Origin of the sequence: Veillonella parvula (assembly GCF_048309325.1) — a bacterium.
In the GTDB taxonomy this organism is placed as follows: Bacteria; Bacillota; Negativicutes; order Veillonellales; family Veillonellaceae; genus Veillonella; species Veillonella parvula_T.
Window position 1 is genome coordinate 463,872 of the sequence record NZ_DBFBTX010000005.1, and the last position, 57,671, is coordinate 521,542.

Below are 57,671 nucleotides of genomic sequence, written 5' to 3' on the forward strand. Positions count from 1 at the left end.
ACAGGATCTATTTTTGCAGGTATTTGCCGTAAACATGATGATCAAGATAAATTAGAAAATGCTTAATATTAATTGATTTGATGTAATGACATTATTATTACTTGTGTACTATAAAAGCTATTGTTATGAATGATAATAGTAATTTAATATTCTGATTATATATCCTCATCTTTCTAATTAAGCTATTTAAAATACCTATTATGATATGTGAATAGCTGCCTATGAAAGATGGGGATCTTTCTTGTAAATATTGACATTCTATAGCTTTATTGGTAAAATATTTTTATATATGAATATAGATTATTTTAATAGCTGAGACTGAAAGAAGTACTCTACAACTAACTTTTTAGCGAGAACCGATGGTGGGAGGGTTCATGGATAGGTAGATGAAATGCATTCACGAGCTGACACTCCGATTATAGGTAGGTTTGTCCGGCGACGCACCGTTATGCGATGAGTGGGTATCGCTATTGGTACCTAACAGAGTGGAACCGCGGACCATCGTCTCTGTATGAGATGAGAGGTCTTTTTTATTTTACAAAATTGGAGGCATCGGTAACGATGAGAGAAATTACTGTTTATAATACTATGACGCGCCAAAAAGAGGTTTTTAATCCTGTAACACCAGGTGAGGCAAAAATGTACGTATGTGGTGTCACACCATACAATCATCCTCATATTGGCAATGCTCGTCCTTTCGTGACTTGGGACGTAATTCGTCGCTATATGAAACATGTAGGCTATAAAGTAACATATGTACAAAACTTTACTGATGTGGATGATAAAATCATCAACACTTCTAATGGTGAAGGTGTCTCTTGGGATACCATTGCAAACCGCTATATCGATAGTTATTTTGAAGTAATGGATGCGTTAGGTGTACAACGTGCAGACATTTATCCACGTGTATCTACACATATTGATGATATCATTGCTATGATTCAAACATTGATTGACAAGGGCTACGCCTATGAACTCGATGGCGATGTATATTATAGTGTGGAGAAATTTGAACATTACGGTGAGTTATCTGGTCGTACATTAGACGATATGGAAGCAGGCGCACGTATTGAAGTAGATGGTCGTAAGAAGAATCCTATGGACTTTGCTTTGTGGAAAGCAGCAAAACCTGGTGAACCTTATTGGGAAAGCCCATGGGGGAATGGTCGTCCAGGGTGGCACATTGAATGTTCTGCTATGAGCCAAAAATATTTAGGCACAGAATTTGACTTCCACGGTGGTGGTAGCGATTTGATTTTCCCTCATCATGAAAATGAAATTGCTCAATCAGAAGGTTGCTCTGGTCAACATCCAGCAGTGCGCTACTGGTTGCACAATGGTTTTATCACTATTAATTCTGAAAAAATGTCTAAGTCCTTGAATAATTTCTTCTTGGTAAAAGATATTTTAGAACAATATAGTCCTGATGCATTGCGTTACTTCTTATTGAGCACGCATTACCGTAGCCCATTAGATTTCTCTGATGAGCGTCTAGAAGAAGCTAATAAATCTTTGGAACGGTTAAGCACAGCTATTGAAAACCTTCTTTACCTTGAAAAATGTGAGCCAGGCTCATGTGATGAAGCTCAACGCTTATTAGAAAAAGCGAAAGCATACGAAGAAGAATTTGAGGATGCTATGAGTGATGATTTCAACACTGCTTTAGCAACTTCTAGTATGTTCGGTCTTGCAAAAGAAATTAATATCTACTATCAAGCTGTAACAAGTAGAGAAGGCGTTGTTTGCCAAGAGGCAATTGCTGAAGTGAAACGAATCTTCAAATTTATGACAGATGTTATTGGTGTTCTTGAAAAAGCTTGGGAAGGCAATACGGGTGCTAATGCTGCTGAATATGAAGAATTAATGCAAGTTATTCTTTCTGTACGTCAAGCTTGTCGCGAGCAAAAACAATGGGCATTAGCTGATTGTATCCGCGATCGATTAGCTGAGATTGGTATTACCATTGAGGACTCTCCTCAAGGTGCACGGTGGAAAAAACGTGAAGTTTAAACAATTTCAATTCTTAAAGAATGAAGCGATAAAGAAACTAACGGCTCTTGAAGAAGAGCCGCTTCGTTTGCGCAAACGAACAATAGAGGAGTGCCTAAGTGCCGATGCAGTTATGCTAGCTTATATCGGTGATGCAGTATACTCCATGTATGTGCGCGAACGCGTAGTACAAATGAATATTACAAAAGTACAGATCTTACATACTATCGTTACTGAATTTATTTGTGCTAAATCACAGGCAAAAGTATTGCTAGAAATAGAAAATACTTTCACAGAAGATGAACAAGCTATTGCACGCCGTGCTAGAAATAGTAATGTAAACGTGCCTAAAAGTAGTACTGTTCAAGAATATCGCAGTAGTACGGCCTTTGAAGCAGTACTAGGATTTCTTTATGAAACGCGCCAAGATGAGCGCTTACAGCATATCTTGGGGCAAGCCTTTTCTATAACTCTACGAGGTATGTAGTATGGATAATTATATTGTAGGTCGCAATGCGGTTAAAGAAGCCCTTAAAAGTGGCCGTTCTATTCAACGTATTCTGGTCAGTGAAGATAAGGTAAAAACAGGGTTAGCTGATATTGTAAATCTTGCTAAATCTCAAGGTATTGAAGTTAGACCAACACCAGTTAAACAGATGAATAAGTACGATTTAGAGGTACCACATCAAGGGGTTATAGCTCTTGTATCGGCCGTTCAATTTAAAGAATTGGGCGAGGTATTACAAGAAACGACACATGAGGTTCCTTTACTCATCTTAACGGATGGGGTTGAAGACCCACATAATATGGGAGCTATCATTCGTACTGCTGAATGTGCGGGAGCTACGGCTGTACTCATTCCTAAACGACATAATGCGCCTATTAATGCTACTGTTGCAAAGACATCTGCTGGAGCTATTGAACAAATTCCACTTGTACAAATTGGCAATGTAGTGCAAACCATTAAACAACTTCAAAAACAAGGATTTTGGGTAATGGGGGCTCATATGGAAGGTGATCGTACCTTGTATGAAGCAGATATGACAATTCCTACGGTTATAGTCATTGGTAATGAAGGTAAGGGGATTAGTCGCGTTGTAAAAGAAGCTTGTGATTTCCTTGTAACAATTCCTATGTATGGAAATTTGAATTCTTTGAATGCATCTGTTGCAGCTGCAGTTCTTATGTATGAGGCGGTACGTCAACGCCAGGCGAAATAATCATGCTAAAAGATATTTTAATTGTAGACGGCTATAATGTTATTTTTGCTTGGACTCATTTGAAAAAATTGGCTCATGAGTCTTTAGAACATGCGAGAATGGAGCTTCGAGATAGATTGTTGAACTATGGTAAATTTAAGGGTTACGAAGTAATCCTTGTATTTGATGGTAAGTATACAAAATCTGGAGGTTCCATTGAATCTATTACAAGTGGATTTATCGAAGTGTATACTGAGGATGGAGAAACGGCGGATTCCTTTATTGAACGAGAGGTATTTTTACGTAAAGGCAAATATACTAATGTATATGTTGTAACCTCCGATGGGGCAGAACAGAATCAAATTCTAGGCTCTGGCGGGTTGCGCATTCCTGCTCGTGAGTTGCAAAATATGATTCGTATAGCTAAGGAAGAAGAACGACTTCAATATGCTCATGAACATAGACGTGATCAATTTTCAGTGCGTCGTAATGAAGTGGGAGGTTTATTATCTCCTGAAGTTGCTGAAAAGCTTGAGAAATTGCGTCGAGGTCATTGATAGTTGAAAATCATATACCGTTCCAGTATAATAAATATATTGGTTTTTCTCGCTCAATTGTAAGGAGGAGCTTATGAAAATGATTCATACACGCAAGTCCGATTACAATTTCAAGGAAATGACCGATGAGCAAGTTGTGGTCATAGCTCAGGAAGAGCAAAATGAGTTTGCAATCGATTATATTGTTAATAAATATAAGAACTTTGTAAGAGCTAAGGCTCGCTCCTATTTTTTGGTAGGTGCCGACCGAGAGGATATCATCCAAGAAGGGATGATTGGACTCTATAAGGCGACGCGAGATTTTAAACATGATAAATTAGCGTCTTTTAGAGCTTTTGCAGAACTTTGTATAACTAGACAAATTATTACAGCTATTAAATCGGCTACAAGACAAAAACATGCGCCTTTGAACTCCTATATATCCTTAAATAAACCGGTGTATACAGAGGACTCTGAGCGTACATTGATTGAAATGCTATCTTCAACAAAGATTACAAATCCTGAAGACCTCATTATCAGTCAAGAGGAACTAGATGATATTGAGCACAATATTGGTCATATTTTAAGTGATCTCGAATGGGAAGTCTTGGAAGGATACCTTGATGGACGTTCCTATCAAGAAATGGCTGAGGTCACAGATCGTAGTGTTAAATCTATTGATAATGCGCTACAAAGGGTAAAACGTAAATTAGAGAAGTATTTAGAACATCGTGTATTGGGCTCGCATCGAGCATCACAGGAAGGATGACAGTCGTGACAAATTTCTTAATGATTGTAGAAGTAATCGTATCTATTTTATTAATTGTAGTAGTTGTTGCACAAAATAGCAAAAATGCAGGCATGGGCGGTGCTGTTTCTGGTGCGGCAGACTCTTCTTTTGGTGGTAAGCAACGCGGTTTAGATGCTTTCTTATCTAAATGTACGATTATATTGGGGATTATCTTTGCTGTGTTGAGCTTAGTGTTAGGGGCAATGATTAATCAATTCTAATGATGAAAGCCTGCTTTGCAGGCTTTTTCTTTTTTCATCCTAATAAGGGGGTGCAGACTTGAAGAAGAAGGTATTGGACTTTTATAAATCTATACAACCACATGCATACCATATTGAGGATGCAGCAATGGATAATCGTATTCGAGGTGGCAAAGATCTTGAAATGTTTATTCGATCTGCGAAAATGCTCGCCCGTGAAGGCGTATTAACTTCATCTCGACCAGATGTATACCGATATGAAGATCAACAGCATGAAGAATATGAAGGTATCTACAAAGGATATCGTAAATCTTATGGATTTGTTATTATGCTGGATGATGAAGATATTTATGTAGCAGAACAAAATAAAGGAACTGCTATGCATAATGATAAGGTACGTGTTCGTATTGTACCATCAGATTATACAAAACATAAACGTGAAGGCATCATCGTTGATGTTATTGAGCGTGCTAATGAAACCATAGTTGGTACTTACGACAGACAACAACACTTCGGCTTTGTTGTACCAGATGATGAACGTATTGGAACAGATATTTTTGTAGATTTAAAAGATACTTTAGATGCTCGGAGTGGAGCTAAGGTACTAGTAAAAATTACAAAATGGCCTGAAGGCAATAAAAAACCTGAAGGAATTATAACAGAAATTTTAGGTTATAAGGGGGATGTAGGCCTAGACATCAACTGTATTATGGCTAATCATAAGATTCCTTTTGCATTCCCTAAAGAGGTAATTGAGGCAAGTGAGAAGATAGATACTATTGTTCATGAAGATCCGAAGCGGTGGGATCTTAGAGCCTTACAAATGGTAACTATCGATGGAGAAGATGCAAAAGATCTTGACGATGCTGTAAGTGGTCGTAAATTACCAAATGGTAATTATGAGCTAGGCGTACACATTGCGGATGTTAGTCATTATGTTACTTCAGGCCAGCCTATTGACAATGAAGCATACAAGCGGGGGACTTCAGTTTACTTAGTGGACCGCGTAGTACCAATGTTACCAGAGGTATTATCGAATGGTATTTGTAGTTTAAATGCCCACGAAGATCGCTATGCTATGACGTGTATGATGGAAATTGATGATTCAGGTACAGTTGTTAATTATCGTATTCGTCCGTCTATTATCCATGTAGGACGTCGTTGCAGCTATAAAGAAGTTTATAAAGCGTTAGAGGAAAACATTGTTCCTGACGATTTAGTAGATTTTATTCCTATGCTTCGTGACTTAGCAGAAATTTCTAAGATTTTAAATCGTATGCGTCGTCGTAGAGGGGCATTAGACTTTGATTTTCCGGAATATAAGGTATTACTTGATCTCGATGGTACACCGTTGCGTATCGTAAAACGCGATCGAACTATGGCAGAGCGGCTTATCGAAGAATGTATGCTCATTGCTAATGAGACGGTAGCTACGCATTTAAAGGATACTCAACGTACATCGGTATATCGTATTCATGAACATCCTAGTGAAGAAAAATTGGATTTATTCCAAAAGGTATTACATTATTTAGGTCAAACTCTTGTCCTTAGTGCTGATGGTGTAACACCACGAGATTTCCAAAAAATCCTTGATGTAGTGAAGGGACAAGATATTGAGCAAGTGGCTCAAATTATGACCTTACGTTCTATGCAGCAAGCGAAATATAGCATTGAAAACGTCGGCCATTTTGGGTTAGCATCCACTTGCTATACGCATTTTACATCTCCCATTAGACGTTATCCGGATTTGATGGTACATCGACTTTTAAAAGCGGATATGCACTGGAAGGGTGGATACTCTAAACGAGATGTAGATGAAGCTTTCTTAGCTGGTGCTGTGGAACATTCTTCCATACAAGAACAAGTGGCAACCGAGGCAGAACGAGAAACTACTGATCTAAAGAAGACTCAATACATGGTTCCATTTGTAGGCGAAGTTTTTGAAGGCACTATTGCGAGCATAACCTCCTTTGGCATGTTCGTAGAGTTAGAGAATGGTATCGACGGTCTCGTGCATATTAGCATGATGAACGACGATTATTATTTCTTTGACGAAGAACATTTTGTTCTTGTTGGTAAGCGGACAGGTAAAACCTATCACTTAGGTGAAAAGGTTACTGTTACACTTGTAAAAGCCGATGTAGAAAAGAAACAAATCGATTTTGTTCTTGGTGAAGTAGATAATCTGATGGCTATCCAAGAACAATTGAGTAGTGGCTCTGACTATGCTACTAGTCGTGATGGTTTTGGAAATCTAAAGGGGCGAAAGTCATCCCGAAAAAACGGTAGAAAAACTTCTAAACGAGATGATTCAAAAGCTGGGCGTTCTAGATATGATGCTTTCAGTAAAAAATCTAAAAAAGGTAAATCGAGTCGCAAGAAGTCAAATAAAGCTACAAAACGTAGTCAATCTAAAAAATCTAAAAGTAAACGTAAACGATAGAGGAGAATATGGCAAAGAAATCTAGCCCATCGCTTATTGCTGACAATCGTAAGGCGCGTCATGATTTTCATATTCATGAAACCTATGAAGCTGGTATTGCTTTAACAGGAACTGAAATAAAGTCTATTCGTCAAGGTAAGCTTAATCTTAAGGACAGCTTTTGTCGTATAGATAAAGGGGAAATTTTATTGTATGGTGTACATATCAGTCCGTATGAACAAGGTAATCGTTTTAACCATGAACCGGAGCGGACACGCAAGTTATTGATGCATAAATCTGAAATCAATAAGTTACATGCTCAAGTTAAGGAAAAAGGATTTTCTTTAGTGCCGCTAAACTTTCATTTTAGTCACGGTTATGTAAAGGTTACTGTGGGTCTAGTAACTGGTAAGAAACTTTATGACAAGCGTCAAGATATGGCGGAACGTGATGCCAAGCGCGATATTGCTAAGCGAATTAAAGAGCAACAAAAATATTAAGAATTATAAGGAATCAAGTCGATATGGCTTGGTTCTTTTTGTATATTTGTTAACTATGTTATTTTTAGTGGTTGATAAAAATACAGTGAGAATTTATAATGTAAACAATAAGAGATGTTTGTAGTTGACATTTTCTAAGTAGAGGAGATACATTATGAATCAGAACATTCGGTACATTACAGAGGTTGCTATTTTAACTGCCATGATTACTGTATTAGGGGCTATTAAAATACCTAATGTCATTCCAGGTATAGAGTTTCAATTATCAGCCCCGTTGGCGGTAGCGATATGTGCCGTATTCGGATTTAAAAAGTATATTATAAGTGGTTGTTTATCTAGTCTAATAGGCTTAGCATTAGGTACTCAAACCATTTTAAATGTTATGATTGCTATGCAATTCCGGCTCATTGTGGGACTAATCCTTTGGATCTGCCATAATCACATGATAGGTATTATGGTTTCTGGTCCAATTGCATCTGCTTTAGCGCGATTATCTTTGTCTTTATACGTTGGTAAGGCTGCATTACCGATGATAGCTCTCGCAGTTCCAGGTATGATCTTTACAGTAATTATGGCACCAGTATTTGTGAAAGTATTCTATAAAATTCACAACCAAGTACCTCAAAGTAATGTAGTTAAAGGTAAGGTATCATAATGGACGAATTATATAGTGTGCGTATGCGCGCGGCTCAAGGTGGTCCCCATGAAAACGGGGGCCACCATATTTCTGGCGCAGAACGCATTGTGACCTTAAATCAAGTTGGATCTATTGCCCAGTCTTTAGCCGAACGAGCGCTGCATCATAGTAAGGGGACAGCTGATTTTATTAATATTACAGTGGACTTAATTCCTGCAGAAACAATTACATATATAGAATGTTTAAAGGTAAATGAACATTTGGCGAATACTGTTGCCGAGGCACATCAATTAGCTGTTGAACTTTTACAGGGCGCTGATATTAGTGAAACTGCTGTTAAACATGCTATTTTTCTATTAGAAGGTTTAGATTCATCTATGCGAGGTGCTATGTTGGTTGATGCAATTTCTGGTGAGCGCATAGATTCTGGTAACCGTGGTGTTCGCGTGAGTCATATGGACTCCTTTGACTCTGAAAAACTAGGGGAAAATGAACATATGAGAGAGGCCTTAGTATTGGCTTCTAAAGTGCAATCTGCAGAGGGGATTGTAGGTGAATTATGTTGGTCTGATGATCCTGATTACACAGTAGGCTACGTCGCTTGTGAAGGTGTTTACCATCGCATCCCTAATATGAAGGAAATGGGCTCTAATTTAGGGGGACGTGTATTCTTTGTTAAGCCGAATGTTGATTTGGAGGGTGTAATTGAGTACTTGGAAAAAGCACCAGTACTTGTTAAGTGGTGATCGTATGTATAAATTCTTCCAAGAACAATTAGATAGTAAAATAAATAACCATAATTTGCGTACTCTAATGGAATACTGCCCTATAGATGCAGTACGAGTTAAAAAAGATGATAAAGAATATTTGATGATGGCGTCAAATAATTATTTAGGTCTTACCTTTGATCAACGTGTAATAAATGAAGCCGTTAAATGGGCTCAACAATATGGTACTGGTTCAGGCGGTTCCCGTCTTGTATCTGGTACATTTCCCTTGTTTACAAAACTTGAAAAGGAACTAGCAAAATTTAAGAATACAGAAAAGGCTCTCGTGTTTAATACTGGATACATGGCAAATGTAGGTACTATTTCTGCTATAGCAGATAAAAATACGATTATCTTTAGCGATGAATTAAATCATGCTAGTATTATTGATGGCTGTAGATTGAGTAAGGCTACTATAAAAGCCTACAGTCACTGTGATGTAGAGGAATTAAAGTTTTTATTTAAACAAGTAGATCGTAATGCACGTAAGCTCATTGTCACAGACGGCGTTTTTAGCATGGACGGTGACATAGCCCCATTAGATAGGCTCTACGAGCTCAGCCGTGAGTATCATGCTTTACTTATGGTAGACGATGCTCATGCGACGGGAACTATTGGCAACGGACATGGCACGGCTGCTTATTATGGTCTTGAAAAAGACGTGGATATTCAGCTAGGCACATTGAGCAAATCTCTAGGAGCTGTTGGCGGCTATGTGGCTGCTAATAGTACTATCATCGATTATCTAGTGAATATGAGTCGCAGTTTTATATTCTCTACGGCATTGTCTCCTGCCGATATAGGTGCCGCTTTGGCCGCATTACAAATCATAGAGTCTGATTCATCCGTATTAAGGCGACTACAAGACAATGTGAACTATATGACAGATTGCTTAAATTCTATGGGAATATATGCCACGAATGAAACTCCAATTTTTCCAATACTTATCGGTAGCAATGAGGATACTCTAGCAGTATCAAATCATTTATACAACGCTGGAATTATAGGTACAGCGATACGTCCACCTACAGTTCCTGTTGGTGAAAGTCGAATTCGTCTAACCGTTACAGCTGCACATAATAGAGAACAAATTGATTATGTGTGCCAGACATTAAGTAAAGCTATCAAAGAATTGAATTGTGAAGGTTCTATATAATTGACAGCAGTATTAAATGGGCTTATAATTATTAAACCGACGCACGGGGATGTAAAGGTTTCGACAGGGGTGCGTGTGGTATAGATAGCGAGTCGGCGTTCCATGAGGCCGTTAAACGGTGGGAAAACATTTAAACGCAGAAGAAAATTTTGCATTAGCTGCATAAGCTACGTCCCTCATACTTGTGCCTACCAAGTGTGAATGGACGTCAAACAGTAGGCTGGTCTAATTTAGTTGTTCATATGAATTAGGCGAGACAATATGAACTGGGGTTGTGTAGCTTGTCTGTGAGCGATAGCAACCCGAGATTTCAATCATAGACTGTGCTCGGAGAAGTCTATATGGCAACACTCTTGGACAGGGGTTCGACTCCCCTCATCTCCACCAAATAGAAAAGTACATTTTTGTTAGAAATAATTCTGTGCTTACAAATAAATTTATGATTATTCGGCTATAGTAGATATAGAATAGCCGATTAAGTGGTTTTTAAAACCGTCTAGGTAGATTCTTAGGCGGTTTTTCTATATTAAATTAATCTTGTCATTAATAAACAGTTATAAATTTGTGAGAGGTGATAGTTCATGGAAATGTTACTTATGTCATATTTAGCGGGAACAGAAAGTATAACAAAAAATTATCTTTCGAAAATGGTTTCGAATAAAATAGTTTTTATTCCTACTGCTGGAAATGTTGAACCATATACTGGATATATTGATGAAGGTGTTGAGATGTTAAAGTCTTTAGGATATGAATTGGAAATTATTGATATTTCTAAATATGATGAAGATTATTTAAAGAATAAACTTTCAAAGACTGAATGTATCTGTATATCTGGTGGTAACACATTTTATCTATTACAAGAGCTGAAAAAGAAAAATCTTATAGGCCTACTTTATGAAAGAATCAAAGAAGGCTTATTATATATTGGTGAATCTGCTGGCGCAATTATTATGTCTGAAAATATTGAATATAATCAGATAATGGATGATAAAAGTATAGCATCTGAATTAGATGATTATATGGGTGTAAATGTATTTAATCATTATGTTGTGCCTCATTTAGGAGAGTATCCATTTGAAGAGACTGCTCAGAAAACATTAGATACTTATCAAAATAAGATACCATTAGTGCCGATAAACAATAATGAAGTAATCTTAGTTGAGGATCATGGTTATACGGTATTAACTGAAAAAAAGTAAACTAGTAATATATAGTTTTATAATTCTAAAACTATTTAAGTTCATATTGAATATAAAATGTCAATAGTTTTTAACATTTTTGTTGCATACAATATATGTGGGTTTAATCAGATTTTATCTATGTTCTACAAAAGTAGAGGGGTATCGGAAAAATTGACTTTATCTATAGAATCCTGTAAAATATATAAAGAAATTTATGTAATTATGACACATAGATGATTAGTTTCGTGTAAAGGAGTACAGATAATGAAGTTCCGTTATTCCCGTATGTTAGCGGCTCTCGTTGTATCCGCTGTAATGGTTGCTGGTTGTGGCAGTAATCAACAGCAAGCAGGTGACGTGAGTGTCAATGCATACAAAATTACTGCAAGTGATGCACAGGTAAACCAAACCTATGCTGGTACGGTAGTTGCAGAAAACTCTGTAGCTGTACATGCTCGTGTAACTGGTTACGTAGTTGAAAAATTTGTTAAAGGCGGGGAGCAAGTTGTAGCTGGCCAGCCATTATATCGTATCGATTCTCGTCAATACGAAGCTACTCTTGCTAATGCAGAAGCACAAGCAGCTCAAGCTAATGCAAACTATAAAAATGCTGAAGTAGACCTTAATCGTTATGAAACATTAGCTCAACAAGATGCTATTGCGCAACAACGTGTAGATACACAACGCAGTACTGTAGAACAAGCTAAGGCAGCTTATGAAGCATACCAAGCATCCGTAAAAATTGCTCAAGATAACTATGGCGATACAATCGTATATGCACCATATTCTGGTACATTACGTATGGATGATATCGATATGGGGACATTTGTACAAGCAGGTTCTACAACATTAGTAACTATTGATTCTATCGATCCTATCTTTGTTGAATTTAGTATGACAGAGCAAGAATATCTTGACTTCATGAAAAATCCAACTGGCGATGATTCCAATGGTCCAAATATTCAATTAAAACTTGCTGATGGCGAAACGTATAATCAACCGGGTTCTATTGTTCAAGCCGCAAAAAGTCTTGATCAATCAACAGGTAAGCTTGTGTTGAAAGCATCTTTCCCAAATCCTGATCATTTGTTGTTGCCAAATATGTTTGCTACAGTGATTTCTCCTGGTCAAAAACTTAAAGATGCTATTCTTGTTCCTAGTCGTGCCATTCTTCAAATCATGGATAAAAACTTTATCTATGTTGTAAATGCTGATGGTGTAGTAGAACAAAAAAGTGTTGAAGTTGGCGGTACAAGTGGTAGCGATACAATTATTAAAGCCGGTTTAGCACCTGGAGACACAATCATCGTTGATGGCTTAACTAAGGTTAAAAACGGTGTGAAGGTTAATGCTAAATTGCTTTCAAAAGAACAATTAAAAACTACAAAATAGAAGGGGGCTAGATCGTGTCGAAATTCTTTATTAATCGACCTATCTTTGCCATTGTAATAGCCATTGTTATTACCTTGGTAGGTCTCATTTCTATGATGAACCTTCCGATAGCTCGATATCCACAAATTTCTCCACCTACAGTTCGTGTAAACACTGCCTATACAGGTGCAACGGCTCAAGTTGTTAATGATACGGTAGCCAGTGTTATTGAAACACAAATCGTAGGCGTACAAGATATGGACTATATGACATCTAGTAGCTCTAGTAATGGTAGTTACTCTTTGACTGTTCAGTTCAATCAAGGCACAGATGCCGATATGGATACGGTTAATACACAAAACCGTGTACAAGCAGCACTTGCTCAATTACCTGCAGAGGTACAAGCAGTTGGTGTTACAACTACTAAATCTTCTGGTGATATGGCTATGGTATTTTCCTTGAACTCACCTGATGGTACTTATGATTCTACATTCTTAAAGAACTATAGTACCAACTATATGATGGATGCTATTAAAGCCATTAAGGGTGTCGGTTCTGTACAAGAGTTCGGTTCTGATTATGCTATGCGCATTTGGTTAGATCCAGCGAAGATGCAAAATCTTGGTGTTACCATTTCTGAAGTAACAGCAGCTATTAAGGGACAAAACTTACAGGCTGCTGCAGGTACAGTTGGTCAAAATCCTACTAATGGGGAACAAGCATTTCAATACCCTATCAAAATTGAAGGTCGTCTTGTAACACCTGAACAATTTGGTAATATTGCTATTAAAAGCTCTAATGGTAAGGTATTGCATCTAAAAGATGTTGCTCGCATTCAAATTGGTGCTAAAGGATATGACTTTATTGCTAAGTCCGCACATAAAGAGGTAGCAGGTTTTGCTATTTCCTTACAAAATGATGCCAATGCATTAGAAACTATTGCGAATGTTAAGAAGGTACTAGATGAACAATCTAAATCCTTCCCACCAGATATGCAATATAACGTAGTTGTAGATAATACTAAATTCGTAAGTGCCTCTATTAATGAGGTAGAGCATACCTTTGTAGAAGCATTACTACTCGTTCTTTTTGTAGTATATGTATTCTTACAATCCTGGCGATCTACAATTATTCCTATGATTGCTGTGCCAGTATCTTTGCTTGGTACATTTGGGGCATTCGTATTATTAGATTTCTCCATCAATACATTAACTCTATTTGCCATGGTATTGGCTATCGGCCTCGTAGTTGACGATGCTATCGTAGTAGTAGAAGCGGTAGAGTACGAATTACAATATAATGGTTTGTCTCCTAAAGAGGCGGCTATTAAAGCGATGGAAAATGTACAAGGCCCTGTAATTGGTATCGCCTTTGTATTGGTAGCGGTATTCGTACCGGTTGCCTTCATGGGTGGTATGACAGGTATCCTTTACAAACAGTTTGCTTTAACAATCGCTGTATCTGTTGTTATTTCTGCGATTGTCGCTCTTGTTTTGACACCAGCCCTATGTGCTACGATGTTAAAACCTCACACACCTAAAGAGCGTGAAGACTGGGTACATCGTCAGTTAAACAAATTTAATGCAGCTTTAGAGCGTTTTAGCAATTGGTATGGTATCCAATTGGCTCGTTTAAGCCATCGTTTGAGCTTAACTGTTATTGCATTATTAATCTTTGCTGGTGGTACAGGTTTAGTATTCCACTTCTTACCAACATCCTTTGTACCTGCAGAGGATAGTGGTTACTACATGATTGCTGTTAATGAGCCACCTGGTGCTACATCAGAACGTACTATGGCTACACTTGAAAAAATCGCATCTTTCTTGGAAGGTAAAAATGATCCTGAAAAGCCTAAGGATGAACAATTATTCCAAGAAGTATTTACTGTAGCAGGCTTTGACCTTTTAGGTGGCGGTCAAAAATCTAGTGCTGGTGTAATTTTTGCAACCATGTCTGACTGGAAGTATCGTACAACACAAGCTACATCCATTAATGCTATGATTGGTCAAACATTTGGCTTTGCTGCACAAGGTGTTCCTGAAGCTACAGTTATTGCATTGAATCCACCATCTATTCCTGGTCTTGGTACTACTGGTGGTTTTAGCATGTACATCATCAACAAAGCTGGTGATAGCCCACAAGTTATGGCGGAACGTGCTAATGAATTCTTAGCAGAAGCTCGTAAGAGCCCTGCCATTCAATCTGTTTACACTACCTTCGATACATCTACACCATCCTTACAATTTGATGTAAACCGCGAAAAAGCGGCCCAAGATGGTGTGGCATTAGCAGATATTTTTACTACATTACAAGGTTTCTATGGTAGTATTCAAGTCAATGACTTTACTACATATGGTAAAAACTACAAAGTAGTAGTTCAAGCTGAAGACGCTTATCGTCAAAATGCAGATCAGCTTAATATGTTAGCTGTTCGTAATAGTAAGGGCCTTATGGTTCCAGTTTCTAACTATATTACGAAGGAACAAACTGGTATGCCATCTAGTATTACACGTTTTGATAATGCTATGGCTGTACAAATCGGCGGTTCTCAAGCACGTGGTTACTCCTCTGGTGATGCTATTAATGCATTGAAAGAGGCGGCAGCTAAAACGTTACCAGCTGGTTATACATATGACTGGGCAGGTCAATCTCGTGAAGAATTGAAAGCTGGTTCTCAAACCATCATGATTCTTGGTTTAGGTCTAGTATTTGTATTCTTAATCTTGGCTGCTTTGTATGAATCTTGGAAGGTTCCATTTGCCGTATTGTTCTCTGTACCATCTGGTATGATTGGAGCTTCTTTAGTTCCATTCTTGTTGAATTTTACAGGTAGATATTCCTTAGCTAACGATATTTATATGCAAATCGGTCTTTTGACCCTTGTTGGTTTGGCCGCAAAAAATGCGATCTTAATCATCGAGTACGCTAAGATTCGTGTAGACGAACGTGGTATGAACGTTGTTGATGCCGCTATCGAAGCTGCAAAAATTCGTTTACGTCCAATCTTGATGACATCCTTTGCGTTTATCCTTGGTGTATTGCCATTGGCATTGTCTTCTGGTGCTGGTTCTGGTGCTAGAACAACTATGGGTATTACAGTAGTAGCAGGGATGACAACAGCAACATTGTTTGGTATCTTTATCATTCCAATGTTGTTTATCATCATTGAAACACTTGGGCCTGGTTTATTGACAAACCGCAAAAAAAAGCACGACTAATCATCTACATTAGATAATTTTGTAGAATGATAAAAACACGCCACTACTTAGTAGTGGCGTGTTTTTTTATATAATTTATGATATAATAATAGAGTTAAAAATCGGATTGACGTAAGTCGATATTAAGTGTGAAATTAATATAAAAGAGGTATATTATGAGTGAAGTAAAAACATATGTAGCAGGTCATAAAAGCCCTGATACAGATTCCATTTGTTCTGCTATTTCTTTTGCTAATTTGTTAACTCAAATGGGTACACCAGCAACTCCAGTATGTGCAGGTGAAGCGAACAAAGAAACAACATACATTTTGAACCATTTTGGTTTTGAACATCCACAAATCGTTAAGAACTGGGAAGAATTTGCTCCAGAAGGTGGCAACTTATACCTAACAGACCACAATGAATCTAAACAAATCATTGACGGTTACAAGTCTATGAATATGTGCGGTGTTGTGGATCATCACCGCATTGGTGATTTCGAAACTGATGGTCCTGTATTCATGCGTTTAGAACCAGTAGGTTGCTCTAATACAATCATTACTAAATTATACATAGAAAACAATCAAGAAATTCCTAAAGGTATTGCTGGTTTGATGTTATCTGCTATCATTTCTGATACTGTATTATTCCGTTCTCCAACATGCACAGAAACAGATAAAGAAATGGCTCATAAATTAGCTGAAATCGCTGGTGTTGACATCGAATCTTATGGCCTTGATATGTTAAAAGCTGGTGCAGACATTTCTGATTTGACTAATGATGATATTGTTCGTACTGATATGAAAGAATTTTCTGAAGCAGGTAAAACAATTTCTATCGGCCAAATTTCTGTTATGGATACAACAGATGTATTGGCTAAACAAGGGGAACTTGTAGCGGCTTTAGAAGCTCTTCGCAGTGCTAACAACTACGATGCATCTTACATTATGGTTACAAATATTCTTGATGAAAGCACTACATTGCTATTCAGTGGTGATGTTGAGGCTGTAGTAACAAAAGCATTCGAAAAAGAAGTTAAAGACAATGGTGTATTCTTGCCAAATACTATGTCTCGTAAAAAACAAATCGTACCACCAATTCTTGGTGCTATGAAATAGTATAGTAGTATACAAAGATAAAGAACGTTGCTTGCAACGTTCTTCTTCTCTATTTATATGATTATCAAACTATAGTATTTGTAAGGGCGATAGGGGTGTTCCGATGAATTCATTACTAACAGGTTTAAATAAAGAGCAGCAACAAGCCGTTCAACATACGGAAGGCCCTTTATTGATTTTAGCTGGTGCTGGATCTGGTAAAACAAAGGTGTTAACCGTTCGCATTGCACATTTATTAGCTCAAGGTGTTAATCCATATGAAATCTTGGCGATTACATTTACCAACAAAGCGGCTAAGGAGATGAAAAGCCGTGTAGAAGGTCTTGTTGGTGATGTAGCCAATCGCATTTGGCTCAGCACATTTCATAGCTTCTGTGCGAAATTCTTGCGTTTTGAATTAGATAACTTCTTAGGTTATAACAGTAACTTTACAATCTACGATACATCTGACTCTCAAGCTGTTATTAAGGCTGCTTTAAAAGCATTAAACCTCGACGATAAATACTATCCTGTAGGTGCTATGATTGGTGCCATATCTGATGCAAAAAATAAATTGTTATTTGCCTCAGATTTTAGAAAGCAAGCAAGAGACTTTTACCAAGAAAAGGTTGCTGATGTATATGAGTATTATGAACGGGAATTGCGTAAGAATAATGCTCTAGATTTTGATGATCTTTTATTGGTAGCTGTTAAATTATTACAGTCCAATGAGGCTGTGTTAGATAAATATAGCAAACGTTTTCGTTATGTTATGATCGACGAATATCAAGATACGAACCATGCTCAATATTTATTGGCTAAATTATTAGCCTCTCATTGGAAAAATATTGCCGTTGTAGGTGATGCTGATCAAAGTATTTACGCATGGCGTGGCGCAGATATTCAAAATATCTTGGACTTTGAAAAGGATTATCCGAACTGTACATCCATCAAGTTGGAACAAAACTATCGTTCTACAAAGATTATTCTTGATGCAGCCAATGCGGTAATTGAAAATAATGAAGGCCGTCCTAAGAAAAATTTATGGACAGATAAGACAGAAGGGGCTAAAATTCAGCATTTTACGGCTCAGTCTGAACATGAAGAAGCTGCTTTCATCGGCGATACTATCGCTAAAAAGCACGATATTCATGGTGTGCCTTATGGTGATATGGCTATTTTGTACCGTACAAATGCTCAATCTCGTGTACTTGAAGAAGCGCTGATTAAACGGGCTCTGCCATATACGATGGTAGGGGGCACGAAGTTCTATGATCGTAAAGAAATTAAGGACGTTTTAGCTTACTTACGCGTGTTATATAATCCATTCGATGATTTGAGTTTATTGCGCATCATCAATGTACCTAAGCGTAGTATTGGTGCTACTACAGTGGCAAAACTACAAGATTATGCTCGCGCAAATGGCACGTCCTTGTTTATGACATTAACACAGTTGCATCTAGTAGATACGATTAAAGGTAAGACAAAGGAAAAGTTAGAGGAATTTGGTATCCTTATCTTTACTCTCGTAGCTGAAATGGAAGATAAAACGGTACTTGATATCTTAGAATCTATTCTCGATAGAACCGGTTACTTGGCACAATTAGAAGAGAGTACAGATCCACAAGATCAGGCTCGCGCTGAGAATATCGGTGAACTTTTATCTGTAGCTAAAGACTTCCAAGATACAAATCCAACTGGTACAGTGGAAGACTTCTTGGAACAAGTAGCACTTGTAAATGATGTTGATTCTTTCGAGCAAGAAGAGTCTAAAGTTACATTGATGACATTACATGCTGCGAAAGGTTTGGAATTCCCTATTGTATTCTTAGGTGGCTTGGAGGAAGGTTTATTCCCTCATAGTCGCACCTTGATGAACCCTGAGGAAATTGAAGAGGAACGCCGCCTTGCTTATGTAGGTATTACTCGTGCTGAAAAGGAATTATATATTTCTAATGCCACTACGCGTACCGTATTTGGACGCACTAGCAGCTATTTACCATCTCGTTTTATCGATGAAATTCCAGAAGAGTTAGTAGATGGCTTACGTGCTAAGCGTAAAGTGCCTGATGATATTAAACGTCATGTACCTCAACATATGAGTGTTACTAGCCGCCCCGTGACGAAGCCAATCGTACGCAATGAAGTAATTGCTGACTGGAAGGTGGGCGATACGGCGATTCATAGTAAATGGGGGAATGGCAAAGTAATCAACGTAACTGGTGAAGGTGCTGGTATGAAATTGACCATTGAGTTTCCTACACAAGGTGTGCGCGTTGTAATGGCAAAATTTGCACCAGTTAAAAAGGGATGATTATCCTAATTATGTATATGGTTAAATGGGGAACATATACAATTATTTAAATAACTATATTTCTGTAAAAAAGGATATAAAATGGATCCGAAAGATAGAATTAAAGAGTTGCAACAGGAACTCACTCATGCGCAGTACTTATACTACGTAAAGGATGCTCCTACTATGAGCGACTTTGAATATGATAAAAAATATCGTGAGCTTGTGGAGTTAGAAACAGCTCATCCTGAATATATTGTGCCATCTTCTCCAACACAACGGGTTGGTATGAAGGTGGAAGGCTCCTTTGAAAAGGTCGTTCATGGACGTCCTATGTTAAGCCTTAGTAATGTATTTAATGCTGATGAAGTACGAGCATTTGGAAATCGTGTAGAAAAGGAACTTGGCCATAAGCCTTCTGCGTATGTGGTAGAACTTAAAATCGATGGCTTAGCGGTTAATTTACATTATGAAAATGGTATGTTTGTCCGTGCTGTTACGCGTGGTGATGGTCGCGTTGGCGAAGATGTAACAGCTAATGTACGTACCATTAAATCTATTCCATTATTTTTAGATAATGCACCTGAGTTTATTGAAGTTCGCGGTGAAGCATATATGCCTCATAGTGAATTTAAACGTATTAATGAAGAACGTGATGAAGAAGGTCTCCCAACCTTTGTAAATCCCCGAAATGCTGCAGCAGGTTCCTTACGCCAACAAGACCCAGCTATTACTGCTAACCGGAATTTAGCATTTTTCGCATATGCTATAGGTTCTGAAGTGGGAGCCAATATTCATAGCCAAGAGGAATTGCTTAAGAGCTTAGAGAACTTTAAGTTCTCTGTAAATCCTCATTATCGTGTATGTAAAACAATTGATGAAGTAATTGAAGCCATTAATTATTGGGGAGATAAGCGCCATGAACTTCCATATGATACAGATGGAATGGTTATTAAGGTAAATAGCTTTGATGATCAAGAGGTTCTTGGTAGCACTGCAAAGGATCCTAAATGGGCCACTGCGTACAAGTATCCACCTGAAGAAGTGGAAACAATCCTTAAAGATATTACCATTAATGTAGGTCGCACAGGGGTTCTAACTCCTACTGGTGAGCTTGAATCCGTATTTGTATCTGGTACGAACGTAAGCCGAGTCACATTACACAACCAAGATTTTATCGATGAAAAGGATATTCGTATTGGGGACCACGTTATCATTCACAAGGCGGCGGAAATCATTCCGGAGGTTATCCGTGTTGTTCCTGAAAAGCGAAATGGTTCTGAAATTCCTTTTACAATTCCTAATACATGTCCTGTATGTGAATCTCCTGCAGTTCGTCGTGAAGGAGAAGCGGCAGTTCGATGTACGAATAAACATTGTCCTGCCATTGAAAAGGAACAAATTATTCACTTTGCCTCTCGTGACGCTATGAATATTGATGGCCTTGGTCCTAGTATTGTAGAAAATTTGATTAATAACAAGTTAATTACAAATGTGGTTGATTTATATCACTTAACTGTGGATCAACTTGTTACAATGGAGCGTATGGGTAAAAAATCTGCAGAAAATTTGGTGAAGGCTATTGATGATTCTAAATCACGCGGTTTGGATCGAGTCTTATATGGTTTAGGAATCCGTTTAATTGGCTCTAAGGCTGCTACCACTATAGCTAATGTGGTCAAATCTATGGAACGGTTCATGACTATTACTAAGGATGAGCTAGTTGCAGTTGAAGAAATCGGTCCCACAATGGCAGATAGCATTATTGAATATCGTCAAGATCCAGCACATGTGGCAATTATTGAAGGCTTAACTCAAGCAGGTCTTAAGATGACTGTAGATGTAGTAGAAGCTGCAGGCAATCAATTGGAAGGCGAAATCGTCGTTCTCACAGGCAAGCTTGAGGTGATGGGACGCACTGAAGCGGGTAAAATCCTTGAAGCTCATGGGGCTAAGGTTACTGGTTCCGTTTCTAAGAAGACAACACTTGTTATAGCTGGTGAAGATAGTGGTAGTAAACTCACTAAAGCAAATGAATTGGGTATTCGTGTGATAAACGAAGAAGAGTTCGTAGAGCTATTAAAAGAACTTGGAAAAGATATTTAATTTTTTATGGGCCCCGTTTTATTAGCATTAATTAGTAAAAAAGGAATTACTATACCTGCTTGCTCCGTCCTACGTAAAGTCGCTGTACAGGTATAGTAATTCCTTTGAAAATAATACATCTATGCTTTATAATAAGTAATTATGAAAGGATGTGTTCCGATGAAAATCAGCCAAGAGGAAATAAAAAAAATCGCCTTGCTTTCACGTTTGGAAGTTAAAGAAGAACATATGGCACATGTAGAAAAAGAGTTGTCCGACATCTTGACCTATGTTGCTGAACTAGATGCATTAGAACTAGATGGTGTTGAACCAATGGCTCATGCTGTACCTTTACACAATGTATTTAGAGAGGATGAAAAGAAACCATCCCTTGATCATGAGTTAGCTTTATCCAATGCTCCAGAAGCAGAAGATGGGTACTTTAAAGTGCCTCGTGTTGTACAAGAATAGGAGATTTTGCTGTGCCGACAATTCATGAATTACATAAAAAACTTGTGAATAAAGAAATCAGTGCCGTTGAATTGACGAATGCTGTTATTGCTCATAAAGCTAAAGTGGAACCGACTGTGCATGCGTACTTGTCCGATTCTCATGACCGTGCTTTAACTATAGCTAAGGTTGTAGATGAAGCAATTGCTAAAGGTGAAGCGATTTCTCCACTAGCTGGTATTCCTGGTGCAATTAAAGATAATATTTGTATCAAAGACGAACCCGCAACTTGTGCGTCTAAAATGTTAGAAAACTTTGTGCCTCCATATAATGCGTCTGTTATCGAGCGATTACAAGACAATCATTATATTAGCCTTGGTAAACTTAATATGGATGAATTTGCTATGGGCGGTTCTACAGAGAATTCTGCATTAGCAAAAACGACTAATCCATGGAATATTGACTGTGTACCGGGTGGTTCTTCTGGTGGTAGTGCAGCTGCTGTTTCCAGTGGTTCTGCAATTTGGGCTCTCGGTTCTGATACAGGTGGATCCATTCGTCAACCAGCCTCTTTCTGCGGTGTAGTTGGATTGAAACCAACCTATGGTAATGTATCCCGTTACGGCCTTATTGCTTTTGCATCTTCTTTAGATCAAATTGGACCTGTTACACGGGATGTAACGGATGCTGCATTGGTATTGAATGCTATTTCTGGTTACGATGCAAAGGATTCCACATCGATTCCAGGGGCTCGCGTAGATTACACTACAGCTCTTGTAAATGATGTACAAAATCTTAAAATCGGTGTGCCAAAAGAATTCTTTGGCGAAGGTCTCAATAGTGAAGTTCGCAAAGCTATAGAAGAGGCTATCGAAACATATAAAAAATTAGGTGCTGAAATCGTTGAGGTTTCCTTGCCTAACTCTAAATATGCATTATCTGCGTATTATATCATCGCATTAGCAGAGGCAAGCTCTAACTTGGCTCGTTATGACGGTGTAAGCTATGGTATGCGCGTACCGGCGGATAATTTAGTAGAAATGTCTACTAAAACTCGTACAGAAGGATTTGGTCCAGAAGTACAACGTCGTATTTTGTTAGGTACATATGTATTGAGTGCTGGTTACTACGATGCTTACTATTTGAAAGCATTAAAAGTTCGCCGCCTCATTAAAAATGAATTTGATGAAGCATTCTCCAAAGTGGATTTGATCTTAACACCAACTGCACCTAATACGTCTTATAAATTTGGTGAAAAAGCAAATGATCCATTGGCAATGTACTTAGAAGATATCTGTACAGTACCAGCAAACCTTGCAGGTATTCCAGGTATTAGCATTCCAGCAGGTATGAGCAGCAGTAATTTGCCAATCGGCTTACAATTGCTTGGCCCTGCTATGGGTGAAGAAACATTGTTACGTGCCGCTTTCACATTTGAACAAGCACGTCCAGACTGTCAATTAGTAGCACCAACTGGGGAGGTTTCTCTATGAGTAGTAAATACGAAACAGTCGTTGGTTTAGAGGTTCATACAGAGCTTAAGACTAAGTCTAAAATCTTCTGTGGTTGTACCACTGAATTCGGCGGTGATCAAAATACACATGTATGCCCAGTGTGCCTTGGCTTACCTGGTGCAATGCCTGTGTTAAATAAACAAGTAGTAGAATTTGCTATTAAAGTAGGTTTAGCATTGAATTGTGAAATCCTTAACTTTAACAAATTTGACCGTAAAAACTACTATTATCCTGATTTGCCTAAAAACTATCAAACATCTCAATATGATTTGCCAATTTGCCTAAATGGTCATTTAGATATTGAGGTTAATGGTGAAACTAAACGCATTGGTATTACCCGTATTCATATGGAAGAAGATGCAGGCAAACTCGTCCATAGTGGCAACACTATTTCCGACTCTAAATCTTCTAATGTTGACTACAATCGTACGGGTGTACCTCTTCTTGAAATCGTATCTGAACCAGATATTCGTTCCGGTGCAGAAGCGAGAGCATACGTTGAAAAATTACGTTCTATTTTACAATATTTAGAAGTATCTGACGGTCGTATGGAAGAAGGTTCTTTGCGTGGTGACTGTAACGTATCCGTACGTTTACGTGGCACTACAGAATTTGGTACACGTACAGAAACTAAAAATGTTAACTCTTTAACTGCAATTCAAAAAGTTGTTGAATATGAAGCGTTGCGTCAAGCTAAGTTAATCGAAGCTGGCGGCAAAGTAGATCAAGAAACACGTACTTGGGATGATGCACAAGGTATCACGCTTGGGATGCGTAAAAAAGACGAAGAAAACGATTACCGTTACTTCCCAGAACCAGATTTGGTACCAATCGTAATTACAGATGAAAAAATCGAAGAAGTACGTCGTGCACTGCCAGAATTACAAGATGCTAAGATTGAACGTTTTGTATCTGAATATGGCTTGTCTCGTGAAGATGCAACTATTCTTACTGTATCCCGTAAAACAGCGGACTTCTTAGATGCTACTGTAAAAGCAGGTGCAGATCCTAAAACTGTGGCCAACTGGATGCTTGGTGACTTGTCCAAGATGATTAATGAAAGCGGTTTAACATTTGCTGAATCCAAGGTAAGTCCTGAAAACTTGGCTGGTATGATTGCCCTAATCGACAAAGGTACAATTTCCGGTAAAATCGCGAAAAAAGTTATCGTATCCATGTGGGAATCCGGCAAGGATGCTGATACTATTGTAAAAGAGGAAGGTTTAGTTCAAATTACAGATACTGGTGCCATTGAAGAAATAGTTAAGCAAGTTATTGCTAATAACCCACAACCAGTGGCAGACTTCAAGAGTGGTAATGGTAAGGCTATAGGCTTCTTAGTTGGTCAAGTTATGAAGGAATCCAAAGGTCGAGCTAATCCTGGTATGGTAAATGAATTACTTAAAAAATTCTTAAATGACTAATCTACGTGTAAGCATATATTAATATTAATCAATATATATAAATACAATCCCTTCAGATATATGAGTTTATATTTGAAGGGATTTCTATTTGCCATTATGATGGTAAAATATGGTATAATAAATTGTATAAAATCAATTAGTATTTGTTCATATAAAGGAAATACATATGAATGATCAACACAATATAAACAATAATCAAAATACATATAGAAATAGTCAATCAGATGATACTTATAGTCGCAGTACCTATTCTGGTGAACCTAATACACGCGTATTATCCGATGATGAGAGACGAGAATTTGATGGTGTAACTATTGAAGAGGTAGGCGATTCCGTCCATGTAGATTCAACGCCAACCAATATCAATGACGAGCAACAATATTACGATGAAAACAATCAATATGAACCGAAAGTTAAGGTGTATAGCTTTAATAGTACAAGCTGGCTTAGTCGAATTATATTGTTCATTGTTTTAGGGATTATTTTGGCTGCTGTTGTATTCTTTGGCAGCATCATTCTCACTGTCGCAACTGTTGTTATTTTAGTGGGTGCTATTATTTCTATTATATTTAGTCTCTTTTAATGGTATAATACATATATTATGACTAGACGGTGGCTGAGCCATTCGATGATTTAAAGGGGACCTATGAACGTAGTTTTATCCACATTAAACTCAAAATTTATACATTCTTCTCTGGCTTTACGTTATCTTAAAGCGTATGGGCAGGCTCACGGACAGGCATACGATATAGTAGAATATACTATTAATATGCCTGTTTTACATATTCTTGGCGATATTACAGAGCGAAATATAGATGTACTGGGCTTTGCTTGCTATATCTGGAATATTGAGATGACTTTACATATAGTAGACATGGTGAAAGCTGTGCGACCAGATATTAAAATTATTTTAGGTGGGCCTGAGGTGTCTTTCACAGCCGATGAAATCTTAAATCGTTGTGCTGCTGTGGACTATGTCGTACAAGGTGAGGGGGAAGAAGCTTTTTATCAACTTATTAGTGCACTAATCGCTGGCAAGGATGGCTTAGAAGAGCAGATTCCTGGCGTACGTGGTCGCCACATTTCTGGCCGACTCCTGGGCTCTACTGATACGGTAGAGGTAAAAGATCTGAGTACTATACCATTCCCATATGTAGAAGAGGATATGATAGATTTAGAACATAAAATCATCTACTATGAATCCTCTCGAGGGTGCCCATTCTCTTGTCAGTACTGTTTATCTGGCAATAAAAATACAGTTCGCTTTTTCCCGCAAGAAAGAACACTCAAAGAACTACAGTGGTTTATCGATCATCAGGTAAAACAAGTTAAATTTGTTGATAGAACCTTTAACTGTGCACCGAAGCATCATCGTCCATTGATGGAATTTATGCGCGATGCTGATACGGAGACGAATTTCCATCTAGAAATGGAACCAGAGCTAATGACGAAATGGGAGACAAATATTCTCTGTGAAACACCACCAGGCCGTATTCAAATTGAGGTAGGGGTTCAAAGTACACATAAGAAAACCTTGGATGCTATTAATCGATATAATGATTGGCCGTATATTCAAAAGGCTATTCGTCCTATCATTGAAGCAGGTCGAACTCATGTACACATGGATTTAATCGTAGGCTTGCCTTATGAGAATAAACAGCGATTTGGTTTATCCTTTAATGATCTTTTTAGTTTACAACCTCATGCATTACAAATAGGGTTCTTGAAACTTTTAAAAGGATCTGGTGTACGTCGCATGGATGAGTATCAATATATTAGTGATCCTTTAGCGCCATATGAAGTACTAAGCACTCACGTGCTCCCTTATAGAGACATACGCTTTTTAAAACACTTTGAAGATGTCTTTGAACGCTTCTATAATAGCGAACGATTTAGAACTGTGTTTGGTTATATTGGTAGTAAGCTCATAAAGGAACATACTGATACATCTATAACTGGTGAGGATAGATTAACTACTAATCATGTACCACCTATGGAAAAGTACGATCCATCTAAAGTGGAGATAAAAAAAGATGCCTTTTCCTATTTCTGTGACATGACACAGGCTTGGCTCGATGCGGGTAATCATAAGATTAATTTAAAAGATATTGATCAAATTGAGTTTTTATACAATTTCTTTCTAGCTAAAGGCGATACAGTGGCTGCCGAGTTATTACAATATGATACACTCGTTAGTTATCGCGGTAAGGTTCGCAGTGAAGCTGTTGGTTTACCGAAGCAGACAAAAGAACTTTTACAAGAAGGGGAAGCATTCTGGCGCAATGAAGAAATTGCATCTCAATATATTCCAAACTATACATTTAAAGAGTGGCGCAAAATTCGCCAACAATATGTAGAAATGCCTATGTCTAAGGACACGGCTAAAGTGTTAGGTATAGAGAATGTACCAAATGTACCTTTTACAGTTGTAATCGACGTAAATAAAGAGGTAAAACCTTTTATACGTCCTGAAATAGAGGCTTGTTAGTAATATAAAAATAGTTTATCTAATTTTTTTAATCAAAAGATTAGAGAATATATGATAGTTGAAATATTACATAATAAGCGATGATTGGTTAGTTTAATAGGAGTGTTATGACCGATACAACGAGACCAAAACGATATCGCATGGTATCTAAATATTATAAAGAAACATATGGGGAAAAGGTTTATAAATTACCTGTAGCACTACCTTTGACCTGTCCTAACAGAGATGGTTCGGCTGGTGTTGGAGGCTGCACCTTCTGTGGTGAAATCGGTGCGGGCTACGAAAATCGTCCTGCCTGGATGACTGTACGCATGCAATTAGAGGAAAATATTGCTCACATAGGCCCTAAATATAAAGCAAAGAAGTTCATCCCTTATTATCAAAACTTTAGTAATACCTATTTGAATCTTGATGATTTTAAAAGTTATATTGAACAAGGTTGTATCGATGAAGCCGTGGGCATTGCTATTGCAACAAGACCCGATTGTATTGCTGATGAATATCTTGAAATATTAGCTGATATTAGGGATTGCTTTCATAAGGATATCTATATTGAGCTAGGTCTTCAAACGGTTAACTATGATACATTAGAGAAAATTAATCGTGGTCATGATTTAGCCCAGTTTATTGATGCCGTATTACGGATTAAGCGCTATGGATTTAACATAACAACTCATATGATAGTTAATTTACCATGGGATACCATGAAGGATACTATTGAAGGGGCTCGCATTTTGTCAGCCCTTGGTGTAGATCAAGTTAAATTACATGCGTTGTATATCGTTAAAAATACATTGATGGCCAAGTGGTATCAAGAAGGTCAGTTCACCTTAATCAGTGCTGAAGAATATGCTGATCGGGTTGTTAATTTTGTACGTCATTTACACCCTGACATTGTTTTACAGCGTCTTGTAGGTAGAGCGCCTGAAGATAATACGCTTTTTACAAACTGGTCCATGGGTTGGTGGCGCGTACAAGATTTAATTGATGATAAACTAGACGAACTAGATGCTCATCAAGGTGATCTCTGTGATTACCTAAATGGTAAAGCAGTTCGTAAATTTATAGATTAGGAGGTTGTATGAGCGAACAAATATTTACATTTCCTACATATGACCTAGCACAATCCATACTAGGTCAACATAATCGATATTTACATATGATGCTTGAAGTCATCTCCGCCGATGTAGTAGCTCGAGGTGATACGGTAGTTATCAAGGGTGATGAGAATCAAGTCAATGCCCTCTATCGTACTCTAGAAGAATTAGTATTTCTTTATCGTGAAGGTAGTACCATAACTGAGTCTCAGGTGCGTATTGCGGCTAAACTTGTCGCTAATGGTAAGGCTGATGCTGTACATAATATGTTTGAAGATACCTTATCTGTTAATATGCGTGGCAAAAATATTACGCCTAAAACGGAAGGCCAAAAATACTATGTAGACAGCATTCGTAAAAATACCATTACTTTTGGTATTGGTCCTGCTGGTACAGGGAAAACGTTCTTGGCGGTAGCTTTAGCTGCATTCTATTTGAAAAACCGTAATGTGGATAAAATCATTTTGACTCGACCTGCCGTAGAGGCTGGTGAACGATTAGGTTTCTTACCGGGTGAATTACAAGACAAGGTAGACCCGTATTTGAGACCCCTCTATGATGCATTACACGAAATGTTTGGTATCGAGCAAGTACAACGCTTTATGGAACGTGGTACTATCGAGGTAGCACCACTAGCGTATATGCGTGGCCGTACATTGGAAAATGCCTTCGTCATTCTCGATGAGGCTCAAAATACAACGGCAGAGCAGATGAAAATGTTCCTAACTCGTCTAGGTAACAATTCTAAAATGGTAGTCAACGGTGATAAGACACAAATTGACTTGCCTCCACGTGTTGTGTCTGGCCTTGGCGAGGCTGAAAAGGTATTGCGTCATGTGCCGGGTATAAATATGGTGTACTTTAGCGATCAAGACGTAGTTCGTCATGACTTAGTAGGTCGCATTGTAAAAGCATACGATGCGTACCATGAGCGTAAATTAGTGGGTGAAACTACAACGACTGAAGCACCTACAGAGAATGTAGCGAAAGGGTAACTATGTACATACATATTAGCTATGATGAAGGAATTGAAGAGGATTCTAATATAGAGGCCATTATCCGTAAGGTTTGTGACGAAGTGAGTCGCGTATATGGTCTCGAAGAAGATGAAATGAGTATTTTGCTGTGTGATAATGCAAAGATTCATGAACTTAATAAAGAATATCGCGGTATCGATAGACCTACAGATGTATTGTCCTTTGCTCTTAATGAGGGGGACGATTACGAAGGTAGTGAAGAGGAACATCATTTACTAGGGGATATGATTATATCCTTGGAGAGAACTCGTGAGCAGGCTATCGAATATGGACATAGTTTTGAGCGTGAGTTAGCATACTTGACGACTCATAGCTGTTTACATATCTTAGGCTATGACCATATGAACGACGAAGAAAAAAAAGAGATGCGCACAGAGGAAGAATTTATCCTAGGTAATCTCGGTTATGTGCGGGAGGATGCACCATATAATGAATAACAAGGAACATTTTAAATCAGGCTTTGTAGCCGTTGTAGGTCGCCCAAATGTTGGTAAATCTACATTAATTAATGCTTTAATTGGTGATAAGATTGCTATCGTATCCGATAAGGCTCAAACGACTCGCAACCGTATCATCTGCGTATATACGGATGAATCCAAACAAATCGTATTTATGGATACACCAGGCGTTCATAAGCCAAAACATAAGTTAGGCGAATTCATGGTAGATGCTGCTATCGAGTCTTTAAAAGAAACGGAAGCTGTTTTATTTGTTGTAGCAGGCAATGAAAAACGTGGCCCTGGGGATAACTTCATTATTGAACAATTAAAACGAGTAAAAGTTCCCGTATTTTTAGTGGTCAACAAAATTGATACACTTAAAAAAGAAGAGCTTTTAGAAGCAATCGTTTCTTATCAAGATGCATATCCTTTTGCAGGGGTCATTCCTATTTCTGCAAAAGATAAAGAGAACTTATCTGAAATTCTTAAGGTTCTAGAGGAAACCTTGCCGGAAGGTCCACAATATTTCCCAGAGGATATGATTACGGATCAACCGGAACGCCTTATTATTTCCGATATCATTCGTGAAAAAATCTTGTTAGCTACACGAGATGAGATTCCTCATGCTATCGCTGTAGACGTAGATGAAATGAAAACACGTGATGACGGTACTACCTATATCCGCGCTACAATCTACTGTGAAAGAGACTCTCAAAAGGGTATTATTATCGGTAAAAAAGGTGCTTTATTAAAACAACTTGGCGCTGAAGCGCGCGCAGACATTCAAAAGCTATTAGCTACAAAGGTGTACTTGGACCTTTGGGTTAAAGTAAAAAAAGATTGGCGAAATAAATCTGGTATGTTATCTGAACTTGGTTATAGAAAATAATTTGATATAATAAAAAGAAATAAGTGTTTCCATATTCATATGAAAGGAATAAAGATGGATAGTGTAGATGGCCTGTTACCCATAGGGTTTGGTCTGTTATGTATTTTTTTAATTAACTTTTTTGTGGTTGCAAAGTTCTCCTTTGCACGCCTTCGTAAAGAACATGTAGAGGATATGGACATCCTCTTGGAGAAGGATAGAGAATTTTTATTAAAGCTTTATCAAAATCCTGAGTATTTTTTAAATACTACACAGTTTTTGATTCTATTCTTTATCTTGGCCCTTGCAGGCACAGGTACTTTTGTATTCGATAATATTGTTGATCGTATAGTGGCGGTTCTTAATATTCACAGTACTTGGATGCATTTAGTGTTAGATATTATTCTATTACTATTAATTAGCTTAATCGTCCTAATTTTTGGTGAAATTGTACCTAAAGCATTGGGCCTATCCTTCCCTACAAAATATGTAAATACCTATAGCCGTATCGTCGTGGCTGCAGGTAAATTGGTGTATCCATTTATTTGGATTGCTAGTAAAATCTCCAATGTTATTTTAGGCTTTTACAAAACAAAATATTTAACAGAGCTTGACCTTGTGTACTCAGAAGAAGAAATTCGCATGATGATTTCTCGAAGCCACGAGGAAGGGCAATTGGACCAAGTAGAGTCTGAGTTAATCGATAATGTCTTTAACTTCGTAGATCGCATGGCGAAAGAGGTTATGGTGCCTCGTCAAGATGTAGACTGCGTATTCGTTGAAGATGGTTACGATGAAGCGATGAAGGTTATCCGCTCTAAAGTACATACACGTTATCCACTCTGTGTAGAGGATAAGGACCACATTATTGGCCTCGTTCATATTAAAGATTTAATGGAACGCCCTAATCAAGCCCGTAAGGATTTGCGCAATATTAAACGAGATATTCTTACTGTTCCAGAGGTAATGAAATTATCTACCTTGTTGCAATATATGAGAACGCGCCGTATATATCTAGCTGTAGTAGTAGATGAATATGGTGGCATGGTAGGTCTTGTAGGCTTAGAAGATATTATAGAAGAGCTAGTTGGAGATATACAAGACGAGCATGAGCCGCATTTACCAGCTACGATGTCCTATGCAGATGGTTCTTTTGAGTTTGATGGCAAGGTCCTCGTAGACGAAGTAGAAGAAATTATGAATATTGAAATTGATAATTCTGATTCTGATACAATTGGTGGCTATGTCTTTGGTTTATTAGAACGTACACCAATCGTAGGTGATATGGTGGATGCTCATGGTTACACCTTTGAAGTTACTCAAATGCAAGGCTATCGTATCTCTCGCATTAAAGTAACACCTATACCAGTAGAGGAACCAACGGAAGAAGAAAATGAAGAAGCTTAATGGTGGTTTTAATACGCCAGCCATCGTCATAAGTCGAAAAAAGTATAAGTTGTATTCCGTATTTACGTTTATTACACCTAGCTTGGGACTTATTAAAGCATCGATTCCACATAAGCGAATGATGACGATGCGCAACAGCTCCTATTTACGTCCATTTAGTGCCATGTATATTACAGTCGTACCCGATGGAGAATATGTAAATGTTACGCAAATTGATGGCTCCTATGTAGTGGAATCCTTAGATGTAAACCTCGATAATATTGCCTATGCAGCGGTAGCGAGCGAGCTCATTCAAGAGTTATTTGCCATGTATGACGTAGATCGTAAAGTCTTTGATACGGTAGTAAATTACTCCAAGCAAATTCGACGTCGCAATGTACAGCTAGGAACGATAATGCTTGGATGGCAACTATTATCTCTTGCCGGTATTGTGCCAAGTGCTAATGCGTTTACCCATCAAGATGGTATCGAGCCATTCTGGATGCAGGTGAAAGAAACAACAAATCTCACTATTTCTCCTTCTGTAAAAGCTGCACTGCCTCAGATTCTAGCTTACCAGTGGGGTGAAGATACGCCTTTAGAACTTCCGAAAACAATATGGAAGGAACTAGAAAAATTATTATTTTCTTACTGTGAACAAGAAATAGGTAAGCCGTTACAAAGTGTTAAATTTTTGATGAGTATATAAAGATTTAATATATATATTAAAAGAATTAATATGTCTTTTGCTTATAATATTTTTTTCTTAATATTAAACCACTTGTCTAATAAAGGTCTTACAAATCTTTTTAAGTCAGGTGGTTTTCTTATATAGAAAAAAAGCAATTTGATACATCCACATTTATCTTATTTATGAGTTAGAAATATTAATTCAAAAAGTTTATACTACATACATAAGTTAGTTGTTTAATTGAATCTATAAGAATCTGTGTTGATAGAGTCTTTGTTTGAGACTCTATTTTTATTTTTTATATAGAATACTATAGAGTATAGAAAAATAATAAAGGTTACATAAGTTATGAATTTGGTAAAGTATTTAACGAGTCTTGGTAATATAGCAGTTGCCTTGTCAGGCGGAGTGGATTCATCCTACTTAGCATATGCAGCCAAACAATCTGGTACTCCATGCAAGGCATATACTGTGAAATCTCAGTTTGTGCCACAATTTGAATTAAATGATGCCAAGAGAATTGCAGAATTTATAGATATTTCCTTAGAAATCATAGATATAGATGTGCTTGCACATGATGATGTAACGAGTAATTCAGACAATCGTTGTTATTACTGCAAACATCATGTGTTCACAACGATAGGTGAATATGCTAAACGCGATGGATTTACCGTAATATGCGATGGAACTAATGCAAGTGATGATATAGATGATCGCCCTGGTATGAGAGCCATAGCTGAGCTATATGTTAAGTCGCCATTGCGAGACTGTGGCTTAACAAAATCTGTGATTCGCAAATTAGCCCAACAGGCTAATTTATTTACTTGGAATAAGCCATCCTATGCTTGCTTAGCTACTAGATTTCAAGCGGGACAACGCATAACTAGTCATGATTTAGAACATATCGAACTAGCAGAAAAATATTTATTCTCCTTAGATTTATCAGATTTTCGTATTCGTTTGATAGGAAACAATGCTAAAATTCAAGTTCCTGAAAATCAAATTGCTATTGTTATTAAAAATAGGATAGAGATTCTCACATATTTAAAATCTATGTTTGATGATGTTGTATTAGATTTAGAGGTGCGTTCATGAGTGAAAACATTAGAACTCTTTTAGAGCAAGTAAAAAATAGACAGGTAGATGTGGATGCCGCCTTATTAAAGCTAAAGATGAAGCCTATAGATGATTTAGGGTATGCAAACGTTGATTTACATCGTCAATTGCGCCAAGGTGTGCCAGAGGTTATATATGGTGCTGGTAAAACTAGTGAACAAATCGTGGGTATTATCTCCTCCATGCAGTCCAACGGGCAAGGTCACATATTGATTACACGCTTAGCAGCTGATGTGGCCGCAGAGATTCAAAAACAACACTCATTGATATATATTAAGGATGCTCATATTGGGTATATTGGTGACATGCCTACGAAGAAAACAGAATCTAGTATAGCTATTGTTACTGGCGGTACAAGTGATTATAAAGTAGCTGAAGAATGTGCTATTACGGCTGAGTTTTACGGTAATAGGGTCAATCGAATTTATGATGTAGGTGTAGCGGGCATTCATCGATTGTTACAACATTTAGATACCATCATGACTGCTAAGGTTATCGTTGTTATTGCGGGTATGGAAGGGGCCTTAGCTAGTGTAGTTGGTGGCCTCGTGGATGTACCTGTCATTGCTGTGCCGACTAGTGTAGGCTATGGAACGGCCTTTGGGGGCGTAACGGCATTATTATCTATGCTCAATTCCTGTGCTAGCGGTGTTACTGTTGTCAATATAGACAATGGGTTTGGTGCTGCTTATACGGCGAATATGATTAATCATATAGGTGAAAGTAAATGAAACGATTATTTTTAGATTGCCAAATGGGTATTGCAGGCGACATGCTGACCGCTACATTACTCGGTTTAGTAGATGACTCTAAAATGTGGATAGAAAGGCTTAATCAAATAGGATTGCCTGATGTTACCTATATACTAATACCGAAAGAAGATACGGGATTACAAGGCTATCGGGTAGCTGTTACCATTAATGGTATAGAAGAATCTGAAAATCATGATGAGCATCATAATCATCATGATTCTTATCATGAACATATCAAACATAGTGAGACACATGGGGACGGAGAACATTCGGAGCATCATGTACATAGCGAACAGCATGTGCATGGCCGAGGATTACAAGATGTAAGGGATATAATTAATAGTTTATCTATTTCTGATACGTGTAAACAGAATGCCATAAATGTATATAATTTGGTAGCACAAGCGGAGGCTAAGGTTCATAAATCAACGGTGACACAAATTCATTTCCACGAGTTAGGTATGCTCGATGCTATTGCAGATATTGTGGCCGTTTGTGTACTCATAGAGGAATTGAAGTTTAATGAGATTATCATCTCTCCTATACATGTAGGAACTGGAACTGTTCACTGTGCTCATGGAGAACTACCTGTACCAGCACCAGCAACAATGGAATTATTAGCTGGTATACCGATATATGCAGATTATCAGATTAAAGGTGAGCTGTGCACTCCTACAGGTGCTGCATTAGCACAGTATTTTGGCACATCGTATAGTAATATGCCTGTTATGACACCAGCAAAGGTATCTTATGGGTTTGGCACGAAACAATTTGAGAGACCAAATTGCATTCGTGCCTTTGTAGAACTTTTACATGATTCAAAGGATACAATCATTGAACTGTCTTGCAATCTCGACGACATGACGCCAGAAGAAATTGGCTATGCAGTAGAACAGTTAGTTCTTTCATCAGCCTTAGATGTATTTACCACACCGATTATGATGAAAAAACAACGACCTGGCACGATGCTGACTGTCCTTTGTAAGGTAGACGATATCGACAATTTAAGAGATTTAATCTTTAAGCATACTACAAGCCTTGGTATTCGGTACCATCGCTGTGATCGATATATTTTGAACCGGTCTACAGGAGATATAGAATGGGAAGGGCATACACTTGCTTTCAAAAAAAGCTATGGTTTTGGTGTGGTGAAACATAAATATGAATATGATTCGCTCGCTGCTATTGCTAATTGTAATGATATGAGTTTATTAGACCTTAAACGACAATTGCGTAATAAGGAGGATTGATTTGTCGTAGCAGGTTATTTATAGTTTGATAGTTTTAGTTAAGGAGTGATTCTCATGAAAACATTTAATGTACCCTATGCTAAAGGCTTTGTAGAAATCAATATTCCTAATCAAAATATAGCAGGTGTATTAGAATCTAAAGCACATTCATATAAGGCAGAGCTTTCACAAGAAGCATTGGTAGAACATGCGCTAGATAACCCTATCGGCAGCCAACGCTTGGAAGAATTGGTTAAGGGTAAATCCAACATGGTCATCATCACAAGTGATCATACGCGTCCAGTGCCTAGTAAAATTACGATGCCAATTTTACTTCGACGTATTCGTGAAGCCAATCCATCCATCGATATTACCATTTTATTAGCTACTGGTTTTCATCGCCCTACTACACATGAAGAAATGATAGATAAATTCGGTCCTGAAATTGTAGCCAATGAAAAGATTGTAAACCATATCTCTGGCGATGCTAGCCAAATGACTAAAATCGGCGTGTTGCCATCCGGTGGGGACTGCATCATCAATAAACTAGCTGTAGAAACTGACCTATTAATTTCTGAAGGTTTTATTGAACCACATTTCTTTGCGGGTTTCTCTGGCGGTAGAAAAAGCGTATTACCAGGTATTGCTTCCGAAGTAACTGTAATGGCAAATCACTGTGCCGAATTTATCAACAGCCCCTATGCTCGTACAGGTATTATCGAGAAAAACCCAATTCATAAGGATATGGTATACGCTGGACGTACTGCAAAATTAGCATTTATTTTAAATGTTGTCATCGATGCTAAAAAACATATTATCAATGCATTTGCTGGTGATATGGAACAAGCTCATGAAACAGGCTGTTCTTTTGTGTCTGAATTAGCCAGTGTGAAAGCTGTTCCAGCAGACATCGTTATCACTACAAATGGTGGTTATCCTTTAGACCAAAACGTATATCAAGCTGTAAAAGGTATGACTGCTGCTGAAGCATCCTGTAAAAAAGATGGTGTTATTATCATGATTGCTGCTTGTAATGATGGTCATGGTGGAGAATCTCTATATGAAAACCTTAAAAATGCAAAAACACCTCGTGAATTACTAGACCGCATTGCTAAGGTTCCTCGTAATGAAACAATTCCAGACCAATGGGAAATGCAAATCTTGGCTCGTATTCTAGATCAATTTACAGTTATCGTTGTGACAGACCAATGTGATCCTAAAATGCTTACAGATATGCATTTGCAACATGCTAGCACATTTGATGAAGCATTGAATAAGGCTTTGGAATTAAAAACTAAAGATGCAAGTATTACAGTTATTCCTGATGGCGTATCTGTTGTAGTGAAAGCTTAATTTGCATCAGTATATTGAACTATTAGATTGTGCTTCAAGAATAAAATAATAAACCACCTATTTTTAGTAGGTGGTTTATTATTTTATATAATGACTTGGTCAATTAAATTTCAAAGCATAATATTCTTTTATTAAAAAAATTAGTTATAAATACTTACTTAATGAAGTATTATGAGGGTATTAAAGTTATCTTTAAGTATAAAATGGATGGTTCTACACATAGATGACATATGAAGTTGACTCTATAAATACAGATTATATATAATTAAATAATATTTATATTATATATTTTTATGGGAGGTCATTATGCAGCTTTTGGGTAATCTCAAAATCCACTTTCTAGCGCTCGTATTAACTGTAGTCGCTGAATATGTGGGCATCAAGAAGCTAGGTCCTGTTGTATTGTTACCATTATTGTACACATTGATTCTAGGTTTATTAATTTCTATTCCTAAGTTTAAGATTCTAACCATTAAACAAATGGAAAAATCCGCTGATTATATCGGTATTGCCGTTATGATCTTGATGGTAAAAGTAGGTCTTGGTATCGGTCCTAATCTCGGTATTCTTACAAGCGCGGGTTGGGCATTATTATTACAAGAATTAGGTCATTTCTTCGGTACAATTATCTTTGGTTTGCCAGTAGCATTGTTAGTTGGCATGCGCCGCGAAGCCGTAGGTGCTTGTTACTCTGTAGATCGTGAGCCAAATGTAGCGATCATCATCGACAAATTTGGGTTTAGCTCTCCAGAAGGCCGTGGCGTTATGGGCATGTATATCTGTGGCGTTCTTATCGGTGCTATGTGGTCCTCCGTATTAGCAGGTATGTTAGCTCAATCTGGTTGGTTCCATCCTTTAGCACTTGCTATGGGCGCTGGCGTAGGTAGTGCTAGTATGATGGCGGCTGCTACAGCGCCAATCGTCGCAGTATATCCAGAGTTTGAACAACAAATAATGGCTCTTGCAGGGGCTGCAAACTTGTTGACTACAGTATTAGGCGTATACTTCGGTCTATTTATTTCCTTACCAGTAATGGAAAAAGCTTATAACTTCTTTACTGGCCGTACCCGTGAACAAGATTTAGCAGAGGAGGCAGCACGTCATGAGTAAAAGTGAAAAAATAACACAATTTGTCATCGTTATCTGTATTGCTGCTATCATTACTGCAGTAGGTAACGTAATGGATGGTAAACATCTATTTAGTGATAGCTTGGTAGGGGTTGCAATTTTAGCAGGCCTTGCTACAATCGGTGCTATGATTTCTTTTTTACCATATGCGAATAAATTACCTATGGTATTCTGGGTTTCCTTAGTTGGTGTTGTTGCATCTTTACCAGGCATGCCTGGCCAAGAATGGATTATTGCTAAAACTAGCCAAGTTACGTTCCTTGCAACAACAACACCTGTACTTGCTTATGCAGGTTTATCCTTAGGTAAAGACCTTGGTGCATTCCGTCGCTTATCTTGGCGTATTATCCCTGTTGCCTTAGCAGTAACAGCAGGTACTTTTATCTGTGCAACAGCATTAGCACAATTCGTACTTCATTTAGAAGGTTTAATTTAGGAGCTGATTAGCCGTATGACAAAGGAAGAAGTAAAACAAAGGGTTTGTGAGGCTATCGTTGCGGCACAACCACGTTTATGTGAAATAGCTGAGTCCATTATGGCTGAGCCTGAACTCGGTTACAAAGAGGTAAAGACATCTAAGAAAGTACGGGATATGTTTGATGAGATCGGCATTCCTTATACTACTGAACACGCTCTTACTGGCGTAAAAGGTCGCATGAAAGGCAAAGATAGTAAATATACAGTTGCTATGATTGGTGAACTAGATGCCATTCTTTGTCCGCGTCATCCTCGTGCTGATGATTTAACGGGGGCAGCACATTGCTGTGGACACAATATTCAAATTACAAATATGTTCGCCGTAGCAATGGGCTTGCAATCTGTAATGGATGAACTCGGTGGCGATGTAGTTCTATTTGCTGTTCCAGCAGAGGAAATGATCGAAGTTGATTATCGCAATAAATTGCGTGAACAAGGCAAGATTAAATATATGGGTGGTAAACAACAACTCATTTATGAAGGTGCTTTTGACGATATAGACATGGCTATGCAAATGCACGTGGAAACTGCTAAAACTCCGGCAGGGGAAATGGGCCTAGGTAGTACATCAAATGGTTTTGTAGCTAAATTGATCGAATACCATGGTAAAGTAGCTCATGCAGCTGCTGCACCTCACGAAGGTATTAATGCTCTTAATGCTGCCTTGATGGGCGTTATGGGGGTTAACTCTATTCGTGAAACTTTCAAAGAAAGCGACTATTTCAGATTCCATCCGATCATTAACCAAGGTGGTACATTGGTTAACTGTGTGCCTGATTATGTTCAAGTTGAAAGCTACGTACGTGCCTCCAATATCGACGCTATCGTAGATGGCAACCGCCGTGTAAACCGCGCGTTAAAGGCTGGCGGCGATGCAGTAGGGGCCACTTGCGTAATTAAGGATTTGCCAGGTTACTTACCGATGAGAAACGATGCTCGTATGAATGAAATGTTACGGCAAAACTCTAATCCACTATTTGGTGAGGAAAATGTATTCCAAGGCGAACATATGACAGCAAGTACCGATATGGGTGACGTATCTCACTTGATGCCTGTTATCCATCCTTGGGTAGGCTGTATCAGTGGTGTACTACACAGTGCGGAATATGAAATCTCTGTACCTGATGTAGCGTACATTAAAACAGCACAAGCATTGGCTATGACAATCGTAGACTTACTGTACGATGACGCAGCAGGTGCTAAAGATGTATTAGACAACTTTACACCAGCATTAAATAAACAAAGCTATATTGAACTCTTAGATCGTATTGCTAAGGGTGAATAAAACAAACCACCTATTAAAGATGAATTGATTATCTTTAGTAGGTGGTTTACAATTTATTTATATAACTATAATGGCTTGTTTAAGTTCATTCCTTATATATTTACGTATAAATTAGTGTATTTTTAGAGGAGATTATGAAAGAGAATCTTGCTTTACTACTAGCTATCTTATATCTAATCTATAGATTTAAGACATATAAAAAAACTAATAAAATAATAGAAGACAGAATAGAAAATGTTCATAAGCCATACTTTAAACGTGTACGAGATGTGTTAGGGTGTACTGAAGAAGAGGTAGAGAAGGTCGGATTAGCATTAGATAAATATTTTGTACCCTTAGAAAGTAAATTCTATAAAATTGATGATAATACTTACTCATTTGTTGATGCAGGTGGCCTTAAAGGAACATTTTCAATAGATCAAAACTATAAATTATTGACATTAGTTTATAACGATGTTGATTTATTAGCTTTACATCAGAAGAATTAAGGAGTTTTTATGCCCATTAGAAAGCTTATAAAGATAACTTGTACAGTAGTTTTATCGTTACTAGTAATTATTCTACTTTTTGTTGGAATTAGAATATACGAATATCAAATATTTATATCCTCTCTCGTAGATTATGGCAAACATACAGGGCTGAATAAAAATATGACTGGTTTTACTACGGATTTTCCCTATATATACTCTAATGGAGATTTCGGTATAGTTGTTGTTAACGTATTACCCTATGGAACAGTACGAATTATCCCAAATCATAAAGGCTTTAGTAAAACATTTGAATCTCCAGGAGATGGTAATTTAGAGTCTTTGCAAAGAGCATATGAGGATAAACTTATAATTTTAGAGAGTATTGATCAATTTTCAGATGATGAAAGAAAGATTATATCTGAGATAACTAAGAAGGACTCCAAACCAAGATATGATCGTGATACTTGGGTTACTAGATCTTACTGATTTATGGAATGTAAACTTTATAGATTAGCTTTGTAACTAAGTATTTTATCTGAGTCTAATTATTTCTAACTATATCGAGGATTAAGCCTATTAAATTTATATAACATTCTTTTACGAAAATCATTTAATATAGAATAAATCTTGTCAAGTAATGATATAAACATTAAGAATAAGTTAAGAGAATAGGTAAGTATATTCTTAAATAAATTTGGAGAATAAGTTATGTTTGAGATAGTAACAATTTTAGGGCTCATATATTTGCTATATCGTATTAGATTCTTTTATAACAGGGTAATTAGAATCAGGTAAAAGGTTTTGTTTCTATAGCAATTTTCATAATAACAGTTTTGGTTTTGAAACAATTATATGATTATAAATATATTACTTTTGAAGTGTATTATAATAATTCACTTGTAGTTGGACTACTTTTTTATCTATTAGTTATTGGGGTTATTATATATAAATATAGATATGCAGATAATAAGGTTCAAAAAAAGATCTAATTAAAACTTTTATATTAGCTAACTTGCCTATTCTAATCTTGGGGTTCTTATTCTTTCTTATTTTTTAATACAAGATAATAAATTTAGTATATAATCCTTGTAAAAATATTACGACAGATGAAGAAGTAAAAAATGAGGTGTAATAGAATCAATGAAATTAATATATTATTTTGCTATTATGTCCTTGTTTTTAGCATTTGCCTATAGTGTAATTCAATATATCCAAAGATCTAATAAGGACATAAATGAAAAATATAGACTGATTAGTTTTGGTATATTTTTATTTGTGCTTTTTACAGATTTAAAGTTCTTAGATACCTTAAATAAAGAATTTAAGCACCTAATTGAGTTTTTATTGTTATCATTTAGTACATACATGTTTTCACTAATTTTTAAAAATAGTCATAATAAATGGACTTATTATTTATTTTCTTTACTTACAATATTGTTATTTTTAATGGCTATTTTGTTCTCGATCTAACTTCATATGTTACAAAAGATTTGTTATTAACTGGTGCTGCTGGATTTGGAATAAACAATACGATAGGAAAATACTTTGATGAAAAAACTAATCAGATAAAAAAGTATATTAAGGAGGAAGAAGATGAATGGAAAAACAAATAGCAAATATATTTTTCCTTTTAGGTTTTAACTATCTTATGATTAAATATTGGGGTACATGGAAGGTTACCTTCGTGGCACTCATAGGAAATTATTTCTTAATAAGTATTTTTATAGAATCATATTTTGGTTTACCTAAATTCATTGAGGACTTTAATGTTATTTTTATATTCGGAATATGTGTTTTAGGTGCTTATAATTTATGGCGTAAAGATAAAGCAGGAACACTAACTGAGTATGAAAAAAGAGGATGGTTTTTGATGCGTATTTTTTCATAATTATTTGTTTTAGCTGTATTAGTATTCGGTTTAGTTTTTATATTTATGGAGTATATTTTTGGGGTATACATTTAGACTGAGTTTTATTGTTTTAGGCAGTTCATGATATTCCGTTTTCAGTTAGTGGAATATCTGTTAGAGAAAGATTATAAAATGAGTAAAAAATATTTATATTATATACTTACCTTCATAGTATCGATATCAATTTTAGGTATTTTTAGTTACTCTTTTAGATATCAGTGGTTTATAAACTCTATTGTTGATCAAAAATATAAAATAGGATTAAATCGAGATATTAAAGGTTTTGCCGCTGAATACCCTTATGTTTATACATATGGAGATTATGGAATTTTAATTATTAATACTCTACCTAACGGTAGTATTAAGATTTTACCGAATTATAAAGGTTTTACCCATATAGATGGTGCTTATAGTATTGATGATAGCAGTATATATAGCCTCCAAAAAGTATATGGTGATAGACTATATATTTATTCCTCTATTGATGATTTTACAGAAGATGAACAATTAATTATAGATGAAATAACAAATAAACAACCTAAGAGATTTGATAAAAATGATTGGCTTTATAAATCTATTTAAATAAAAATGCTCAATGAAAATAAATTAGAAATTTTATAATAATTATTTTGTTTAATGGATTTGACATTAATCCCTCTGTATTGCTACAATATTGTGTATAATATATGCGATGAAGCAGAGTAGTAAACCACTCTAGCGAGTGAGGATGGTGTAAGCTCACATTTGGTTGAAGGCGCTGTAGAGCATTGGCAGGAACGCAGATGTCTGTTAGTAAAGGCCAACATAGAAAAAAGAGGGCGCAAGCCAAATAGGGTGGAACCGCGGGTATACTCGTCCCTGTAACGTTTTTCGTTACAGGGACTTTTTTGTTTGTAACGAAATGGTTGATTTTATGTCGGTTGTGTAAAGTGGAGGCAGCAATGACATTTCAAGAGATTATTTTAAATCTACAAAAATTCTGGAGCGATCAAGGTTGTATCGTTCAAAATCCATATGACATCGAAAAAGGTGCAGGTACAATGAACCCTGCTACATTCCTGCATGCTATTGGTCCTGAACCATGGGCTGTATGTTATGTAGAGCCGTCTCGTCGTCCAGCAGACGGTCGTTATGGTGATAACCCTAACCGTTTGTTCCAACATCATCAATTCCAAGTTATTGTGAAACCATCTCCAGATAATATCCAAGAATTGTACTTACAATCTTTGGCTGCATTGGGCATTCACGCTGAAGATCACGATATCCGCTTTGTTGAGGATAACTGGGAATCTCCTACATTGGGCGCTTGGGGCCTTGGTTGGGAAGTATGGCTCGACGGCATGGAAGTAACGCAGTTTACATATTTCCAACAAGTTGGTTCCATCGACTGTAAACCAGTGTCCGTTGAAATTACATACGGTTTAGAACGTTTAGCTATGTACATTCAAGGCGTAGAAAACGTATATGATCTTAAATGGAATGAAAACGTTACTTACGGTGATGTTTGGCATGCTAACGAAGTTGAACAATCCGTATATAACTTTGAATTAGCAGATACAGATATGCTCTTCAAATTGTTTGATATGTATGAAGCGGAAGCAAAACGCGTTTGCGGTGCAGGTTATGTATTACCAGCTTATGACTATGTATTGAAATGCTCCCACACATTCAACTTGCTTGATTCCCGTGGCGCTATTTCTATCAGCGAACGTACAGCTTTCATCGGACGCGTACGTGCATTAGCTCGTATTTGTGCACAACAATACCTTGCTAAACGTGAAGAATTAGGTTTCCCACTTTTGAAAGGAGATAAATAAGATGGCAAAGGATTTATTATTTGAAATCGGTGCAGAAGAAATTCCTGCCGGCTTTATGCCAAATATCTTAGGTCAATTGAAACAATTGGCTGAAACAAAATTAAATGATGCCCATCTTCCTTTTGAAAGCATCGCAACATACGGCACACCACGTCGTTTGGCTCTTATCGTTAAAGGTCTTGCTGATACATCTGCCGAAATCAGTGAACGTCATAAAGGTCCATCTGCGTCCATCGCTTATGATGCTGACGGTAATGCTACAAAAGCGGCTATCGGCTTTGCTCGTGGTAAAGGTCTTGATGTAGCAGATCTCGTTGTAGAAGATGGTTATATTTACGCAGAAACTAAAACTGCAGGTGTACCTGCAAAAGATATCGTTACAGAAATGTTGCTTCAATTGATTACAGGCCTTAACTTCCCTAAATCTATGCATTGGGGTAATTTAGATGCTAAGTTTGTACGTCCAGTACGTTGGCTTGTAGCATTACTTGATGAAGAGGTAATTCCAGTAGAGTTTGCTACTGTTCAATCTGGTAATGTATCTCGTGGTCATCGTTTCTTAGGTGCTGATGAAATTACTATCAAAAATGCATCATTCTATGTAGACACATTAAAAGAAAACTTTGTTATGGTTGATCAAGACGCACGTCGTGAATTGATTTCCAAACAATTACATGATATAGCAGCTTCTAAAAATGCATCCATCGTTTGGGATGATGATTTGTTAGAAGAAATCAACTATCTTGTTGAATGGCCTACAGCATTGTGTGGCGGCTTTGAAGAGTCCTACTTGGCACTTCCAGATGCAGCTATCATTACACCAATGAAAGACCATCAACGTTATTTCCCATTGGTTGACCAAGACGGCAAATTGTTGCCAATGTTCTTAACAGTTCGTAACGGCTCCGATCATTCTATCGAAGTAGTTCAAGCTGGTAATGAACGTGTATTGCGCGCACGTCTTGATGATGCTAAATTTTTCTTTAACGAAGACCGCAAGAAACCTCTTATCGACCGTCAAGATGGTTTGACTAAAATTGTATTCCAAGAAGGTCTTGGTAACTTAGCAGATAAAACTGAACGTTTACTTAAATTGGGCCGTGTATTTGGTGAAGAATGTGGTTTACACGAAGATGCAGCTGTTGTGTTAGAACGTGCTACAGAGCTAGCTAAAACTGACCTTACAACAGGTATGGTTACAGAGTTCACTGAATTACAAGGTGTAATGGGTAAAGAATACGCTTTACTTGATGGTGAATCTTCTGAAGTAGCAGAAGCTATTTTCGAACAATATTTACCACGCTTTGCAGGTGATGTATTGCCTCAAACAGAAGCAGGTAAAGTATTGTCCATCATCGATAAAGTAGATAATATTGTAGCTACTTTCAGCCGTGGCTTAATACCTACAGGATCTCAAGATCCATATGCATTGCGTCGTCAAACAATTGGTATCTTGAACATCTTGCTTGGTAGCGAATGGAATATCAGCCTGCGTCCAATCTTCAAAGCATCTATGGAATTGCTTAATGTACCAGCTGAAAAACAAGACGAATTGCTGGGCCAAGTAGAAGCGTTCTTCACGCTTCGTTTGAAAAATATCTTCCTTGATCGCGAAGTTCCTCATCATGTAATCGACTTGTTGTTGTCTAACAATGAATTATCCGTTGCTGATGCTGAAGGTCTTGTAAATGCATTGTTAGCTAACCGCATCGATGAAAATGTTGAACTTGTTCAAGCTTATACTCGTATGTACAATCTTGTAAAAGATGTGGAATATACTGGTGTTAATAGCGATTTGTTGAAAGAAGATGCTGAAAAAGAATTGTTCGAAGCTGCTTCTAAAGCATCTGAAGCAAGTAGTGCTGCTTGGGAAGCTGGCGATTATGATGCAGTCGTGGCAGTTCCAGCTACTTTAGTTCCAGCCATCAACAAATTCTTTGAAGATGTAATGGTTATGGATAAAGATGAAGCTATTAAAGCTAACCGTTTACAACTCGTTCGTTTAGCATACAGTGTAATGGCTATTATTGGTGATATTAGCGCATTAAAATAATATATTATAGTAAAAGTTTAAATTTTTACAATGATATACAAGAGAAGAGGTACCATGCGTACCTCTTTTTTGCTTTTACGAAGAATATGCAAATTTTATGCAGGATTTTTAGAGACTATAGCGAATACTTTATAATATACAAAGTTGTATGAGGAGATAGATGATTATGAATCATGATGAATTATATAAAGCCTTATGTAAGGTGCCAAGCGGCAAAGAAAAGTCTCGTGATAGAATTATTATTGAATTATATATGCGTTCCCAAGGAGCATCACAAAAGCAGTTAGTAGATGCTCTAAATATGCGTCCTGCTACTGTGTCGGAGCAGACAGACATTCTCATTGAATTGGGATATGTTACTAAACATATTGATTATATGGACAAACGTATATCTGTAGTTACTTTAACAGATGAAGGGAAACGGTTAGGCAAATCTCTTTTACATACATATAACGAATTTCTTAATGTAATGTTCTCTGATTTATCGGATGAAGATCAGGAGAATTTATACCGATTATTAGGTAAGTTAAAACGACCAATTATACTTAAATAATACGAAAATATTTGGATTATTAAAATAATATAGAAAATACTTGCTAACAGTACGTAATTTATGATACTATATTGCTATTAATTTGAGACAGTCCGCTGCCTATAAGGTGTAGGTATTGAATGTCTGCAAACAGGAGGAAACAATGAACATTATTAACGTACTTGAACAAGAACAACTTCGTACAGACATCCCTACATTCCGTGCTGGTGACACAGTTCGTGTACACGTAAAAGTAGTGGAAGGTACTCGTGAACGTATCCAAGTGTTCGAAGGTTTGGTAATTAAACGTCAAAACGGTGGCGTACGTGAAACTTTTACAGTTCGTCGTATTGCATCCGGTGTAGGTGTAGAACGTACATTCCCACTTCATAGCCCACGTTTAGCTAAAATCGAAGTTATGCGCCGTGGTGTTGTTCGTCGTGCTAAATTGTACTACTTACGTAACCTTACTGGTAAAGCTGCTCGTATTCGCGAAAAACGCTAATGTTCATAAAAGGCTGCCGTTGGCAGCCTTTTATTTTTGCTAAAATTAGATATGAATAGTTCTATTTTATTAATCTATGAATTAAAGAGTTATAATAGAGAAATATAGAGCTGTAAAAAGATAAATATAAAATATACTAAATATTATCTCTATGAGATGTATATAGAGTATGTAGAAAGGATATACTATGGCAGATTCACCTATCGTACATTGGTTCCCCGGGCATATGGCGAAAGCTACTCGTATGATTACGGAGTATATAAAAAAGGTAGACGTAGTTATCGAGTTATTAGATGCCCGTATTCCACGTTCTAGTGCGAACCCTGTAATCACTGAACTTATTGGTCAGAAACCTCATATAATACTGTTAAATAAAGTAGATTTAGCAGATCCTAAAGCCACAAAGGAATGGACTGAATTTTTTACTAAACAAGGTATCACTGTATTGGCTATTGATTCTAAGTCTGGTAAGGGTAATAAGAAGTTAATATCTACGGTAGAGCGTTTAAGCAAGCCTATCATAGACCGTTGGGTAGCTAAAGGTATTCGCAGTCGTTCTGTACGTACCATCATCTTAGGGATTCCTAACGTTGGTAAATCTACGTTGATTAACTCCTTAGCTGGCTCTGCAGCAACGCGTACAGCTAATAAGGCTGGTCATACCCGTGGTCAACAATGGGTTAAAATCGGTAAAAGCCTTGAATTGCTAGATACACCAGGCGTGTTATGGCCAAAATTAGAGGACCAACGCGCAGCGGCTCGTCTCGCTATGACGGGGGCCGTTTCTGATGATGTTTACGATTTAGAGCATGTAATGAAACAGCTATTAAATCATTTATTGACTAATACGTCTAATATTTTGGTGGAACGTTATAAATTAAAAGAAGAAGAAATGACAGATGTTGATACCATTCTTGAAAGTATCGGTCGTCGCAGAGGCTGTCTTGTTAGTGGTGGCGTAGTAGATTTTGATAAAGCACGTCGCATTATCTTGCAAGACTACCGCAATACTAAACTAGGTACAATTACTCTCGATAAGGTAGACGAAGAGCCATATTATCCTGAAGATGGTGAGGATACACATAATGGATAAGGAATTATTCGCCAAGTTAAAAGTGGCAGATATTAAAGCTCTTTTTGAAACTGAACAAGCTTTAGAGCTATTATCGCTAGCTCAAGAGGATACTCGTAGTTCTGTACAAAAATTAGCCGCTTCTTATATTAAGCGCCAAGAAAAAGAGTTAAAAGAGCAGCAACGCCTTATGGGCATGTATGACTATGAAGGAATGTTCTACGATCAAGGCATTTATCATGTGGCTGGTGTAGATGAAGTGGGGCGTGGTCCTATTGCAGGCCCTGTAACAGTAGCGGCTGTTATCTTGCCACCTATGACATTGATTCCTGGCCTTAATGACTCTAAAAAGCTAACAGAAGAAAAGCGTGAAAAGTTATATGATATCATTATGGCTGATGCCGTAGCGGTGAGTTGTATCTCCTACGGTCCAGAGAAAATTGATGAACTCAATATTTACGAAGCTACGCGTCAAGCTATGTATGAGGCGATTCGCACGCTTAGTGTACCAGCAGAAGCAGTAGTAGCTGATGCCATGAAGTTGCCAGACTTAACGATTCCTGTAGAATCTATCGTTAAGGGTGATAGCAAAAGTGCGAATATTGCAGCTGCATCTATTATTGCAAAGGTTACGCGAGATCGCTATATGAAACAGCTCGATGAGGAATACCCTGGCTATGGTTTTGGTATCCACAAGGGATATTATACTGAGCTTCATAAAGAAGCGGTAGAACAACAAGGGGTAACACCGCTTCATCGTAAGAGCTTTGAGCCTATTAAATCTATCGTGCATTGGGTTAAGCCTGAATAATTGCATATAGTTCATAACCGTAAAGAGGTTCCTATTGGTCACCTATGTGACTATTAGGAACCTTTTTTGTATTTACTTTTACATCTTACGTGTTTTACTCTACAAGTAAGTATTACCTGTTGAAAGATTAATATAGTGTAGATATAAAAATTTTATGGGTTATTGTCGCAGATACACCTTATTAGGAGGTATATATGAAAACAATTAGCACTGGGAAAGCATTTAATGAGCTAGATTCAAAAGAATTGGGCAAATGGGGTGAACGGGTAGCCACCAATTATATTGAAAAACTAGGACTTACAGTAGTAGATACAAATTATCGAACGCGGTTAGGAGAAATCGACATCATTGCTAAACGGGATTTAGTATATCATTTTATTGAAATAAAAGCTCGCCGAGGCATGCAACATGGTTTGGCACGTGAGGCAGTCACTAAGAAAAAACAAAAGCATATTAAAAGAGCTGCAATGTTGTTTCTATATGATCTTAATCAAAAAAAGCGCCGTTGGAAGGAAATATCCTTTGATGTTATAGAGGTATATCTTCACGAGGACTTTCAAAGTTCTATTCATTATTTGCCGCAGTGCTTTTAGTGAGGTTTCTTATGTATGCAAAACTATATGGAGCCACCTTACACGGCATTGATGGATGTATCATTACTGTAGAGGTTGATATATCGCAAGGGTTGCCGGTTTTTGATATCGTTGGTCTACCGAATCAATCGGTTAAAGAGGCACGTGAACGAGTGCGAGCGGCCATTAAAAATAGTGGCTACGAATTCCCAATGAGACGTATCGTAGTCAATTTAGCACCTGCTACAATTCGTAAAAGTAGCGCTGGACTTGACTTAGCCATCGCTTTAGGGGTTCTTCTTGCATCAGGACAGATAAAGGGGCGTAAAGCTAAAATTTCGGCTTTATTTGATAAGAGTCTGTTTATGGGAGAATTAGCGTTAGATGGTTCGCTATTACCAACCTTTGGGACTTTAGCTATGTCGCTAGCGGGATTAGAAGCTAACTATTCAAAAATTTATACGAGTATTGAAAATGGTAAAGTGTTGCAGGCGATTCCAAGTTTAATTATATATGGTGGATCTTCACTACAAGAAATTATTACTATTCTAGAGGAGCAAGTTAAGCTAAAGGCAGTTGATAAAAATAAACAAGTAAGTATCAAAACAGAACATGTAGATAATCATAATAAACATGAATCAATTCTTGAGTCTCTAGAGTCTATGCCATTAACGGGAACCAATAAAAATCTAGATACAATCAATAAACAGCACGTAACAACAATTAGTAATCATTGTGTTAATTTGTCTGTTACGGATGAAAGTACAACTATAAAATCTAATCAAACATATACAGTTGACTTTGGCGATGTACAAGGTCAAGAGTTAGGAAAACGAGCCATGCTCATCAGTGCTGCAGGTCATCATCATTGTATTATGATAGGACCTCCAGGTGGGGGTAAAACGATGATGGCCGAACGATTACCGACCATATTGCCTTCTATGACTTGGAATGAAATCGTTGAAGTGAGTCGCATACAAGATGTAATAGGTTTACTGGGAGATAATGGGCTAGTTACATCTAGGCCTTTTAGACATCCTCATCATACGGCGACTTTGGCTAGTATGGTCGGTGGAGGGATACAGGGGCGCCCTGGAGAGGTAACACTAGCTCATGGAGGCGTATTATTTATGGATGAAGCACCTGAGTTTCAACGCCAAGTAATCGATGCATTACGACAGCCACTAGAGTCTAGGACTATTACTATAAATCGGTCTCAAGGAAATTATATATATCCAGCTAATTTTATTTGTATTCTTGCGGCAAATCCTTGTCCTTGTGGTTATTACCATGATCCCCATAAGGAATGTGTCTGTACAGAAACGATGGTTAAAAACTACCAGCAACGGTTATCAGGGCCGATTATGGACCGTATTGATTTACATATTCCCGTTGAGAGACCGACCCTTGAACAGCTGTTAGATACATCATCTTCAAATATGACGAGTGAAAGTATGAGACAACAAGTCAACATGGCTACTGCTATGCAGCAAAAACGATTTAAAGGTCTTGATTTTAATTCGAATGGAGCAGTTCCTCATAAGGCAATTAGTGAACTATGCAATATTACAGATAAGGCTTGGAGTGTTTTAGGCAATATATTTGACCATTTTCATTTAAGTGGACGAGCTTTTGATCGCATATTAAAGGTGGCTCGTACAATTGCTGATTTAGAAGAAAATCCAAAAGTAGAACCACATCATATTTCTGAAGCAATGTTATTTAGAACTGGCAAATAAAGTAAGTGTTTAATAAAGTAAGTGTTTTATAAATTATTTGTTTCTTATTTGGAAAAAGTAGTTGTTTAGTTTTATATAAAATTAAGGCTTATATACATAGAAAGAATTACCAGGTGTTTATATGACTAGATACGATGACAATATTTATATTGCAGGCTTGCAAAGTCTATACAATGTTGGAGCCACACATGTACGGCGTTTCATAGAAGATTTTGGGTCGCCCTATGATGCTTGGCAAGCCGTTAAGAAGGTTGAAAATTTAAAGCCTTATACACATATTTCTACCGCTGATAAACGCGCTATAGCATCATCGGCTAAGGACGAAAAGTTAGATTATATAATTCATAAAATAGACGAATATAAGATGGATTTTACTACCTTTTTAGACAAAGACTTTCCGTCTGTTTTAAATCATATATATAATCCGCCAGCTATTTTGTTTATGAGAGGTAATCGAGCACTTTTAGATGGTCGATTAAATCGCATTGCCCTTGTAGGGGCACGGAGTTGCTCCTTATATGGGAGGAATGTGGCGAGAATGCTTGGTAAAGAGCTCGGTAAATACAGCACTATTATCGTCAGTGGAGGCGCACGAGGTATTGATACACATGGTCATGAAGGACTGTTAGCTAGTCAGGGGTATGGTATTGTGGTCATGGGTTGTGGATTAGATATAGTATATCCACGAGAGAATACAAAATTATTTGACCGAATCTTACAAAACAATGGTTTGCTTGTATCTGAGTACCCACCTGGTACGCCACCATCTGCTAAACATTTCCCCGCTCGAAATCGTATCATTAGTGGATTATGTAGAGGTGTTATTGTAGTAGAGGCCAAGTCCAGTAGTGGTTCTTTAATTACGGCAGATATGGCGGTTAGTGAAGGTCGAGATGTATTTGTAGTACCATGTAATCTATTAGACCATACGGCTGATGGAAATAAATTTCTAATGAGAAATGGTGCATATGTACTTACTGGTTATGAGGATGTAGTTGAACAATATCATTTAACATTGCGGGAATATTTTTATAGTGAACAGAAACTTTTACCAACAAAGAATAATGAAAATAAAGGTGTAAAAGATAGTGTTCAAATAGGGAATTCTAGTCAAAGTGTTGATAGAAAAGGGTGCTCTATGTTAAGCTTTAATGTGGATAGGAGTGTAATATTGAGTGAAATACCTCATGATCGATGTATTACGGTTAGTGATATTTTGAAAGCGACTCGTATTCCATTACAACAACTACAGCCCTTATTACTAGAGTTAGAAATGGAAGGGGCTATAGAGAATCATCCGCCGAGAGGCTATATTAATATGACTAGGAGTGATATACTTGTCCATTAAACGATCTATCGTTATTGGCGAGCCGAAAGCAGCTAGTACTAGTAAAGACACAAAAAAGAAAAATACTAAGAAAGAAAGTACTACGATAAAGCGTAAGGTAGCTAAGGAAGTCCTTACTCCAATGGGGATTGTACGGGATAAATCTGTACTACAAACTTCAGTGCCACCGGAGCAACGCGAACCTCGCGTATATAATCCTGATGGCAAAGTTTTGGTTATCGTAGAGTCTCCTGCTAAATCTAAAACAATTGAAAAATTCTTAGGTCCTAACTACGTTGTAAAGGCGAGTATGGGCCACTTACGAGATTTGCCAAAGTCTCAAATGGGCATCGATATTGAACATGATTTCACGCCGCGTTATAGCAATTTGGTAACTCGTAAAAAGGTTATTGATGAACTTGTTTCTTATGCTGATGAAAGTAGTGCCGTATTACTCGCAACTGACCCTGACCGCGAAGGAGAAGCTATTTCTTGGCATTTAGCGTACATTCTAAATGTGGATCCTACGTCTACATGCCGTATTACGTTCAATGAGATTACTAAAAATGCGGTAGCAGAGGCTTTGGAGTCTCCACGTACTATCGATATGAACATGGTAGATGCTCAACAAGCACGCCGTGTATTGGACCGTATCGTAGGTTATAAATTGAGTCCTTTGTTATGGAAAAAGGTTTGTAAGGGCCTTAGTGCAGGTCGTGTGCAATCCGTTGCAGTTCGACTTATCTGTGAAAGAGAGCGAGAAATTCAAGCTTTCGTGCCACAAGAATATTGGACGATTGAAGGCAATTTTGAAACGCCTAAAAAAGAGGCTTTCACAGCGGAATTAACCCATATTAAAGGTGAAAAAATCGATATTACTACTGAAAGTAATGCACAAGCCATAGTTGATGCTATTGGCAATGAAGATGCAGTAGTGACTAATATTGAAAAGCGGAAGCGTTCTCGTAAAGCGGCACCTCCATTTACAACATCTACCTTGCAACAAGATGGTGTGCGTAAATTGAACTTTGGTGCTAAGCGTACCATGATGATTGCGCAACATCTTTACGAAGGTCTTGAAATCGGTTCCTATGGCCACGTGGGTTTGATTTCATACATGCGTACAGACTCTACGCGTATCTCTAAAGAGATGCAAGCTATGGCTAAGGACTTTATTCTTCGCAATTATGGGGAAGACTATTATCCGTCTAAACCAAATGTGTACGGCTCTAAGGGTTCTGCACAAGATGCGCATGAGGCGATTCGTCCTACATCTCTCGAGTTAACACCTAAAATGGTGGAACCATTCTTGAGTCGTGATGAACTTAAGCTATATACGTTGATTTGGAATCGTTTTATGGCTAGCCAAATGGCGCCTCAACAAAATGAATCCACAACGATAGAGTTGAATGTAAAAGATGACTATACATTTAAAGCAACTGGCTCTCGTGTTATCTTCCCAGGTTTCAGTGCCGTTTATGAAGATGCAAAAAAAGAGGATGTACCTCAATTACCTGCTTTAAAAAAGAATGATGTTGCCCATACGGTAGAGGTGTTGCCAGAACAACATTTTACGCAACCACCTCCACGTTACTCCGAGGCGAGTCTCATCAAAACATTAGAAGAACTTGGTATTGGGCGTCCTAGTACATACGCACCAATTCTAGATACTATCGTAAGCCGTAACTATGTGGAAAATACGAATAAACAATTCGTGCCTACAGAGCTAGGCTTTGTGGTGGTAGACTTCTTGATTGCATACTTTGAAAAAATCATCAATACTGGCTTTACTCGTGATCTAGAAGAAGAACTAGATGCTATTGCATCTGGTAAGGATACATATGTAAAAGTATTATCTGATTTCTACGAGGTCTTTGCGCAAGAGCTAGAAGATGCAAGTGATGTAGATCGCATTGAAATTGCATCTATGGAAAGTGATGAAATCTGTGAACTTTGCAATAGTCCAATGGTATATAAATTTGGTCGCTATGGTAAGTTTTTAGCATGTTCTAATTTCCCGGAATGTAAAAACACAAAACCTATTACAGTAGGAACTGGTGTAACTTGTCCTAAATGTAAAGAAGGGGAAATCGTAGAACGCAAGTCTCGTCGTGGACGTATTTTCTATGGCTGTAATCGATACCCACAATGCGACTTTACATTATGGGATAAGCCAACTCATGATTTCTGTGAAACATGTGGTTCTATAATGGTTGAAAAGACATATAAAAATGGTACAGTTAAAAAGTTCTGTTCCAATGAAACTTGTCCTACTAGGCCACCAAAGAAAACAAGAAAGAAAAAGAGTGAAGCTAGTGAAGAGTCTGTAAAAGAATCTAAAAAGTCTAGCAAAGCTAAAAAAGAGGAAACTATAATTGAATCATAAAAATGTTATCGTTATTGGTGCAGGCCTTGCAGGCTCTGAAGCGGCTTGGCAACTCGCTAACCGAGGCATTCATGTAGACTTATATGAAATGCGTCCTGTTAAAAGTTCTCCTGCGCACCAAACAGATCAATTTGCAGAGCTCGTATGTAGTAACTCGTTGCGCGCTAGTAATATTGAAAATGCGGTAGGTCTTTTGAAAGAAGAAATGCGTCGACTTGGTTCCATCATTATGGAATGTGCCGATGCAACTGCTGTTCCTGCAGGTGGTGCCTTGGCCGTTGACCGTCATTTGTTTAGTGAAATGGTGACGGAAAAGATAAAAGGCCATCCTAATATTACAGTTCACCATGAAGAGGTAACGGAGATTCCTACTGAAAGCACTGTTATCTTTGCATCTGGTCCACTTACATCTGAAGCATTGGGAGATAAAATTAAAGCTTTAACTGGTGAAACAGGCTTTTATTTTTACGATGCTGCTGCACCTATCGTGACGGCAGAATCTTTAAATTACGATAAAGTTTTTGCTGCTTCTCGTTACGACAAAGGCGATGCGGATTATCTTAACTGTCCTATGACCGAAGAAGAATATAAAGCGTTCTGGCATGAGCTTACAACGGCTGAAGCCGTACAACCAAAAGATTTTGAAAAGGAAATCTACTTTGAAGGCTGTATGCCCGTAGAAATTATGGCGAGCCGTGGGGAAGATACATTGCGTTATGGTCCCTTAAAGCCTGTGGGCTTAGTGGATAAACGCACCAATGAGGAATCTTATGCTGTGGTACAATTGCGCAAGGAGAATAAAGAAGGTACCATGTTTAATTTGGTAGGCTTTCAAACTCATTTAAAATGGGGCGAACAAAAGCGTGTATTCGGTATGATTCCAGGCCTTGAAAATGCTGATTTTATCCGTTATGGTGTTATGCATCGCAATACGTATATCAACTCTCCTGAGTTATTGAATCATGCATTCCAGCTTAAAAAGGAACCGCGTTTATTCTTTGCTGGTCAAATGACTGGCGTTGAAGGTTATTTGGAATCTGCTGCTAGTGGTCTAATGGTAGGCCTACAAGTAGACCGTTACTTAGAGGAACAACCATTTATTGACTTTCCTAAGACGACGGCTATCGGTTCCCTTAGTCACTATATTTCTAACTACGAAGGCTCTAATTTCCAACCGATGAATGTCAACTTTGGCATCATGGAGTCTTGGCCTCAAAAAGTACGTAAGAAAAAAGAGAAAAATGCATTGATTGCAAATCGTGCATTAGAAGATCTGGATGCGTTAAAAGTAAAAGAAAATATATAAGCAATAGTTTTATAAGAAATAGTCTTTTAATAAATAGTTTTTTTCAAAAAATAATATTTAAACATTAACCTTACAAATCAATTGATTAGATAATTTGTTATTTACTACATTATTTATTACATTATTTATTAGATTAAGGTTTAAATAGAAAAAGTCCTACATTCACAGGTAAAACCTATGAGTATAGGACTTTTTTGTTAAGTATTTCTGTATTGTTTATTTACGTTTTTTAGTTTTTGTAGTTGGTTCTGTAGCCACTATGACAGCCTGATTTTTCTTTTCTAGATAGCCTAGATAGATGAATACACAGATACCGATAATGATAGCTATTAAACTTGTCATTTGAGCAGATTTTAAACCTAGCGTTAAGTTTATGTAGTCGCCACGTAAGAACTCTAAGAAGAAACGAGCCGTAGAATAGAGAATGGCATATAGTACGAATACTTGACCCTTCGCATGTTTGAAAGATCCAAATAACAGAAGGGCTACAAAGATAAGAACATCGATTTGTCCTTCCCATATTTCGGCAGGCCAAAGCGGTTGATTTCCGTAGGTGCGGTAGGCAAGGGTACTTTCAGGATAGATAATACCATAATTACCGCCCGTAGGATGACCGAAAGCATCACCGTTTAAAAGGTTTGCCATACGACCTACCGATTGAGCCAAAATCAATGCAGGAGCAAATAAATCAGCAAAAGCCCAAAAGTCAATTTTGTTTTTACGAAGATACCAATAGCCAGCAATTGTGCCTAGTACTACGCCACCTTGAATGGCCATGCCACCTTGCCAAACAAAGGGAATTTCCAATAAATGATTACCGTAATAATCCCAATCAAAGAAGAATACGTCCCATAGGCGGGCACCGATGAGACCAGCTACGGCTACAGTAATGGAAAAGTCGATGATGTGTTCATGCCAACCGCGGCCATCCTTTTTCAAAAGTACATAGGCAACAGAGGCACCACAAATGATAGCCAAAGCTAACATGGTACCATAGGCTCTAATAGGGAAGTCCCC

General features: G+C 37.5%; 53 protein-coding genes, 1 other RNA gene and 1 other annotated feature (2 of these 55 cut by a window edge). Of the genes, 53 read left to right on the forward strand and 1 reads right to left on the reverse strand.

Going from position 1 to position 57,671, the window contains the following annotated elements:
• The 53 genes from ACMKPP_RS06975 to trmFO form a co-directional block, all read left to right on the forward strand.
• Window positions 1-66, forward strand: the 3' portion of a protein-coding gene (locus ACMKPP_RS06975; RefSeq protein WP_230949586.1) for a bile acid:sodium symporter family protein. It extends 888 nt beyond the left edge of the window; the window shows 66 of its 954 coding nt (coding positions 889-954); its start codon lies off the left edge, out of view; it ends in the stop codon at window positions 64-66.
• Window positions 67-305: 239 nt separating this feature from the next.
• Window positions 306-512, forward strand: a binding site (T-box leader).
• Window positions 513-561: 49 nt separating this feature from the next.
• The gene (cysS, locus tag ACMKPP_RS06980; RefSeq protein ID WP_004696001.1) at window positions 562-2,010 is read left to right on the forward strand and encodes a cysteine--tRNA ligase; all 1,449 of its coding nucleotides are present in this window, start codon (window positions 562-564) and stop codon (window positions 2,008-2,010) included.
• Window positions 2,000-2,476: a Mini-ribonuclease 3 gene (locus ACMKPP_RS06985; protein WP_101928324.1), complete on the forward strand. Its 477-nt coding sequence runs from the start codon at window positions 2,000-2,002 to the stop codon at window positions 2,474-2,476. The genes cysS and ACMKPP_RS06985 overlap by 11 nt, the downstream gene beginning before the upstream one ends.
• A 1-nt stretch (window position 2,477) precedes the next feature.
• Complete coding sequence (gene rlmB / locus ACMKPP_RS06990; protein ID WP_004695997.1) at window positions 2,478-3,209, forward strand: 23S rRNA (guanosine(2251)-2'-O)-methyltransferase RlmB; 732 nt, start codon at window positions 2,478-2,480, stop codon at window positions 3,207-3,209.
• Between the two features lie 2 nt (window positions 3,210-3,211).
• Window positions 3,212-3,745, forward strand: coding sequence for an NYN domain-containing protein (locus ACMKPP_RS06995; RefSeq protein ID WP_004695995.1), 534 nt, complete (start codon window positions 3,212-3,214; stop codon window positions 3,743-3,745).
• Window positions 3,746-3,818: 73 nt separating this feature from the next.
• Entirely contained in the window at window positions 3,819-4,493 is a 675-nt protein-coding gene (sigH, locus tag ACMKPP_RS07000) for an RNA polymerase sporulation sigma factor SigH (RefSeq protein WP_004695993.1), read from the forward strand.
• Window positions 4,494-4,498: 5 nt separating this feature from the next.
• Window positions 4,499-4,735, forward strand: a complete 237-nt coding sequence (secG, locus tag ACMKPP_RS07005) for a preprotein translocase subunit SecG (protein ID WP_004695991.1) — start codon at window positions 4,499-4,501, stop codon at window positions 4,733-4,735.
• Between the two features lie 58 nt (window positions 4,736-4,793).
• Window positions 4,794-7,157: a ribonuclease R gene (gene rnr / locus ACMKPP_RS07010; RefSeq protein WP_008714023.1), complete on the forward strand. Its 2,364-nt coding sequence runs from the start codon at window positions 4,794-4,796 to the stop codon at window positions 7,155-7,157.
• Window positions 7,158-7,165: 8 nt separating this feature from the next.
• Window positions 7,166-7,636, forward strand: coding sequence for an SsrA-binding protein SmpB (smpB, locus tag ACMKPP_RS07015; RefSeq protein WP_004695987.1), 471 nt, complete (start codon window positions 7,166-7,168; stop codon window positions 7,634-7,636).
• Window positions 7,637-7,790: 154 nt separating this feature from the next.
• Window positions 7,791-8,291 carry a hypothetical protein gene (locus ACMKPP_RS07020; protein WP_004695986.1) on the forward strand — a complete coding sequence of 167 codons (501 nt, stop codon included), beginning with the start codon at window positions 7,791-7,793 and terminating at the stop codon, window positions 8,289-8,291.
• Entirely contained in the window at window positions 8,291-9,019 is a 729-nt protein-coding gene (locus tag ACMKPP_RS07025) for a 6-carboxyhexanoate--CoA ligase (RefSeq protein WP_418369530.1), read from the forward strand. Before ACMKPP_RS07020 ends, ACMKPP_RS07025 begins: the two co-directional genes overlap by 1 nt.
• A 4-nt stretch (window positions 9,020-9,023) precedes the next feature.
• Window positions 9,024-10,196 carry an 8-amino-7-oxononanoate synthase gene (gene bioF, locus ACMKPP_RS07030; RefSeq protein ID WP_418369624.1) on the forward strand — a complete coding sequence of 391 codons (1,173 nt, stop codon included), beginning with the start codon at window positions 9,024-9,026 and terminating at the stop codon, window positions 10,194-10,196.
• A 45-nt stretch (window positions 10,197-10,241) separates the two neighbouring features.
• Window positions 10,242-10,583, forward strand: a transfer-messenger RNA (tmRNA) gene (gene ssrA / locus ACMKPP_RS07035).
• Between the two features lie 194 nt (window positions 10,584-10,777).
• Window positions 10,778-11,395, forward strand: a complete 618-nt coding sequence (locus ACMKPP_RS07040) for a Type 1 glutamine amidotransferase-like domain-containing protein (protein ID WP_418369531.1) — start codon at window positions 10,778-10,780, stop codon at window positions 11,393-11,395.
• A gap of 246 nt (window positions 11,396-11,641) precedes the next feature.
• Window positions 11,642-12,769 (forward strand): efflux RND transporter periplasmic adaptor subunit, encoded by a 1,128-nt coding sequence (locus tag ACMKPP_RS07045; RefSeq protein WP_418369532.1) that lies wholly within the window; start codon window positions 11,642-11,644, stop codon window positions 12,767-12,769.
• Window positions 12,770-12,783: 14 nt separating this feature from the next.
• Window positions 12,784-15,966: an efflux RND transporter permease subunit gene (locus ACMKPP_RS07050; protein ID WP_270278692.1), complete on the forward strand. Its 3,183-nt coding sequence runs from the start codon at window positions 12,784-12,786 to the stop codon at window positions 15,964-15,966.
• 155 nt (window positions 15,967-16,121) lie between these two features.
• Window positions 16,122-17,063 (forward strand): manganese-dependent inorganic pyrophosphatase, encoded by a 942-nt coding sequence (locus tag ACMKPP_RS07055; protein ID WP_077708463.1) that lies wholly within the window; start codon window positions 16,122-16,124, stop codon window positions 17,061-17,063.
• 103 nt (window positions 17,064-17,166) lie between these two features.
• Window positions 17,167-19,356 carry a DNA helicase PcrA gene (gene pcrA, locus ACMKPP_RS07060; RefSeq protein WP_270278693.1) on the forward strand — a complete coding sequence of 730 codons (2,190 nt, stop codon included), beginning with the start codon at window positions 17,167-17,169 and terminating at the stop codon, window positions 19,354-19,356.
• A gap of 81 nt (window positions 19,357-19,437) precedes the next feature.
• Window positions 19,438-21,441 carry an NAD-dependent DNA ligase LigA gene (ligA, locus tag ACMKPP_RS07065; protein WP_021148202.1) on the forward strand — a complete coding sequence of 668 codons (2,004 nt, stop codon included), beginning with the start codon at window positions 19,438-19,440 and terminating at the stop codon, window positions 21,439-21,441.
• Between the two features lie 159 nt (window positions 21,442-21,600).
• Complete coding sequence (gene gatC / locus ACMKPP_RS07070; RefSeq protein WP_004695967.1) at window positions 21,601-21,891, forward strand: Asp-tRNA(Asn)/Glu-tRNA(Gln) amidotransferase subunit GatC; 291 nt, start codon at window positions 21,601-21,603, stop codon at window positions 21,889-21,891.
• Window positions 21,892-21,902: 11 nt separating this feature from the next.
• Window positions 21,903-23,363, forward strand: coding sequence for an Asp-tRNA(Asn)/Glu-tRNA(Gln) amidotransferase subunit GatA (gatA, locus tag ACMKPP_RS07075; protein ID WP_004697406.1), 1,461 nt, complete (start codon window positions 21,903-21,905; stop codon window positions 23,361-23,363).
• Complete coding sequence (gene gatB / locus ACMKPP_RS07080; protein ID WP_004695962.1) at window positions 23,360-24,808, forward strand: Asp-tRNA(Asn)/Glu-tRNA(Gln) amidotransferase subunit GatB; 1,449 nt, start codon at window positions 23,360-23,362, stop codon at window positions 24,806-24,808. Before gatA ends, gatB begins: the two co-directional genes overlap by 4 nt.
• 166 nt (window positions 24,809-24,974) lie before the next feature.
• The gene (locus ACMKPP_RS07085) at window positions 24,975-25,391 is read left to right on the forward strand and encodes a transcriptional regulator (protein ID WP_077708459.1); all 417 of its coding nucleotides are present in this window, start codon (window positions 24,975-24,977) and stop codon (window positions 25,389-25,391) included.
• 63 nt (window positions 25,392-25,454) lie between these two features.
• Window positions 25,455-27,296 (forward strand): B12-binding domain-containing radical SAM protein, encoded by a 1,842-nt coding sequence (locus ACMKPP_RS07090; RefSeq protein ID WP_418369533.1) that lies wholly within the window; start codon window positions 25,455-25,457, stop codon window positions 27,294-27,296.
• Window positions 27,297-27,403: 107 nt separating this feature from the next.
• Entirely contained in the window at window positions 27,404-28,369 is a 966-nt protein-coding gene (mnmL, locus tag ACMKPP_RS07095) for a tRNA modification radical SAM protein MnmL/YtqA (protein ID WP_155086207.1), read from the forward strand.
• Window positions 28,370-28,377: 8 nt separating this feature from the next.
• Window positions 28,378-29,388 (forward strand): PhoH family protein, encoded by a 1,011-nt coding sequence (locus tag ACMKPP_RS07100; protein WP_287529433.1) that lies wholly within the window; start codon window positions 28,378-28,380, stop codon window positions 29,386-29,388.
• 2 nt (window positions 29,389-29,390) lie between these two features.
• On the forward strand, window positions 29,391-29,867 hold the full coding sequence (gene ybeY, locus ACMKPP_RS07105) for an rRNA maturation RNase YbeY (RefSeq protein ID WP_012864418.1): 477 nt from the start codon (window positions 29,391-29,393) through the stop codon (window positions 29,865-29,867).
• Window positions 29,860-30,759 carry a GTPase Era gene (gene era, locus ACMKPP_RS07110; RefSeq protein WP_418369534.1) on the forward strand — a complete coding sequence of 300 codons (900 nt, stop codon included), beginning with the start codon at window positions 29,860-29,862 and terminating at the stop codon, window positions 30,757-30,759. The genes ybeY and era overlap by 8 nt, the downstream gene beginning before the upstream one ends.
• 54 nt (window positions 30,760-30,813) lie before the next feature.
• Entirely contained in the window at window positions 30,814-32,145 is a 1,332-nt protein-coding gene (locus ACMKPP_RS07115; RefSeq protein ID WP_418369535.1) for a hemolysin family protein, read from the forward strand.
• Entirely contained in the window at window positions 32,132-32,833 is a 702-nt protein-coding gene (gene recO, locus ACMKPP_RS07120) for a DNA repair protein RecO (RefSeq protein WP_418369536.1), read from the forward strand. Before ACMKPP_RS07115 ends, recO begins: the two co-directional genes overlap by 14 nt.
• 330 nt (window positions 32,834-33,163) lie before the next feature.
• Window positions 33,164-33,910 carry an ATP-dependent sacrificial sulfur transferase LarE gene (gene larE / locus ACMKPP_RS07125; RefSeq protein WP_418369537.1) on the forward strand — a complete coding sequence of 249 codons (747 nt, stop codon included), beginning with the start codon at window positions 33,164-33,166 and terminating at the stop codon, window positions 33,908-33,910.
• Window positions 33,907-34,662, forward strand: a complete 756-nt coding sequence (larB, locus tag ACMKPP_RS07130; RefSeq protein WP_418369538.1) for a nickel pincer cofactor biosynthesis protein LarB — start codon at window positions 33,907-33,909, stop codon at window positions 34,660-34,662. Before larE ends, larB begins: the two co-directional genes overlap by 4 nt.
• Window positions 34,659-35,933 carry a nickel pincer cofactor biosynthesis protein LarC gene (gene larC, locus ACMKPP_RS07135; RefSeq protein WP_418369539.1) on the forward strand — a complete coding sequence of 425 codons (1,275 nt, stop codon included), beginning with the start codon at window positions 34,659-34,661 and terminating at the stop codon, window positions 35,931-35,933. Before larB ends, larC begins: the two co-directional genes overlap by 4 nt.
• A gap of 54 nt (window positions 35,934-35,987) precedes the next feature.
• Window positions 35,988-37,265, forward strand: a complete 1,278-nt coding sequence (gene larA, locus ACMKPP_RS07140; RefSeq protein ID WP_418369540.1) for a nickel-dependent lactate racemase — start codon at window positions 35,988-35,990, stop codon at window positions 37,263-37,265.
• 306 nt (window positions 37,266-37,571) lie between these two features.
• Entirely contained in the window at window positions 37,572-38,375 is an 804-nt protein-coding gene (locus tag ACMKPP_RS07145; RefSeq protein WP_302498032.1) for a DUF3100 domain-containing protein, read from the forward strand.
• On the forward strand, window positions 38,368-38,829 hold the full coding sequence (locus ACMKPP_RS07150) for a hypothetical protein (RefSeq protein ID WP_418369541.1): 462 nt from the start codon (window positions 38,368-38,370) through the stop codon (window positions 38,827-38,829). The genes ACMKPP_RS07145 and ACMKPP_RS07150 overlap by 8 nt, the downstream gene beginning before the upstream one ends.
• A gap of 6 nt (window positions 38,830-38,835) precedes the next feature.
• Window positions 38,836-40,155 carry an amidohydrolase gene (locus tag ACMKPP_RS07155; RefSeq protein ID WP_418369625.1) on the forward strand — a complete coding sequence of 440 codons (1,320 nt, stop codon included), beginning with the start codon at window positions 38,836-38,838 and terminating at the stop codon, window positions 40,153-40,155.
• Window positions 40,156-40,289: 134 nt separating this feature from the next.
• Window positions 40,290-40,643 (forward strand): hypothetical protein, encoded by a 354-nt coding sequence (locus tag ACMKPP_RS07160; protein ID WP_418369542.1) that lies wholly within the window; start codon window positions 40,290-40,292, stop codon window positions 40,641-40,643.
• A 9-nt stretch (window positions 40,644-40,652) separates the two neighbouring features.
• Complete coding sequence (locus ACMKPP_RS07165; protein ID WP_418369543.1) at window positions 40,653-41,111, forward strand: hypothetical protein; 459 nt, start codon at window positions 40,653-40,655, stop codon at window positions 41,109-41,111.
• 914 nt (window positions 41,112-42,025) lie between these two features.
• Entirely contained in the window at window positions 42,026-42,238 is a 213-nt protein-coding gene (locus tag ACMKPP_RS07170) for a hypothetical protein (RefSeq protein WP_315306905.1), read from the forward strand.
• Complete coding sequence (locus tag ACMKPP_RS07175; RefSeq protein ID WP_418369544.1) at window positions 42,223-42,513, forward strand: hypothetical protein; 291 nt, start codon at window positions 42,223-42,225, stop codon at window positions 42,511-42,513. Before ACMKPP_RS07170 ends, ACMKPP_RS07175 begins: the two co-directional genes overlap by 16 nt.
• A gap of 153 nt (window positions 42,514-42,666) precedes the next feature.
• Complete coding sequence (locus ACMKPP_RS07180) at window positions 42,667-43,116, forward strand: hypothetical protein (RefSeq protein ID WP_315306903.1); 450 nt, start codon at window positions 42,667-42,669, stop codon at window positions 43,114-43,116.
• A gap of 359 nt (window positions 43,117-43,475) precedes the next feature.
• Window positions 43,476-44,351 (forward strand): glycine--tRNA ligase subunit alpha, encoded by an 876-nt coding sequence (gene glyQ, locus ACMKPP_RS07185; protein WP_298633470.1) that lies wholly within the window; start codon window positions 43,476-43,478, stop codon window positions 44,349-44,351.
• A 1-nt stretch (window position 44,352) separates the two neighbouring features.
• The gene (gene glyS, locus ACMKPP_RS07190) at window positions 44,353-46,404 is read left to right on the forward strand and encodes a glycine--tRNA ligase subunit beta (protein ID WP_418369545.1); all 2,052 of its coding nucleotides are present in this window, start codon (window positions 44,353-44,355) and stop codon (window positions 46,402-46,404) included.
• A 166-nt stretch (window positions 46,405-46,570) separates the two neighbouring features.
• Complete coding sequence (locus ACMKPP_RS07195) at window positions 46,571-46,957, forward strand: MarR family winged helix-turn-helix transcriptional regulator (protein ID WP_418369626.1); 387 nt, start codon at window positions 46,571-46,573, stop codon at window positions 46,955-46,957.
• A gap of 142 nt (window positions 46,958-47,099) precedes the next feature.
• Window positions 47,100-47,441 (forward strand): 50S ribosomal protein L19, encoded by a 342-nt coding sequence (rplS, locus tag ACMKPP_RS07200; protein WP_004695921.1) that lies wholly within the window; start codon window positions 47,100-47,102, stop codon window positions 47,439-47,441.
• A gap of 187 nt (window positions 47,442-47,628) precedes the next feature.
• On the forward strand, window positions 47,629-48,534 hold the full coding sequence (gene ylqF / locus ACMKPP_RS07205; RefSeq protein ID WP_418369546.1) for a ribosome biogenesis GTPase YlqF: 906 nt from the start codon (window positions 47,629-47,631) through the stop codon (window positions 48,532-48,534).
• The gene (locus ACMKPP_RS07210) at window positions 48,527-49,324 is read left to right on the forward strand and encodes a ribonuclease HII (RefSeq protein ID WP_418369547.1); all 798 of its coding nucleotides are present in this window, start codon (window positions 48,527-48,529) and stop codon (window positions 49,322-49,324) included. Before ylqF ends, ACMKPP_RS07210 begins: the two co-directional genes overlap by 8 nt.
• A 194-nt stretch (window positions 49,325-49,518) precedes the next feature.
• Window positions 49,519-49,917, forward strand: coding sequence for a YraN family protein (locus ACMKPP_RS07215; protein ID WP_295815886.1), 399 nt, complete (start codon window positions 49,519-49,521; stop codon window positions 49,915-49,917).
• Between the two features lie 11 nt (window positions 49,918-49,928).
• The gene (locus ACMKPP_RS07220; protein WP_418369548.1) at window positions 49,929-51,635 is read left to right on the forward strand and encodes a YifB family Mg chelatase-like AAA ATPase; all 1,707 of its coding nucleotides are present in this window, start codon (window positions 49,929-49,931) and stop codon (window positions 51,633-51,635) included.
• A 121-nt stretch (window positions 51,636-51,756) separates the two neighbouring features.
• Window positions 51,757-52,983, forward strand: coding sequence for a DNA-processing protein DprA (dprA, locus tag ACMKPP_RS07225; protein WP_418369549.1), 1,227 nt, complete (start codon window positions 51,757-51,759; stop codon window positions 52,981-52,983).
• Window positions 52,973-55,348 (forward strand): type I DNA topoisomerase, encoded by a 2,376-nt coding sequence (gene topA / locus ACMKPP_RS07230; RefSeq protein WP_418369550.1) that lies wholly within the window; start codon window positions 52,973-52,975, stop codon window positions 55,346-55,348. The genes dprA and topA overlap by 11 nt, the downstream gene beginning before the upstream one ends.
• Window positions 55,338-56,654 (forward strand): methylenetetrahydrofolate--tRNA-(uracil(54)-C(5))-methyltransferase (FADH(2)-oxidizing) TrmFO, encoded by a 1,317-nt coding sequence (gene trmFO, locus ACMKPP_RS07235; protein WP_418369551.1) that lies wholly within the window; start codon window positions 55,338-55,340, stop codon window positions 56,652-56,654. Before topA ends, trmFO begins: the two co-directional genes overlap by 11 nt.
• A 216-nt stretch (window positions 56,655-56,870) precedes the next feature.
• Here trmFO and lgt read toward each other — a convergent pair whose 3' ends face one another.
• Window positions 56,871-57,671 carry the 3' portion of a prolipoprotein diacylglyceryl transferase gene (gene lgt / locus ACMKPP_RS07240; RefSeq protein ID WP_418369552.1) on the reverse strand. It continues 24 nt past the right edge of the window, so 801 of the gene's 825 nt are visible here — the last part of the coding sequence; its start codon lies beyond the right edge, outside the window — the gene reads right to left on this strand; it ends in the stop codon at window positions 56,871-56,873.

Coding starts and splice junctions, on each gene's coding strand:
- cysS (WP_004696001.1), top strand. CDS start 562: ATGAGAGAAATTACTGTTTATAATACTATGACGCGCCAAAAAGAGGTT.
- rlmB (WP_004695997.1), top strand. CDS start 2,478: ATGGATAATTATATTGTAGGTCGCAATGCGGTTAAAGAAGCCCTTAAA.
- ACMKPP_RS06995 (WP_004695995.1), top strand. CDS start 3,212: ATGCTAAAAGATATTTTAATTGTAGACGGCTATAATGTTATTTTTGCT.
- sigH (WP_004695993.1), top strand. CDS start 3,819: ATGAAAATGATTCATACACGCAAGTCCGATTACAATTTCAAGGAAATG.
- smpB (WP_004695987.1), top strand. CDS start 7,166: ATGGCAAAGAAATCTAGCCCATCGCTTATTGCTGACAATCGTAAGGCG.
- ACMKPP_RS07020 (WP_004695986.1), top strand. CDS start 7,791: ATGAATCAGAACATTCGGTACATTACAGAGGTTGCTATTTTAACTGCC.
- ACMKPP_RS07025 (WP_418369530.1), top strand. CDS start 8,291: ATGGACGAATTATATAGTGTGCGTATGCGCGCGGCTCAAGGTGGTCCC.
- bioF (WP_418369624.1), top strand. CDS start 9,024: ATGTATAAATTCTTCCAAGAACAATTAGATAGTAAAATAAATAACCAT.
- ACMKPP_RS07040 (WP_418369531.1), top strand. CDS start 10,778: ATGGAAATGTTACTTATGTCATATTTAGCGGGAACAGAAAGTATAACA.
- ACMKPP_RS07045 (WP_418369532.1), top strand. CDS start 11,642: ATGAAGTTCCGTTATTCCCGTATGTTAGCGGCTCTCGTTGTATCCGCT.
- ACMKPP_RS07055 (WP_077708463.1), top strand. CDS start 16,122: ATGAGTGAAGTAAAAACATATGTAGCAGGTCATAAAAGCCCTGATACA.
- pcrA (WP_270278693.1), top strand. CDS start 17,167: ATGAATTCATTACTAACAGGTTTAAATAAAGAGCAGCAACAAGCCGTT.
- ligA (WP_021148202.1), top strand. CDS start 19,438: ATGGATCCGAAAGATAGAATTAAAGAGTTGCAACAGGAACTCACTCAT.
- gatC (WP_004695967.1), top strand. CDS start 21,601: ATGAAAATCAGCCAAGAGGAAATAAAAAAAATCGCCTTGCTTTCACGT.
- gatB (WP_004695962.1), top strand. CDS start 23,360: ATGAGTAGTAAATACGAAACAGTCGTTGGTTTAGAGGTTCATACAGAG.
- ACMKPP_RS07085 (WP_077708459.1), top strand. CDS start 24,975: ATGAATGATCAACACAATATAAACAATAATCAAAATACATATAGAAAT.
- ACMKPP_RS07090 (WP_418369533.1), top strand. CDS start 25,455: ATGAACGTAGTTTTATCCACATTAAACTCAAAATTTATACATTCTTCT.
- mnmL (WP_155086207.1), top strand. CDS start 27,404: ATGACCGATACAACGAGACCAAAACGATATCGCATGGTATCTAAATAT.
- ACMKPP_RS07100 (WP_287529433.1), top strand. CDS start 28,378: ATGAGCGAACAAATATTTACATTTCCTACATATGACCTAGCACAATCC.
- ybeY (WP_012864418.1), top strand. CDS start 29,391: ATGTACATACATATTAGCTATGATGAAGGAATTGAAGAGGATTCTAAT.
- era (WP_418369534.1), top strand. CDS start 29,860: ATGAATAACAAGGAACATTTTAAATCAGGCTTTGTAGCCGTTGTAGGT.
- ACMKPP_RS07115 (WP_418369535.1), top strand. CDS start 30,814: ATGGATAGTGTAGATGGCCTGTTACCCATAGGGTTTGGTCTGTTATGT.
- recO (WP_418369536.1), top strand. CDS start 32,132: ATGAAGAAGCTTAATGGTGGTTTTAATACGCCAGCCATCGTCATAAGT.
- larE (WP_418369537.1), top strand. CDS start 33,164: ATGAATTTGGTAAAGTATTTAACGAGTCTTGGTAATATAGCAGTTGCC.
- larB (WP_418369538.1), top strand. CDS start 33,907: ATGAGTGAAAACATTAGAACTCTTTTAGAGCAAGTAAAAAATAGACAG.
- larC (WP_418369539.1), top strand. CDS start 34,659: ATGAAACGATTATTTTTAGATTGCCAAATGGGTATTGCAGGCGACATG.
- larA (WP_418369540.1), top strand. CDS start 35,988: ATGAAAACATTTAATGTACCCTATGCTAAAGGCTTTGTAGAAATCAAT.
- ACMKPP_RS07145 (WP_302498032.1), top strand. CDS start 37,572: ATGCAGCTTTTGGGTAATCTCAAAATCCACTTTCTAGCGCTCGTATTA.
- ACMKPP_RS07150 (WP_418369541.1), top strand. CDS start 38,368: ATGAGTAAAAGTGAAAAAATAACACAATTTGTCATCGTTATCTGTATT.
- ACMKPP_RS07160 (WP_418369542.1), top strand. CDS start 40,290: ATGAAAGAGAATCTTGCTTTACTACTAGCTATCTTATATCTAATCTAT.
- ACMKPP_RS07165 (WP_418369543.1), top strand. CDS start 40,653: ATGCCCATTAGAAAGCTTATAAAGATAACTTGTACAGTAGTTTTATCG.
- ACMKPP_RS07170 (WP_315306905.1), top strand. CDS start 42,026: ATGGACTTATTATTTATTTTCTTTACTTACAATATTGTTATTTTTAAT.
- ACMKPP_RS07175 (WP_418369544.1), top strand. CDS start 42,223: ATGGAAAAACAAATAGCAAATATATTTTTCCTTTTAGGTTTTAACTAT.
- ACMKPP_RS07180 (WP_315306903.1), top strand. CDS start 42,667: ATGAGTAAAAAATATTTATATTATATACTTACCTTCATAGTATCGATA.
- glyQ (WP_298633470.1), top strand. CDS start 43,476: ATGACATTTCAAGAGATTATTTTAAATCTACAAAAATTCTGGAGCGAT.
- glyS (WP_418369545.1), top strand. CDS start 44,353: ATGGCAAAGGATTTATTATTTGAAATCGGTGCAGAAGAAATTCCTGCC.
- ACMKPP_RS07195 (WP_418369626.1), top strand. CDS start 46,571: ATGAATCATGATGAATTATATAAAGCCTTATGTAAGGTGCCAAGCGGC.
- rplS (WP_004695921.1), top strand. CDS start 47,100: ATGAACATTATTAACGTACTTGAACAAGAACAACTTCGTACAGACATC.
- ylqF (WP_418369546.1), top strand. CDS start 47,629: ATGGCAGATTCACCTATCGTACATTGGTTCCCCGGGCATATGGCGAAA.
- ACMKPP_RS07210 (WP_418369547.1), top strand. CDS start 48,527: ATGGATAAGGAATTATTCGCCAAGTTAAAAGTGGCAGATATTAAAGCT.
- ACMKPP_RS07215 (WP_295815886.1), top strand. CDS start 49,519: ATGAAAACAATTAGCACTGGGAAAGCATTTAATGAGCTAGATTCAAAA.
- ACMKPP_RS07220 (WP_418369548.1), top strand. CDS start 49,929: ATGTATGCAAAACTATATGGAGCCACCTTACACGGCATTGATGGATGT.
- dprA (WP_418369549.1), top strand. CDS start 51,757: ATGACTAGATACGATGACAATATTTATATTGCAGGCTTGCAAAGTCTA.